Source organism: Sphingopyxis sp. GC21, assembly GCF_025727575.1.
Lineage (GTDB): Bacteria > Pseudomonadota > Alphaproteobacteria > Sphingomonadales > Sphingomonadaceae > Sphingopyxis > Sphingopyxis terrae_A.
Window position 1 is genome coordinate 170419 of sequence record NZ_CP095845.1, and the last position, 55591, is coordinate 226009.

The window sequence follows — 55591 nt, forward strand, 5'->3', positions numbered from 1 at the left end:
TCAGCCTGCTCATCGCGACGCCGCTGCGCGAATTCGTCAGCTTCGATCCGTTCGGCGGCACCTATTTCGCCGCCGAGGCGCTGGCGAAGGCGCAGGCCGACGATCTGGCGCTCGAAAGCCGGCTTGCCGACCGGCTGGCGAAGGAAGATGTGCCGTGGGACATCGAAATGGCCGACGGTGAAATCGTCAGCGCCTTGTCGGGCGCCGCGACGCTCGCCGATCTGGCGATCGTCAGCCTGCCCAAGGCGAAGGGCGATTTCCGCAGCGGCCCGCCGATGCTCGCGGGCGATCTTGCGCTGACCGCGTCGGTTCCGGTTCTGGCGCTGCCGCAGGACAGCAAGGCGCTCGATTTCGACAAGCCGGCGCTGATCGCGTGGAATGGCAGCCCCGAAGCCGCCCATGCGGTGCGCGCCGCGGTTCCCTTTCTGAAGGACCGCCCGGTCGTGATCGTCACGATAGGCGGCGACGAGGGCGATTTCGCGGCCGAAGATGCGGCGCGCTATCTGTCGCGTCACGGCATCCACGCCGAACTGCGCGCGATCGAGCGCGGTGCCGAAACCCCCGAGGAGCGGATCGAAAAGGAAGCCGGCGCGCTTGATGCAGGTCTGATCGTGATGGGCGCCTTCGGTCGCAGCCGGCTGCGCGAGACGATCTTCGGCGGCGCCACGCAATATCTGGTGACGGGCGGCCGCTATCCGCTGCTGCTCGCGCACTAGGCCGGAAAGACAGGCCTGGACGACGGCGAACGACCGAAGCCTGCCACATCCACCCGCGTCATCCCGGATCAAGTCCGGGATGACGCGGGCCAATGTCCCCTTCTGGACCCTCAGGGTAGCGGCACGCCCAGTGCGGCGGACAGGTCGGCTAGCGCCTGTTCGCCGCTCGTCACCTTGATCGCGTGCATGCCGAGCCCCGCGGCGGGTTTGCAGTTGATGCCAAGGTCGTCGAGGTAGATGCAGGCGGCGGGCTCGACGCCCAGTGCCGCGCACATCATCTGATAGATGCGCGGGTCGGGTTTGCGCACGCCGACCTTCGACGATTCGATGACATGGTCGAAGCGCGCCATGATCGCCGCGACCTCGGCCGCCATTGCTTCGCTGCGCGCCATGCCGGCGCCCTTGCCCGACGGGACATTGTTGGTGATGCAGCCGATCGTGAAACCGCCGGCCTTCAGCGTGTCGAGCGCCGCGACCATTTGGGGGCGCACCGCGCCGGCGAGGACTGCCAGAACCGCTTCGCCTTCGAGGTCGTGACCCAGCGCGCGCGCTTCTTCGGCGAACAATGTGTCGAAGGTCGCGGCGTCGATCTCGGCGCGCTCGAACAGCGCCCAGGCATTGGCGTCGGGATTGCGCGCATTGACGCCGCGCACGAAATCGCGCGGTAGCCCGCGTTCGGCTTCCAGCCGGTTGAACGCCTCGAAGGGCGAGGCGGTGATGACGCCGCCGAAGTCGAAGATCACATGCGTATATTGAGCCATGCCGACGGCCATGCCGCGCGCTATCGTCCAAGATCAAGCGAATTTGACCGCATCTTTCGGGACGCCACGCCCCTGCCGCTACGGCAAGGCGCGGCGCTGTTCATTCACCGGAGGATTTATGCTGCTCGAAGGAAAGACCGTCATCATCACCGGCGCCAGTTCGGGAATCGGGCGCGCCGCCGCGCGGCGGTTTGCGCGTCACGGCGCGCGGCTCGTGCTCGGCGGACGCGACCGGGCGCGGCTTGATGCCGTGGTCGCCGAAATTGCCGCCGATAACGGAACGGCGCGCGCGGTCGCGGGCGACGTTGCCGATGCGGCGACGCACGAGGCGCTGGTTGCCGCCTGCGCGCCGTGGGGCGGGCTCGACATAGCCTTCAACAACGCGGGGACGGTCGGCGCGCTCGCCCCGCTCGCCGATCAGGCGCCGGGCAATTGGGCCGCGGTGATCGCGGCCAATCTGACCGCCGCCTTTCTGGGCGCCCGCGCGCAGATTCCGTCAATGCTGGCGCGCGGCAAGGGCGCCCTGATCTTTACCTCAAGCTTTGTCGGCAACAGCGTCGGCCTGCCGGGCATGGCCTGTTACGGCGCTGCCAAGGCGGGGCTGCTCGGGCTCGTGCGCGGGATCACCGCCGATTATGGCGCGGCGGGCATTCGCGCCAATGCGCTGATCCCGGGCGGGACCGATACGGCGATGGCGGGCGATGCCAAGTCGAAGGCATGGGCCGCCGGCCTGCACGCAATGAAGCGCATCGCCGAGCCCGACGAGATCGCGCAGGCGGCGCTGTTTCTGGCGAGCGATATGGCGAGCTTCGTTTCGGGATCGGCGCTGTGGGCCGAAGGCGGCAACGCCGCGGTCAAGCTCTGAGCGGGAGGGGGACGCAGGAGGGGGCGCTGCGTCAGGGGATGACCAATATCCCCGCCGCGGGATCGGCGCGTCCCGACAGCATTTCGCGATAGGCATCGAGCGCCGCGGCGCCACCTTCGCGCCGGTCGATGCGCGCGATGCGCGGCGCAACCGCCATGAAGCCCAGCCATGCCTCGGCGATCCGCTGCCCGAAGCCCGCGGCGCCCCAGTCGCCGACGCGCTTCTGGCTGCGGCCGGGGGCGAAGAAGCCCTGCCGTTCGGGGCTGGCCAAGGCCGCAGCGTCGGCCTCGGCGTCCCAGTGCGATTTGCCGACGATGATCGATACCTTCAGCGCATCGCCGAAATGTCCGTGCACCGCGCGGGTGACCGCGCCATTGCCCGCCATGTCGACAAAGGCCGACGGCACCGCAGCGTCGAGCATAGCGATATCGTCATAGGCGATCACACGGTCGTAGATGCCCTGCGCGGCCAGCGCCGCGACATTGGCCTTGCTCGTCAGTCCGATGCTGACGGGGCGGGGCCCCGCACGCTGGGCGAGCGCGAAGCCGAGGCCGATCGCGGTCTTGCTCGACGCGCTGGCGATCAGGATCTGGTCGGCGCCATAATCGCCTTCATCCTCGAACTGGTCGGCGATCAGCCAGCCGGTGAGGAAGAGCGGACGGAAGATCGGCCAATAATCATGATGATCGGCGCGATAGTCGGGCAAAGCCTCGATCCGCTGATATTGATTGTAAATGGGGGGCAGGGTGGTGCGCCGCGGCGTGATGTCGGTGAAGCCGCTGGCGCCGATCTTGCCCGCGCTGAGCACCGCATGACTTGCCATCGGATAATAGCCGTAAAAGCGATCGCCGGGCGCGATGCCCTCGGCGGCGCTCTCGATCACGGTGGCGAACCCCCAGACAGGCAGGCGGGCGGGCGCATCACGCTCGGCGAAAAAGTCCCAATAACCCTGGTCGTTGCCGAACAGTCCCGCAGGCTTGCCGAAGACGGCGTAGGTTATGTTGTTCGCCGTCATCGCATAGCTGTCGACGCGCACACGAACCTCGCCGGCGCGCAGCGGCGCATGATCTGCCCGTGCAAGTGCCGCCTTCGAAATCGTGTCGCGATCGATGTCGATGGTCCAGGCCGTATCGTTCATACTTCTCTCTCCCGTCAGCCCAGCGGCGCTTCGAACAGCGATCCGATCGCGATGGTCAGCGCCATGGCGAAGGCGCCCCAGAAGGTAACGCGCAGCACGGGGCGCAGCATCGGCGCATTGCCCGCCCACGCGCCGAGCGCGCCGAGGATTGCGAGGAAAACGAGCGACGCGCCGGACACCGTCCATGGCAGCGACGATCCCGTATCGAGGAAAACCACCAGCAGAGGCAACGCCGCGCCCGCAGTGAAGCTGGCGGCCGATGCGACGGCGGCCTGCACCGGACGCGCCTTCATATGGTGGGTCAGCCCCAGTTCGTCGCGCAAATGGCTGTCGAGCGCATTGTGCGCGGTAAGCTGCGCGGCGACCTGTTCGGCGAGCGGACGGTCGAGCCCGCGCTCCTGATAGATTTGGGTCAGCTCCTCCAGCTCGAATTCAGGGTCGGTGGCGAGTTCGTGCCGTTCCTTTGCAATGTCGGCCTTTTCGGCGTCGCCCTGCGAACTGACCGAGACATATTCGCCCGCCGCCATCGACATCGCGCCAGCGACCAGCCCGGCGGTGCCGGTGAGGAGGATGGAGGGTTGCGCCGCGCCCGCCGCCGCGACCCCCGCGATCAGGCTCGCGGTCGAGACGATGCCGTCGTTGGCGCCCAGGATTGCGGCGCGCAGCCATCCGATCCGCGCGACGGCGTGGGTTTCGCGGTGAGTATCGCGGCGCATATCTTCCCCTTTTCCGACCGGCGGCCGATCAATATTGCAGCGTCAGTCCCGGCCGGTTCCAGCGCGTCTTTACCAGCCGCCCGGTGCCCGACAAGGTGATATAGGCATCCTGCATGTCGGCGCCGCCAAAGGCGATGTTGGTGGTGAAAATATCGTCGGTCGCGACGAACTCCACCAACTCTCCCGACGGCGACACGACGCTGATCCCGCATTCGCCGATGGTCGCGACGCAGATATTGCCGCTCGCCTCCATCGCCAGGCTGTCGAAGAATTTATAGCCGGCGGGGCGATAGAGCGGGATGCCGGGGCCGCCGGGACCGGCGTCGGGGGCGACCTTGCCGGGCGCGGTGATGTTGAACTTCATCAGGCGGCAGGTGTAGGTCTCGGCGGCGTAGAGCGCCTTGCCGTCGGGTGAGAGGCCGACGCCGTTCGGATTGTTCGACGGAAAGATCACTTCCTCGATAAAACTGCCGTCGGCCTTGGCATAGAAGATGCCGACGATGTCGTGACATCGCTTTTCATAATCGACCTTGCCATGATCGGTGAACCAGAAGCCGCCGTGGCTGTCGAACATGATGTCGTTGGGGCCGCGCAGCACGACGCCGTTGTCGCCCGATTTGTAGAGGATTTCGACCGCGCCCGTTTCGATATCGATGCGTTCGATGCGGCCGCCCGAATAATCCTTCGCGATGCCGTGCGGCGCCAGATAGCCGTTCGATTCGGTATATTCGAAGCCGCCGTTGTTGCAGCAGTAAAGCTTGCCGTCGGGACCGATCGCCAGACCGTTGGGGCCGCCGCCGGGCGCCGCGACCACCACCTTGCGGCCGCCGGGCCAGCAGCGCGTGATGCGGCCGGCCTCGATCTCGGTCACGATGACGCTGCCGTCGTCCATCACCACCGGCGCTTCAGGAAAGCGCAATCCGTCGGCGATCAGTTCAAACTCGGCCATTCTCGTCTCCCTTGCTCTCATGCCCTTGCTGTGCTTTGCGCGCATCATGCCCGTTCGCACGCTCTTCGCCACAAATTTTTACGAGGCCGACATTGCCGCGCCCGACCTATTGCAAGAGCTGGAGGAAAGCTGCCGGCTGTTCGCTCGCGAGGATGGCGCGGGCAAGGCGTGGAGCCGCGCGCACGGCTATCGCGGCTACACCAGCTACGCCAGCCTTGACGACCTGCCCGACCGCGACCCCGCCTTTCACGACCTCAAGCGCCTGCTCGACAAGCATGTGAAGGCCTTTGCCAAGGCGTGTCACTTTGATCTCGCCAAGCCGCTCAAGCTCGACAGCCTGTGGGTCAATGTCCTCAAACCCGGCGGCACGCACAGCGGGCATATCCACCCGCACAGCATCGTATCGGGCACCTTCTATGTCGCCGTTCCGTCCGGATCGGGCGCGCTGAAGCTCGAAGATCCGCGACTCGCGATGCTGATGGCGGCGCCGGGGCGGAGCGAGGATGCGCCCGAGAGCCTGCAGCCCTTCATCTATGCCGCGCCCGCGGCGGGGCGCATTTTTCTGTGGGAAAGCTGGCTGCGGCACGAAGTGATGCCGAACGCCGGCAAGGACGAACGGATCAGCATCAGCTTTAACTATCGCTAATCGCTCCTATATGGGCGCCATCTGATGACCCTCCATTTCCCGTTCGATGCGAACGGATCAGACAGGAAATTGCCCAATGACCGCGACCTACGACGCCGACCTCCAGCTTTTCATCGACGGTGCCTGGCGGAGCGGCGAAGGGCGCGAGGCGCGGCCGGTCTATAACCCCGCGACCGCGGCGACGATCGCCGAGCTGCCGGTGGCGACCGCGGCCGACCTCGACGAAGCGCTTGCCGCCGCCGCGCGCGGCTGGCCGGTCTGGCGCGCCAAGACCCCTGACGAGCGCGCCGCGCTGATGCGCAAGGCTGCCGGACTGATCCGCGAACGCGCCGACCATATCGCGACCTTGCTTACGCTCGAACAGGGCAAGCCGATCGCCGAAGCGCGCGGCGAAGTGCTTTCGGCCTCGTCGTTGCTCGAATATTTTGCCGAACAGGGCAAGCGGATCGAGGGCCGCGTCGTGCAGCGTCCGGCGGGTCAGCGCGCGATGGTGCTGAAACAGCCCGTCGGTCCGGTCGCGGCGTTCAGCCCGTGGAATTTTCCTGTCAATCTGATGATCAAGAAGGTCGCGCCAGCGCTCGCCGCGGGCTGTGTCGTGATCGCCAAGGCGCCCGAGGAAACGCCGGGCTGCACCAGCGCGATCATGCGCTGCCTTGCCGATGCGGGCATCCCCGGAGATGTGGTCCAGCTCGTCTATGGCAATCCCGACATGATCAGCCGCCACCTGCTCGGCAGCGAGGTGATCCGCAAGGTCAGCTTCACCGGATCGACCGCGGTCGGCAAGCATCTGATGAAGCTCGCCGCCGACCGGGTGCAGCGCATCACAATGGAGCTCGGCGGACACGCCCCGGTGCTGGTGTTCGACGATTGCGACCTTGAAACGACGCTCGACCGCGTCGTGACGCAGAAGTTCCGCAACGCCGGCCAGGTCTGCGTCTCGCCGACGCGCTTCTATGTGCAGGACGGCATCTACGACGCCTTCGTGAAGGGCTTTGCCGAACGCACCGCGCGCGTGAAGATCGGCAGCGGGCTCGACGCCGGCACCCAGATGGGACCGCTCGCCAACGCGCGCCGCGCCCCCGCGCTGGAGGCGATGATTGCCGATGCGACCGCAAAGGGCGCGCGGGTGATCGCGGGCGGCGCTGCGACGGGCGAGGGCTATTTCTTCCAGCCGACGGCGCTGGCCGACGTTCCGCTCGACGCCGATGCGATGAACAACGAACCTTTTGGCCCGATGGCGCTGATCCGGCCGTTTGCGACCGAAGAAGACGCGCTCGAACAGGCGAACCGGCTGCCCTATGGCCTTGCCGCCTTCGCCTTCACCGAAAACGGCCGCCGCATCAACCGCGTCGCCGACGGCATCGAAAGCGGCATGGTCGGGATCAACAGCTTCGTCATCTCGGCCAATGACATGCCCTTCGGCGGGATCAAGGAGTCGGGCTTCGGCAGCGAGAGCGGACCCGAGGGTCTCGACGGTTATCTGGTCGCCAAGGCGGTGCATATTTACTGAGCGGCCAAAAGCTTCGCGTGTGCTCCCGCGCAGGCGGGAGCCCAGAGCGTCCTGAAGCGAAGCTCGCCTAATCTGGCTATGGGTCCCCGCCTTCGCGGGGACAGGCGGGGCGTCAATCGCGCTCCAGCGCCACGAAATCGCGGCCCAGCGGCGCCAGATGCGCGCCGCCATCGACGAAGATCGTCTGCCCCGTCACCGCCTCGGCGCGGGCAAGCCAGGCGACGGCGTCGGCAATATCGTCCGGGGTCGGCAGCGCGCCGAGCGGCATGCGCGCCGCAAGCCGCGTCATCTGTCCCGCACTGTAATCGTCGGTGGGGAGGGTCAGCCCCGGTGCAACTGCATTGACGCGCGCGCGCGCGCCGAAGGCGACCGCCAGCGTTGCCGTCGCCTGCCACAGCGCCTGCTTCGACAGGCTGTAGGCAAGCTGGTCGGGCACCGGGTTGGCGATGCGCTGGTCCAGGATGTTCACGATCGCGGGACGCCTGCCGCCTTCGTTCGCGGCGACCAGCGCGCGCGCGAGCATCACCGGCGCGTGATGGTTGATCTGCATCGTTTCGGCCAGCGCGGCGCCGGTGAGCGTGTCCCATTCGCCCTCGGGAAACAGCGAGGCGTTGTTGACGAGCAGCACGGGCGCACGGCCGAACTTTGCGGTCACCGCGGGCACCAGCGCATCGACGGCGGCCGGATCGGCGAGATCGGCGGCGAAGCGGTGACATTCGGCGCCCGTCTCGGCCAGCGCCTCGGCCAGCACGGCGTCGGCCTCGCCGGGGCTGCGCTTGTGGATTGCGAGCGCATAACCCTCGCGCGCAAGCCGCGCCGCGATCGCCGCGCCGATCCGGTGCAGACCACCGGTGACGAGCGCGATCGGCGCCGCTGTCATTTGCGCGTCCGGCGCATCGTGATGCCGATCTCTTCGCCGTCCTCGGCGATCGCGAGCTTGACGATCTTCACCTCGACCTCTTCGACCTTTTCGTCCTGCAGGAACAGCGTGTCGATGATATGGTCGGCGACGCTTTCGATCAGCACGAAATGGACGTCCTTGGGCAGTCCCTCGGTCGCCGCGAATTTCAGGTTCATATAGTTTTTGGAGGCGCTGAGCGGGGTTGCCGGGTCATAATGATCGGCCATCACCAAGCGCGCGCGCACCGAAATGCGCAGCGGCTGCGGAAGGTGGGTTTCCTCGGAGTAAATGCCGGTCAGCACATCGACGGTCAGCCCGTCCACTTCCAGCCACAATGTGTCGGTCACAAGAAATTCCTGTCGTACGGGCGCGACATTCGGCTTTCCATTGCCGGTCGGCGACCCTAAAGCGCCGCCGCATTAGCGAAAGGGTGCGCGTTGGTCGAGTTACTTCCATTGTCCGAAATCGAACCGCAGGCGGTCGAGGCGCTCCTCGACGCCGCTTTCGGATCGGACCGCTTTGGACGAACCGCCTATCGCATCCGCCTGGGCATGGATGCAGTTCCCTGCCTCAGCTTCGCCGCCGTCGAGGATGGCGCGCTGGTCGGCACGATTCAGTGCTGGCCGGTCGCGCACCGCGATGTGCAGGGAAGGGCGACGCCGTTGGTGATGGTCGGCCCGGTGGCGGTGCGCCCCGACGTCCAGCGCGGCGGCCACGGCCGGGCGCTTATGGACCATATGCTCGAAGCGGCGCGGACGATGGCCGACGGCGCCCTGATGATGATCGGCGATCCCGAATATTATGGCCGCTTCTTCGGCTTCACCGCGGACGCGACGGGAGCGTGGGACTTGCCCGGCCCCTATGAAAAGCACCGCCTGCTCGCGCTCGCCGTCAACGGTCGCGAGGTGCCCGTCGCTGCGGGGATGATCGGCCCGCGCTGAAGGATCGCGACGCCTCTGTTTGCGGGCGCTTAGGCGACCCCGTGATACCACCACACGCCGCCGCGATCCTCCTTGCGCACCCGGCCTTCGACCTCGAGCCGCTTGAGATGCGCCAGCGCTTCGCCGGTCGCCAGATTCTGGTTGTGGGCGCCGATCGGGCGGTTGAACAGTAGCGGGAAGGTGTCGACCGCGCGCATCGGCGCTTCGGCGACCGCTTCGGCAACCTTGTAGAGCCGCATGCGGTGTTCGTCGCGCAGCGCCATCAGGCGGACGTGCAGCCCGCGAAAGGGCTCGCCATGCGCAGGACAGGTCACGACGTCGGCGGGAACGGTCGCGAGCAGCTTGTCGATCGAGGCGAGCCATTCGCCCAGCGGATCGGCATCGGGTTCGGTGATGTTGACCGACACGTTCGAACTGATCCGCGGCAGCACCTGATCGCCCGAGACCAGCACGCCTTCACGCTCGTTCCACAGGCACGCATGTTCGGGGCTGTGGCCCGATCCGGTGACGACGCGCCACATGTGTTTGCCGAAATCGATCCGGTCGCCGTCGGCGATGCGGACATAGCTGCGCGGCAGCGCGAAGATCATGCGCTGAAACATGTTCCAGCCGTCCGCACGCTGGCGCTCGATCGCCTCGTCGTCCCAACCCGCGGCGCGCGACTGGGCCAGCACCTCGTCGGGGGCGACGTCGGAGGAATCGGCGACGATGGCGCGCGCGGTGAGCATTTCGCCGCGCGTCATCCACAGCTTCACCTGCTGCTTCTTCGCGATCCAGCCGGCAAGCCCGATATGGTCGGGGTGCAGATGGGTACCGAACACGCGCGTGATGCGCGTGTCCGCGAGCGGCCCGGCATAGAGTGCTTTCCAGGCGTCCGAACAGATGGTCAGGCAAATGCCCGTATCGACCACCGCCACCCCGTCGGAGCCGTCGGGCGCAGCGTCGTCGAGCAGCCAGCTGTTGATGTGGCCGAGCGAACCCGGCATCGGGATGCGCGCCCAGCTGATGCCATCGGCGATGCGGATCGTTTCGCCGATCCCCGGTGCGGCGTCGCCCCAGGGATAGGTCAGGCCGGCGTGGCTCGTCGCGGTGAAGCTGTCGTCCTGGGTCAGCGACGCGTCCGGCGAACCGCTGGCCGCCGGAATATCATCCTCGTCGCCGCCGACCGCCATGCGTCAGGCTTCGTCGTCCGAATGATCCTCTGCCGCGCGTGCTTCGGCGGCGGCGCTGCGCTCGGCGCGCAGTTCCTCGAGCAGCGCCTCGCGGTCGCCTTCGAAGCGGCTGTCTTCGGGGGCTTTGATCCCCGCCTTTTTCGCCGCCTTCGCGACGATCGCGTCGAGTTCGCGCTGCGAGCAGAGACCGAGCGTCACCGGATCCTTGGGCACGATGTTCGCGCTGTTCCAGTGGCTGCGATCGCGGATCGCGCCGATGGTGTTGCGCGTCGTGCCGATCAGCTTGCCGATCGCGCCATCCGACACTTCGGGATGGTTCTTCAGGATCCAGGCGATGCCGTCGGGCTTGTCCTGACGCTTGCTGACCGGCGTGTAGCGCGGGCCGCGGGTGCGGCGGATGGTATCCTGCGCCTGCTTCGTCATCTTGAGCTTGTAGTTCGGGTCGTTCTGGCCCTTTTCAATCTCTTCCATCGACAGTTCGTGGGCGCGAACCGGATCGCGGCCGGTATATTTGGTCGCGGCGGTCTCGTCGGCGATCGCCTGCACTTCCAGGATGTGGATGCCGCAATAATCGGCGATCTGCGCAAAGGTCAGGCCGGTGTTGTCGACCAGCCAGGCGGCGGTCGCATGCGGCATCAGCGGGGTGGCATCGGCATTGGCCATGACTGCTTCTCCAAAAGCGGAAATAATAAGGGCCGCCCCTCGCGGGGCGGCCGGACATTGGCCGCGGCTTTATACGCCTTTGCCGATGGCGGCAAGCCCCGGCGATTCGGCGGCGTTTACAGCAATATTGTTTCGATCCGCCCGGCGATGTGCCGCTTCGCTATTTCCAGAGGAACGCCAGCATCCCGATCAGGCCTTTCGCCTCTGCCGAGCCGGCCGGAACGGGCGGCAGATAGGCGCGGCAGTCGAGACAGGCGGCCTGTACCGATCCGCTGCTCGTCAGCATCTGCACATCCTGCACCAGCCGGCGCTCGGCGAGGGTGCGGTTCATTGCCGCAATACCGAACCAGCCACGCGGCGCGAGCGCGGTTTCATCCTGCTCGGCGCCGGTCCAGGCGGCGAGCATCTTCGACCACTCGCTCGGCTCTTCCTCGAAATATTTGGCGTGGAAGGCGCCATCGACCTTGGCAAGCTTCGCCGCGGCCGCGAGCGCGTCGGGCAGGCCGCCGAACTGGTCGACCAGCCCGATCTGGCGCGCGGTGCCGCCAGCCCAGACGCGGCCCTCGGCGATCGCTTCGATCTTTTCGACGGGCTGCTTGCGGCTTTTTGCGACGAGGCCGGTGAAGCGGGCATAGACGTCCTCGACCCCCGCCTGCGCGAGCTGGTTGAACTCCTCGTTGACGCCGCCGAGGATGTCGGGCTGGCCCGACAGCGGCGTCGTGCGGATGCCGTCGGTGGTGACGCCGATCTTGGCGAGCGTCTTGTCGAAGCTCGGCAGGATGCCGAACACGCCGATCGAGCCGGTGATCGTCTCGGGCTCGGCGAAGATGCGGTCGGCGGGGGTTGAAACCCAATAGCCGCCCGAGGCCGCAACATTCGCCATCGAGACGACGATCGGCAGCTTTTTCGCCTTGGCGACGAGCAGCGCCTGGCGGATCTGTTCGGACGCCAGCACCGATCCGCCGGGCGAATCGACGCGCAGCACGATCGCCTTGACCCCGTCGTCCGACGCGGCGTCGAGAATATGTTCAGCGATCGTATCGCCGCCAGCGCTGCCGGGGCGCGCCTTGCCGTCGACGATGGTGCCGACGACGGGAACGACCGCGATCGCGGCGCCCTTGGCTTCGGGCGGGTTGGCGGCGACCCAGTTTTTGAGCGGGATCGCATTATAAGCCCAGGGCTGGCTATCGTCGGGCGCGCCGGCGATTTCGGCGACGCGCTCGCCAAAGGCGAGCCGGCCGCCGATTTTGTCGACCAGGCCGGCGTCGAGCGACGCCTTGCTGAGATCATTGTTCGCAGCCTTCACCACCGCGGCTGGCGTGGCCAGCACCGCGTCGAGCTTTGCCTGCGGCCGCGCCTTCTTCACTTCGGCGAGCCAGGTGTCCCACAGCACCGAGGCGTAGGCCAGATTGGCCTCTTTCGCCTCGGGCGACTGGTCGCTACGCAGATAAGGTTCGACCGCGCTCTTGAAAGTGCCGACGCGATAGATGTTCGCAGTGATGCCGAGCCGGTCCATCAGCCCCTTGTAATAGAGGCGCGATCCGCCGGGACCGGCCACGGCGACGCCACCGATGCTGTCGGTCCATATTTCGCTCGCGTGCGCGGCGAGCTGATAGCTGTCGGTCGTATAAGCGGTGGCGAAGGCGAGCACGGGCTTCTTAGCCGCCCGCACCTTGTCGACCGCGGCGCCGACTTCGGCAAGCGATACCTGTCCGCCGCCGACGAAGCGATCGAGGTCGAGAACGACGGCGCTGACGCGGTCGTCTTTCGCCGCGGTTTCGATAGCGCGGACGACGTCTCGGGTGCGATATTCCTTCATCCGATCGCCGCCCGACACGGCGGCAAAAGGATCAACCTCGGCCGGTTGTTCGCTCAGTACGCCGTCGAGTTCGACGACGAGCGCGCCCTTGCTGACGGGCAGCGACGCATTGGGACGGCCGGAGAGCAGCGCGAACAGCCCGACGAAAAAGAGCAGGAGGAACAGGAGCGCGAGCCCGTCCTTGATCGCGACGAGCAGGTTCCAAACCTTGCGCGGAAAGCTGGTGCCACCGCGCGGCCGGTCGTCGCCCGGCAGCGGGCGGCGAACCGGAATGGCCCAGGGGCCTGCGGAATCGGGGGTCTGGGGCGGCGTGGCGCTGGTGTCGGTCATGCCCCCGTGCCTAATCCGCCCGCCCGGCCTTGGCAATCCAAGCTTCGACGGGCGTCCGACGAAGCCCCACCGGCGACGTCAGAGCCAGCCCTGTTCGCGGTACCAGCGCACCGTTCGGGCCAGTGCCTCATCGGTGGCGAGCGCGGGCTGCCACAGCGCTGTTGGCGGCTGTGTCCCGGCGGCTGCGACCCAGTCGGGATGCGCGATATAGGCGGCGCGGTCGGGAGTCAGCTTGGCGCGATCGCGGCGGACGAGGCGGTCGAGATGCCCGCCCGCCTTGAGCACCGCCGCCGGCACCGACAGCGCCGGCACGTTCGGCCGCCCGATCGCGCGGCCGATAGCTTTCGCAAATTCGCGGTGCGTCCAGCCCCCGTCCTGACCGTCGTCGGGTTCATAGATCCGGCCAACGGTTTCTTTGCGGTCGGCCGTCACCGCCAGCAGCAGGCGCGCAAGTTCGTCGACATAGATCGCCGACATACGCCCTGGCGGGGGGAGCAGCGCGATGCCGCGGCCCACCATGCGGAACAGGTCGAGCATGTCGGTGTCGCCCGGGCCGAAGACGGCGGGCGGCCGGATGATGGTCCATTCGAGCGCGCTTTCCATCACCACGGCTTCGGCGCGCTCCTTCGACCAGCCATAGTTGGAAAGCGCCGGCTGGCGCGCGGCGAGCGACGAGACGTGGACGAAGCGCGCCACCCCCGCATCGCGGGCGGCGGCTACCACATTGGCGGTCGCTATGGCATTGCCCGCCTCGAACGCGGCGCGCGTCGGCACGTTGACGACGCCGGCGATGTGCAACACCGCATCGGCGCCCGCGATCATCGCAGCAAGGCTGTCGGGCCGGTCGAGCGCGCCGTCGATCCAGGTAACGCCATCGCGCGGTTCTTGCGCCCGCCGCGTCAGCGCCCGCACCTGCCATCCGGCCGCAACCGCCCGCTGCAATGTCGCGCCGCCGACGAAGCCGGTTGCGCCGGTCATGGCCAGAACGCGCGGCTGGTCCGGCGCCGTCACAACAGGACCAGATGGTCGCGGTGGACGATTGCCGCACGCGGCGCATAGCCGAGCGCGGCCTCCTGCGCATCGCGGCCGAGGCCGAGGATCGCCTGCGCATCGGCGGCGGTATATTCCGACAATCCGCGCGCGATCGTGCGCCCGTCGGGACCGGCGATGTCGAGGATATCGCCGCGTGCAAAGTCACCCGATGCATCGGTCACGCCGGCGGCGAGCAGGCTGGCGCCGCCGGCAAGCGCGCGCACCGCCCCGGCGTCGATCGTCAGCCGTCCCTTGGCGGTGAGCCCGCCCGCGAGCCATGCCTTGCGCGCGCTTGCGCCGCGTTCGGCCGCAAAGAGCGTGTGGCGCGCGTCGGCCGACAGGGGGCGCCCGATCCGCCCCGACGCGATGGCGAGGCTCGCGCCCGCCGAATTGGCGATGCGCGCCGCCGCGATCTTGGATACCATGCCGCCCGACCCCATGCCCGATGCCGATCCGGTGTCGGCCATCGCCTCGATCGCGGCGTCGATGCGGTCGACGCGCGCGATATGCGTCGCGCCGGGTTGCGCCGGATTGCGGTCATAAAGTCCGTCGATGTCGGAGAGCAGGACGACGCCGGCCGCGCCCGCCGCCTGCGCGACGCGCGCCGCGAGCCGGTCGTTGTCGCCGAAGCGGATTTCCTCGGTCGCGACGCTGTCGTTCTCGTTGATGATCGGAACCACACCCAGGGTGAGCAGCCGGTCGAGCGTCGCGGCGGCGTTGAGGTAGCGGCGGCGATGTTCGAGATCGTCGAGCGTGACGAGGATCTGCGCTGCGGTCAGCCCTTCGGCGCCCAAAACCTCGGCCCAAACCTGCGACAGTGCAATCTGACCGGTCGCTGCCGCCGCCTGCGCATCCTCAAGGCTGGCGCGCCCGCCCTTGGCAAGCCCGAGACGGCGGGCGCCGAGCGCAATCGCCCCCGACGACACCACGGCAACCTGCTGCCCGGCGCGGCAACGTGCCGCGATGTCGGCGGCGATCCCGGCCAGCCAGTCCCGCCGCACCGCGCCGCCTTCATCGACGAGCAACGCCGATCCGATCTTGACGATCAGCCGCGGGCAGGAGGCGGGCGCGAACAACATGCGCGCCCGATAGCGCGCCGATGCCTGCGCGCCAACGAAATTAGACTAAGGCGCGCCAACACGTTCCAAGCTGATCGAACGTCCACTTTGGGGTGATGGGTGGACGCCCCCCGGCGGCATCGCGCTCGGTGCCTCGCTGATCGTCACAATGGGCAGCGCGGTCGGCGAAACGCCGGTGGTCGAGATCGACCGCGTCGCGCAATGGTACGGACTGACCCCGACCGAGGCGCGCCTCGCGGTCTGGCTCGCCGGCGGCAAGTCGCTGCAGGACTATGCCGCGCTCCGCGCCGTCAGCCTCAACGCCGCGCGCTTCACCCTGAAAGGCATCTTCCGCAAGACCGGCGCGACCAGCCAGGCGCAACTCGTCGCGATGCTCGCGCGGCTGCCAACGCTCCAGAGCGGAGAGAATTGAGCTTCTGCAATTGATCCCAATGATTTAGGGTTGGCTGCCCGACAGGAAGGAATCAGGCCGATGCTCTTCCCCCGCCTTCTGCTTGCCGCCGCGCTGTTCGCGCAGACACCCGCGGCCTTCGCCGAACCTGCCGCCGATGCAACGCTGCGCTCGCCCGACGACATCGTCGTCGAGGGCGAGCGGCTGACGCGCGAGGAAGCGAAGAAGCGCGCCAACGCCTTCATCCGCACCCTCGGCGTCGCGCCCGGCATCTATTCCCAGGACAGCGTCGCGCGCTGGACGGTCAGGCTCTGCCCGCGCGCGCTCGGCCTGTCGGATGAACATGCCGCGCTCGTCGAGGGCTGGTTTCGCGACACCGTCCGCTCGAGCGGCGCAAGAATCGCCGACGGCAAATGCGACACAAACGTCCTCCTCCTCTTCGTCGACGACGGCGCGAATTTCATCAAGCTGTTCAAGGCCCGCTATCCGGGCCAGTTCGCCGATATGAGCGGCCCCGACATCCGCGACCTCGTCGAGCTCGATAAGCCGGTGCGCTGGTGGTATTCGGTCCGCCGGACCAGCGGCGGCCTCAGCCTGATCGGGCCGCAAACCCTCCGCAGCATCGAAGGCGCGACAATCGTCATCGACGTCAACGACGCCGAGGGCGCCACGTTGCGCGCGGTGACCGACTATGCCGCCTTCGTCGCGCTGAGCGGCATCCGCATCCGCGCCGAGCCCCAGTCGCAATCGATCCTCGGCCTGTTCGACGACCGCCAAGGCAAGCGCGAACTGACCGAGTGGGACAAACGCTTCCTGACCGCGCTCTACACCATCCCGCACGAACGCAAGGGCCGCTACCAGCGCGGCAGGCTGGTAGGCGCGCTGCTCAAGCCGGACGATAAGGAATAGCGTCTGTTTTGGATGGGAAGCGGACATCTTTCTGTAAACCCTGAGCCACTAGTAAGAACCGCATGGCCCGAAACAAATTTCCTGCTGTCATGCTCTATGCCTTGACCTTACAATGGCATTGGGTGCCTTTCTTGTATGGGGTCTCAGTGCCCGGCCAAATCAGCGCGATTATCTTTGGCGCTTTGTGGTTGATCGCTGCGACGGTCACATATCGTCAGGCCGTGACGTTACCAAATTTCGTGGCCGCCTTCATAGTTCTCTATGCCGTCGATATCAGCGTCACATTATGGGTTTTTAGCGCAGACGTCGGCACTCATGCGCGAGATGTGCCTATCGAATGGCAACTCCTTCTCGGTCTAATTCAAAGCTCTATGTTCGCCGCCGCACTCGCGTTGCCAATTTTCGTTCGTCTAATTCGCAGGGTTTAAGCGAACGGCCGCAAACGGTCGTTTCCGGAAAGGTAGCTTTCCGAACGAACTGGCGGTTAGCTGCAGTCCCTGCGGCGTTGGAATTTGTCCGCGCGGCCTAGCGCTTGCCGCCGAAGGTGTAGCTCAGCGCGATCCCGAATGCTGGCTGGTTACGCGAACCGAAGGCGCGGGTGACGGGCGAGTCGGCAGCATCGCCGACGAGGCGGTCGTAGCGCGCAAAGGCCGCGACGCCCCAATTTCGCGTCAACTGGCGCATATAGCCCGCTGTGACGCCGACCGATTGCACGCCGCCCTTGGGATCATAAGCGGGCAGGCCCGAGGCGGCGACATCAGTAGGAGCGACGCCGAAATAGGCGCGGCTATATTTGCTGTCACCGAGCGAGACGCGCGGACCGATCGAAAACAGCCAGTCGTCGCCCTGGCGCGCGACATAATCGGCCCCGACATCGCCGACCCAGCCGCCATGACCGCCGAGGCCCTTGCGCGCTTCGACCCGCACGCGCAGCGCCGGCGCCACCCAGGCTTGGGCGAAGGCGCCCGCTTCGACGGTCAGTCCGACCTTGGGCAGGTTGCCGCCGACGGCTTCGGGCTTGCGCTTGCGGATTATGCTGGCGGTCGGGCCGAAGTCGAATTTCTTGTCGTCGACAAGGTCGAAGCCAAAGCTCTGGTCCGGGGCCTCGAAGGCGAAGTCCTCGCCGGGCTTGGCGCGCGAGAGGTCGACGAAGGGCCCGAGGACGAGCTTTTTCGATCCGGGCGTTTCGGGCCAGAATTGCGGCCCGGCGAAGACGCGGGTGCGCTTGCCGGTCGTTTCGCCTTCGTCCTGCGCGGCGGCCGGGACGGCGGTGAGCGCCGTGGCCGCGGCCAGGCAGAGCGAGAGAGGCGCGTGCAGGGCGCGGGACGCGTGGCGAGGCATGAGGAACTCCTTGTTGTTCCGCGATCAAATGCCCCGCGGACGCGTTTCGTTCCGCGCCGGCCGCCGCGACGTCAAAGCGGCGACCAAGCGCCTTCGTCGTCGGCGTCGTCGCGATGGTCGGCCGCGGGGGCGACCGGGCCGATGGCTTCGAGCAATTTGTCGAGCACCGCACCGACACCTTCGCCGCTGGCGCCCGACAGCGCCATGACCGGATAGCCGCTTGCTTCTTCGAGCTCGGCCTTGAGCGCGGCGATCAATTCCTCGTCGAGCGTATCGACCTTGTTGAGCGCGACGACGACCGGTTTGTCGGTCAACCCCGCGCCATAGGCGTCGAGTTCGTCGCGCACGATGTGATAGCTGGTCGCGACATCGGCATCATTGGCATCGACCAGATGCAGCAGCACGCGGCAGCGTTCGATATGCCCCAGAAAGCGGTCGCCGATCCCCGCGCCATCGGCGGCGCCTTCGATCAGGCCGGGAATATCGGCGATGACGAATTCGCGCCCCTTGTGGCTGACGACGCCGAGTTGCGGCCGCGTCGTCGTAAAGGCATAGGCGCCGACCTTGGCCTGCGCGTTGGAGACGGCGTTGATGAAGGTCGACTTGCCCGCATTGGGCAGCCCGACGAGCCCGGCGTCGGCGAGCAGCTTCAAGCGCAGCCACACCCACATCTCCTCGCCCGGCCAGCCGGGGCCGTGCTGACGCGGCGCGCGATTGGTCGAGCTTTTGTAGCTCGCATTGCCGCGCCCGCCGTCGCCGCCGCGCAGAAAGACGATGCGCTCGCCCTCCTTGGTCAGATCGGCGAGCAAGCTGCGATCTTCGTCGTCGGCCAGGATCTGCGTGCCGATCGGCACCTGGATCACCAGATCGTCGCCGCCCGCGCCGGTGCGATCGCGGCCGGCGCCGGGGGTGCCGCGGCGGGCCTTGAAATGCTGGGTATAGCGAAAGTCGATCAGCGTGTTGAGCCCGCTCACCGCCTCGAACACAATGTCGCCGCCCTTGCCGCCGTTGCCGCCGTCGGGGCCGCCATATTCGACATATTTCTCACGGCGAAACGAAACGGCGCCGGGGCCGCCGTCGCCGGACTTCACGAAAATCTTTGCCTGATCGAGGAAATGCATCGGCGCTCTTTAGGGCGAAGGGCGGCTTTTGGCTAGGTCGCGATGGCGTCGCTCAATATGCCTCTGCCTTTGCTGCGCGCCGCGATATTTTCCGGCCTATCGCGACGCCCAATAATCGAACGCAATCTGTTGCTGTTCGCGGATGAAACGCGCCGCGGCGGCGCCTTCCCACGGGCCGTCGTAGCCGAGCAACAGCGCCGTGCCGCCGACCCACCAGCCTTGACCGGGCAGCCGGTCGCTCTCGCGCACCACAAGTACGGCGAGATCGGGTTCGCCGTCGAGCGCGCACATCCGGTCGACCTCGCCCAGCGTCTTGCACAGCGCGCGCATCTTGGGCCGCGTGAATCGGAAGCCCAGGTCGCCGAGTACTTCGGAATAGCTGACGCTGCGTCCGTCGCGCGCCGCGGCGGTCAGGATCGCGCGAATGCGCGGCGCGTCGCCCAGCGCGCTCGCATCGGCGGCGGCCGTCTCTTCGCCTAGCCCCTGGTCTTTGGCGGCCATGGGAAAAAGCCCGAGGTGCGCTGGACATAGTCGGCATAGCCGGGTCGCGTCTTGTGCAGGCCCTTTTCGAGCAGCGCCTTGCCCGACCAGCGCGTCAGGGTGAAGGTCAGGAAAATGGGGCCGATGACGCTCGCCACGGCGGCCCACAGCCCGATGTCGGCGGCGATCAGCCAGATGCCCCACCAGGTCAGCGCATCGCCGAAATAATTGGGGTGCCGCGTATACCGCCACAGGCCGGTGTCGAGCACCTTGCCCTTGTTCGCCGGATTCTTGCGAAAGGCATCGAGCTGCGCGTCGCCGATGCTTTCGAACGCAATACCTATGAGCGCCGCGGCGACGCCCGCCCAGCCGATGACGCCAGGCGCCGGCACCGGATCAGCCACGCTGGCCCATATGCCGATCTGCGCGGGCAGGCAGGTGAGAAACAGGAGCGGTGCCTGCGTCAGAAAGACGGTTAGGAGCGCCGTCTGCGCCCAGCTCCAGCCGCGGCGTTCCATCGTGCGCGCCATGATCCGTGCGTAGCGTGGGTCTTCGCCATGCGCGCGCCAGCGCACGAAAAGATGGATCGAGAGGCGCAGCCCCCACAGCGCCGTGAGCGCGAGGATCGCCGCCGCGTGCACGCCTTCGATACCGACCTGCGCCGCGCTTGCGAGTGCCAGCAGCACCATGCCGAAAGCCCAGAAGGCATCGATGAACGAGACATCGCGGATCGCAACCGCGATACCCCAGAGGACGAGGATCGCCGCGATCAGCGCCGCGAAATTGATCGCCAGAAGCGTCACCATGTCGGTCATCGGCCCCGTGCCTCCTCGCTCTCTGCCTCGGTGTCCTGCGCTTCCTCACGGCGGCCGACGATGTCGTCGATCGACCGGACGGCGCGCTCGGGTATTTTGGGAATACAGCTTTTATAGACGTCGAACACCTTCATCATGTCGGCGCGGAAATCGCCCGTCGGCCAGATCAGCGGCCCCAGGCCGCCGGTCTTGGTGCCATAATCCATCAGGCCGACGACCATCGGCACCTTCGCGGCGAGCGCAATCTGGTAAAAGCCGGTGCGCCATTTCTTCGCCTTGCCCCGTGTCCCTTCGGGCGCGACGGTCAGCATGAACTCGCGCCGCCGCGCAAATTCCTGCACCATCTGCTGTACGACATTGCTGCTGTTCCGGCGATCGACCGCAATCCCGCCCATCTGGCGCATGAAGCCGCCGAGCGGCCATTTGAACAGCGACAGCTTGCCCATGAAATGGGCGCGCACGCCTAGGTCGGCGGTCAGGCCGAGATAGTTGACGAAATCCCAGTTGCTGGTGTGCGGCGCCGCGATGATGATGAAGCGGCGCGGTTCGGGCACCTCGCCCACCGCGGTCCAGCCGCGCAGCCGGTACAGCAGCAATAGCAGGCGGCGCACCGCGCGCGCGACCGGCCCAGGCTGATCGTCTTCGATCGGCGTCACGTCTCTCTCCCCATCCTCAGCGCGACTTGCGCGAAAGCGGCGCCGCGCGCAAGCGGCTTGCAGCGCGCGGCGCTTTCTGCTCCTTTCGCGGCCTGTTCAGGGGAGGCCAACCAATGAAAATCTTGTCCGCCTTGCTGTCGTCGGCGCTGCTCGTCGCCGCGCCCGCCACCGCGCAGCAGACGGCGCCGCGCGCGGACCAGCTCGCCTTTCGCGATCTTTACAAGGAACTGGTCGAAACCGACACCACGCTGTCGGCGGGGAGCTGCACGCTCGCCGCCGAACGCATGGCCGCGCGCCTCAAGACAGCGGGCTTTGGTGACGAACAATTGACGCTGTTCGCGGACCCCGATCATCCGAAGGAGGGCGGCCTTGTCGCCGTCTATCCCGGCACGTCGAAGACCGCCAAGCCGATCCTGCTCATCGCGCATATCGACGTCGTCGAGGCGAAACGTGCGGACTGGGAACGCGACCCGTTCAAGATGGTCGAGGAAAACGGCTATTTCTATGGCCGCGGAACGCTCGACGACAAGGCGCAGGCGGCGATCTGGACCGACATGCTGATCCGCTTCCGCACGGAAGGGTACAAGCCGAAACGCACCGTCAAGCTGGCACTGACCTGCGGCGAGGAAACCAACGGCGCCTTCAACGGCGCCGAATGGCTGGCGGCGAACAAGCGCGATCTGATCGACGCCGAATTCGCGCTCAACGAAGGCGGCGGCGGCGACAGCGACGGCAAGGGCCATGTGATCGGCCAGTCGGTGCAGGTCGGCGAAAAGACCTTCGCCAACTTCCGCCTCGAAACCCGCAACGCGGGCGGCCACAGCTCGGTGCCGGTGCGCGACAATGCGATCTATCAGCTCGCGCGGGCGCTGACGCGGATCGACGAATATGAATTTCCGGTCGAAATGACCGACACGACGCGGCGCTTCTTCAGCGAAGCGGGCGCCGCGCGCGGCGACGCAACGGGCAAGGCGATGGCCGCGCTCGCCGCCGATCCCGCCGACAAGGCGGCAGAGGCAATCGTCAACAAGGATCGGTTCCTCCACGGCAATATCCGCACGACCTGCGTCGCGACCCTGCTCGACGGCGGTCACGCCCCCAATGCGCTGCCGCAGCGGGCGGGCGCCAATATCAACTGCCGCATCTTCCCCGGTCATCCGATCGAGGAGATCAAGGCCGAGCTGGAAAAGGTGATCGGCGACCCCGGCGTCACCGTGACGCAGCTTCCGCCCAAGCGCCCCGCGCCGCCAGCACCGCCCCTCGACCCCAAGGTGATCGGCCCGATGGAAAAGCTCGTCGCGCGTTATTGGCCGGGGCTGAAGGTCATCCCGTCGATGGCGAACGGCTATACCGATGCGACCTTCCTCGGCGCGGTGGGCATCCCGACCTATGGCATTCCCGGCATCTGGGGCGACCCCGATGGCAACGGCGTCCATGGCCTCAACGAAAGGGTCGAAGTGAAGGCGGTCTATGTCGGCCGCGACTTCATGTACGATCTGGTCAAGGCCTATGCCGACAAGCCTTAGGGCCCTGTCCCTACGCGATCCTCCCAAGCCCTTTGCGTTGATGCGCTAGGATTGCTATCGCGCCGCGACAATGGCCAGCACCACCGACGACCTTCCGCCTCCTGAACCCGGCAACATCGACACCCCCTTCGGCAGCGCGCTGTCGGAGCGCTATCTGGTATATGCGCTGTCGACGATCACGGCGCGGTCGCTGCCCGACCTGCGCGACGGGCTGAAACCCGTGCATCGCCGCCTCTTGTGGGCGATGCGCGCGATGCGGCTCGACCCGTCGCAGGGCTACAAGAAGTCGGCGCGCGTCGTCGGCGACGTCATCGGTAAATTTCACCCGCACGGCGACACTGCGGTCTATGATGCGATGGTCCGCCTCGCGCAGGATTTTTCGCTGCGCTATCCGCTGGTCGACGGGCAGGGCAATTTCGGCAACATCGACGGCGATAACGCCGCCGCCTATCGTTATACCGAGGCGCGGCTGACGCGCGTCGCGATCGACCTGATGCAGGGGCTCGACGAAGGCACGGTCGATTTCCGTCCGACCTATAACGGCGAAGACGAAGAGCCGGAGATCATGCCCGGCCTGTTCCCCAACCTGCTTGCCAATGGCGCGAGCGGCATTGCAGTGGGCATGGCGACCAACATCCCGCCGCACAACGCCGCTGAGGTGATCGACGCCGCGCTCGTCCTGCTCGATAATCCCAGGGCCGAGCTTGCCGAGCTGCTGACGCATGTGCGCGGCCCCGATTTCCCGACCGGCGGCGTCATCGTCGACAGCGCAGAGACGATTGCCCACGCCTATGAAACCGGACGCGGCAGTTTTCGCGTCCGCGCGCGCTTTTCGACCGGCAAGCAGGACGGCGCGTGGGAGGAGACGGGGATCGAGAAGCAGGCGGGCGGCACATGGCAGCTCGTCATCAGCGAGATTCCCTATGGCGTTTCCAAGGGCAAGCTGATCGAAACGATCGCGCAGCTTATCGCCGACAAGAAGCTGCCGATCCTCGAAGATGTCCGCGACGAAAGCGCCGAGGATATCCGCATCGTGCTGGTGCCCAAGAGCCGCAACGTCGATCCCGACATCCTGAAGGAAAGCCTCTACCGGCTGACCGAGCTCGAAAGCCGCTTCGCGCTAAACCTCAACGTCCTCGATGCGACGCGCACGCCCAAGGTGATGGGGCTGCACCAATTGCTCACCGAATGGTTGCAGCATCAGATCATCGTCCTCGTTCGCCGCGCGGAGCATCGCATCGGCAAGATCGACGATCGGCTGGAACTGGTCGGCGGCTACCTCATCGCCTTCCTGAACCTCGACCGGGTGATCGAGATCATCCGCACCGAGGACGAGCCGAAGGCGGTGATGATGGCCGAATTCGAGCTGACCGACCGGCAGGCCGAGGCGATCCTCAACATGCGCCTGCGCAGCTTGCGCAAGCTTGAGGAAATGGAGCTGAAGCGCGAGCAGGCCGACCTGATCGCCGAGCGCGAAGAGCTGGCGAAGCTCGTCGCCAGCAAGGACCGCCAGAAGACGCGGCTGCGCAAGGATCTGGAAAAGCTGAAGGCCGTCTATGGCCTCGACACGCCGCTCGGCGCGCGGCGCACCGCGATCGCTGAAGCCGCGCCGGTGCGCGACATTCCGCTCGACGCGATGATCGAGAAGGAACCGGTGACGGTGATCCTGTCGAAGCGCGGGTGGATTCGCGCTCAGCGCGGCCATGTCGCGGCGGACCAATGGGGCGAGTTCAAGTTCAAGGAAGGCGACGAACTCGCCTTTGCGGTGCATGCCCAGACGACCGACAAGCTGCTTGTCGCCGCGAGCGACGGGCGCTTCTATACCGTAGGCGCCGACAAGCTGCCCGGCGGCCGCGGCTTCGGCGAGCCGCTGCGCCTGATGGTCGACATCGACCCCGACGCCCGTATCGTAGCGCTGATCCCCGCGAGCGCCGACGGCCGGCTGCTGCTCGCTTCGACGAGCGGGCACGGCTTCGTAGCGCAGGTGGCCGATGTGATCGCCGAGACGCGCAAGGGCCGCAATGTCGTCAATCTGAAGCCCAGGGCGCACTTGTCGGTCGTCCGCACGATCGCGGCAAACCATGACAGCGTCGCGGTGATCGGCGAGAACCGCAAACTTGTTGTCTTCCCGATTGCCGAAGTGCCGGTGATGGCGCGCGGTCAGGGCGTGATGCTGCAGAAATATCGCGATGGCGGCCTGTCCGACGCGACGAGCTTCGTCTTTGCCGAGGGGCTGAGCTGGACGATGGGCGGCGAGACGGGGCGCGTGCGCACCGAAACCGACCTCGGGCCGTGGCGCGTCGCGCGCAGTGCGTCGGGGCGGATGCCGCCAACCGGTTTCCCGCGTAACAATCGCTTCGACTGATCGCAATTTACGTTGCCGTAAATAGCTTCTTTACCTCCGGTCACTTAGGCATCGACCAATGGGGAAAGGTCGCATCAAACCCTTTATTATGCCAATAGATAGAACCGGTGAAGACCGGCCATCCTTGTTTGTCGGCTGGATCGACGCCTTACCGGTCCCCGCCGCGCTTGTGCGGCCGCTGGCACGCGGCAATTTTCGCCTGCACGCCAGCAACGCCGCCTTCGACCGGCTCGACCTGTCCCCGGCGGGTGTCGAGGCGCCGATCGAACTGCGCCGCGCGATCGAAAAGGCCGCGCAGCATATTGGCGGCGTCCACGAATTTTCCTGCCGCCTGGGCGAAGGCCCGGCGGCGCGCGACCTGCGCGGATCGATCGGTCCGCTGTCGGACGAGAGCGGCGACGATTCGCTGTTCCTGCTGACCCTGATCGACCGGACGCAGGAAATGATGACCGAGCGCAATCTGCGCCGCGAACTTGTTTCCGACAGCCTGACGGGCCTCCCCAACCGCGCCGGATTCGAGGAGCTGGTCGAACAGCGCAGTGCCGAGCAGGAAGCGGGCGATCACGCCATTCTGTTGCTCGATCTCGCGCGGTTCAGCCGCATCAACGAACATATTGGTCCGCTCGCCGGCGACGAGCTGATCATCACCGTGGCGCGGCGCCTGAAATCGAGCCTGCGCAGCGGCGACATATTGGCGCGAACCGGCGGCGACGAATTCGCCATCTCGACGCGTATCGCTGGCGGCAAGGCCGACGTCCGCGAAATGGCGCGCCGCATCCGCGGCTGCTTTGACCACCCCTTCCGCATCGGCGAGCTGAAGGTCAGCGTCGATTGCGCGCTGGGGTGCGCCATTCAATCCGCGCCCGACACCGATGTCGCCGATCAGATCCGCCACGCGCAGATCGCGCTCAAGCGGGCGAAGCAGACCGACCGCATCGAAATCTACGAACCCGAGGCGGCGCTGCTCGCCGACAATCGCTTCGGGCTCGAAACCGAATTGCGCAACGCGATCGAGGAAGACCGGCTGCACCTCGACTTCCAGCCGCTCGTCGAACTGTCGACCGGCAAGGTGGCGGGCTTCGAGGCGCTGGCGCGCTGGAACAACAGCGCCGGCCGCGCGGTGTCGCCCTCCGAATTCATCCCGGTGGCAGAGGATTCGGGGCTGATCGTCCCGCTCGGCCAATGGGCAATCGCCAAGGCTGCCGAAACGCTCGCCGCGTGGGACCGCGAGAATGATGCCCCGGTCAATTGCTATATCTCGGTCAATGTCTCGGCGATCCAGCTCGTTCGTGATGATGTCGCGGCGGTGGTCCGCGAAGCGCTGGCGCGGCACGGCATTGGCGGCGACCGGCTGATGATCGAACTCACCGAAAGCGCGATCATCGGCGATCCCGACCTGGCGCTGTCGGTGCTGAGCGAACTCAAGGCGGTCGAGGCCCGGGTCGCGATGGACGATTTCGGCACCGGCTATTCGAACCTCGCCTATCTCCAGCGCCTGCCGCTTGACGTCCTCAAGATCGATCGCAGCTTCGTAGACCATATGGTCGAGGACCGCGACAAGGCGGCCATCGTCCGCACGATCCAGAGCCTTGCCGAAGTGCTCGGCATGCGTACCACGGCCGAGGGGGTGGAAACCGCCGACCAGGCGCGCCTGCTTTCGGCGCTCGGCTGCGATTTCGGTCAGGGCTTTTTGTTCGCGCGGCCGATGGATGCCCGCGCGGCGATCGCCTATTGGCGTCAGTCGCTGCTCCGCCCGATCATCTGATCGACCAGCTCCGCGACGCGCGCGGCGTCCGGATAATCCTCCGCCACCCATTGCGCCTCGACGCCTTGCAGGATGCGCGCAACCTCCGGCCCCGCCGCGATGCCGCGTGCAACGATGTCGCCGCCGCGCACCGGAAGCTGCGGCACGGTCCAGCCGTCGAGCGCCGCGACCGCAGCCGCTGCATCACCCTCATTCCCACCGAGCAGCCGCGCGTCGCGCGCCGCCTCGATCCCGATGGCATGGGCAAGCTGACGAACCGGCCGCGCGTCGTGGCGATACGCGCTGATCGCCGACAGATGCTTGCGTTGCCGCGTCGACAGGCGCAGCCGGCTCGCGACCTGATCGGCGATGCCGGCGTCGGCGGGCAACAGCGCGGCGAGCCGCCGCAGCGACGCGGGTGCAGCCGCCGCCGCGCTTTCATTGGCGAGCAAGCGGTCGAGCGCGGTCGCAAACCCCGGATCGAGTTCGGGCAGGATCACCGTGAAGATGCCGTCGGCTACCATCTGGCCGACGATTGCGCGCGGATCGGGAAGCGACAATATCTTGGTCAACTCGTCGGCGATGCGCTCGCGCGACAGACTCTTGAGCGACTGGCGCGCGGCGGTCACCGCGGCGTGGCTGACGGGTTCGAGGTCGCCGTCCCCGAAACGCGCCGCAAAGCGATAGAAGCGCAGGATGCGCAGATGATCCTCGGCGATCCGGGTTGCTGCATCGCCGATGAAGCGGACGCAGCCGGCCTGCAGATCGGCAAGCCCGCCGAACCAGTCATCGACCGCGCCGGTCAGCGGATCGGCGTAGAGCGCATTGATCGTGAAGTCGCGCCGCGCCGCATCCTCGCGCCAGTCGTCGGCGAAAGCGATCGTGGCGCGGCGGCCGTCGGTTTCGACATCGCGGCGCAGCGTCGTGATCTCGTGATGATCGCCGCTCGCGATCGCGGTCACCGTGCCGTGCGCGATGCCGGTCGGAATGACCTTGATATCGACCGCCTCGAGCCGCCGCGTCACCTCTTGCGGCAACAGCGGGGTCGCAAGGTCGATGTCGGTCACGGGCAGGCCAAGCAGCGTATCGCGCACCGCCCCGCCGACGATCTTCACCGCATCGGCGCCGAGCGCGGCGACGATCCGGCGCAACCCGGCGCGGCCGCGCCACGCGGCATCGGGCAGCATCGTTACCCCCATCTCAGCGATGCCAGCCGGGCGGCAGCCGCCGCGCCAGATTGATGATGATATCCGCCGTCACGCCCCAGATCCGCCGTCCCTGCCAATGCATGTCATAATAGCGGCGCACCTGCCCTTGCCAATGCGCCTGCTGGCGTTCGTAATTGGCGGGATCGAACAGGATGTCGAGCGGCACTTCGAACCAGTCCTCGACCTCGTCGGGATTGGGATCGAGCGGCAGGTCGGGCGGGATGACGCCGAGGACCGGGGTGATGTGATAGCCGCTGCCCGAACGATAGGCGTCGGTCGTCCCGGCGACCGCGACATCGCGGCGGTGCAGGCCGATTTCCTCTTGGGCTTCGCGCAGCGCCGCATCGACCGCATCAGTATCGCCGGGATCGATCTTGCCGCCCGGAAAGGCGACCTGTCCCGCATGGCTGCGCAGCCATTGCGGCCGCTGGGTCAGGATGACGCCGGGGTCGGGCCGGTCGGTGAAGGCGATCAGCACTGCTGCGTCGCGCAGCGAATCGCCGCGATGGAGCAGATAGCCCTCATCTTCGCCATGATCGGGAAGCAGATTGTCGAGCGCATCGCGCAGCTTTGCCGAGAGCATCAGCGGCCCACCAGCGGAAAGCAGGCGCCGTTCGACCAGATTGCAGGCGGATCGCCGCCTTCGGCCAGCGCCATCTCGACAATCTCGTAATAGAGCGCGCGGTCGATGCGCGCCTCCAGCCCGTTGCCGATCGCGCCGCGCACATGGAGCCGCGGGTCGGGCCGGTCGGGGTCGTGTCCGAAGGACAGCGGATGATCGGCGCCCGCCATGACCAGATCGTCGGTGTCGAGACGGAACAGCAGCGTGCGCGCCGCGCCGTCGCCCTCGCTTTTCATCTCGACGGCGCGGAAGGCGGTATCCTCGACGGCAATCGCCAGTTTTTCGGCCGGGGTGACGAGGACATGGCCGCCATCGGGTTCGCGGCGCAGGATGGTCGAAAAAAGCTTCACCATCGCCGGGCGGTTGATCCGGCCGCCTTCATGATACCAGCTGCCATCGGCGCGGATTTCCATCGCGCTGTCGCCCGTACGCGTCGGATGCCAGCTTTCGACCGGCGGCAGTTTGCGCGCCGCGAGCAATTCGGCGGCCTCGGCCGGCGAAAGCTGCGCAAAGGATTTGGGAAGCGAGGGCGCGGGGCTGACCATCAAACCGACATAGGAAGGTGGATGGGCAAGTAAAGGGAACAGTCGCGCGCGGGGTGCTGCGCTGCCAAGATGATGGCATTCATCAGCCGCTTACCGCGGGCGATTCATCACCCAGCTGAACGCCATCGCGTTGAAGATGGTGTAGAGGCCATAAAGCAGCATCGCGGTGAACCAGTTGCGCGTCGCGATCGCCATGGCCCCGACGAGGAGCAGGAATTCGAACACATAAGTGATGTGCGGTCCCACCTTGTCGGCGAGCGGCCGAACCATCTGCTGCACCAGTGGATCGTCGCTTTCCATGAAGGCGCGGTGCATTGCGAAATTGCCCACCCCGGCGCAGAAAATGGCGATGATCGCGATCCACATGCGCATCAAATGGGGCCTAATGGGTGGAAATGCCAGCGGCTTTGCGGTTAAGAGCGGCGGCACGGCTCTACGCCCGATCGGAAAACCGGTCCCGGAGACAAATACCCGGGGCATCCCCATAAGAAGGATCCCGTTCGATGAGACAGTTCGCGCCGCTGCCGGTTGCCATTCTCCTGATCGCTGTCGGCGCGCCGCCGGCGCATGCCGCCGTTGCCGGCCCCGCGCTGCCCGCCGCAACGGTGCCGGCGGTCACGGCGGCGATGGAGGTGCGGCCCTTGCCCTTGCCCGATCCGGTGCGCGCGATGATTGGCGCCGCGATCGACAGCGGCGAGCGCAAGGATGTGGAAACCGTGGTGGCGCTCGCCAAGGCGACCAATCCGCGATCGCTCGATGAAATCGACGCGATCCTCTCGGCCTGGCGTGCGCGAACCAAGCGGGAGCCCGAGCGTGATCCGGTCCTCCAGATGCTGGCCGCCGCCATGGCGAGCAAGAAGGACGACGATGTAGAAGCGGTGGGCGCGCTTGCCAAGAAGACCAGCCCCGCGCAGGTCGCCGACATCGATGCGCTGCTGGTCGACTATCGCGCCAAGCGCGCGGCCGAGAAGCAGGCGGCGGCCGATGCGGCGCGGGCGCGGCTGGCGAGCGCGAAATTCTGGCAGCATTGGAAGGGCGAGGGGCAGATCGGTGCCTCGCACAGCTCGGGCAATTCGAAATCGACCGGGCTCAGCGCCGGCATCGCGCTGGCGCGCAAGGGGCTGGACTGGGATCAGCGCTTCCGCGTTCAGGCCGACTATCAGCGCACCAATGGCAAGACGACGATCGAGAAATATCTTGCCGAATATGAACCGCAAATCCGCATGAGCGACCGTGCCTTTGGCTTTGGCCTGGGCCGGTGGGAGCGCGACCGGATGCAGGGGTTTGATGCGCGTTGGAGCGCGTCGGGGGGGCTTGGCTACAAGCTGATCGACGGCAAGAAGATGACGCTCAATCTGAAGGCCGGCCCGGCATGGCGACAGACCGAATTGGTGACCGGTGGCCACGAAAGTGAGTTGACCGGGCTCGCGGGGCTCGATTTTGGATGGCAGATGTCGCCGAATCTGCGGCTGACGCAGGTCGCCTCGACGATCGTCGGCGATCGCACGACCACGACCAGTTCGCTGACCGCGCTCAATGCCAAGCTTTCGGGTGCGCTTTCGGCGCGGGTTTCCTATTCGGCTGACATCGACACCCATCCGCCGGCGGGGGTCAAGACCGTCGATACGCTGACCCGCTTCACGCTCGTCTACGGCTTTTAATCGAAGATTTCGGCGCCGCCGATCTCGCGGCCGGCTTCGAGCAGACCGACGCCGGGGACATGGTTGAATTCGATGCGGATGCCGTCGGGGTCTTCAAAAAGGATCGAATAATAGCCCGGCGCCCAGGGCTCCTCCTGCGGGCCGTGGACGAAGACGATGTCGCTGCGGTCCTTCAAAAAGGCATAGAGGCGGTCGACCGCGTCCCGATCGCGCATCCGGAAACAGGCATGATGCAGCCCCGGCGCGCCCTGATCGAAGCGTTTTCCGGCATTTTCCGGGCTGCCGGTCCGGATGCCGATCGCGGTGCGGCCGCCGACGCCGTAAAGCATCGCGTCGCTGTCGAGCACGACCTTGAGCTCGAGATAGCCGATGAGGTCGCGCCAGAAAGCCGTCGAACGCGCGAAATCGCCGGCGGTCAGGATGACATGGGCGACCCCGTTGAGATCGCCGGTCATTTGATCGCGGCGAGAGTATAGAGAAATTCGGCGAAGCCCATCGTCGCATCGACCATGCCCGCGACCTTGGGATTGGTCGAATCGATCAGATAATATTCGTTCGGCGCGTGCGCGCCCGACCCGTGGCCAATGCCGAAATGGGCGGCGGGGATCGACACGGGCGGCGCGGTGAAGGTCGCGCCCGGCCAGCTTCCCGCCAGACGCGCGTTGATGTTCGCCTTGACGCCCAGCGCCTTGTAGGTGGCAAGCTCGGTACGGACGAGGCGGCTGTCCTCGGCGACTTCGGTCGGATCATAGCCGCCCGACACGTTCATTTCGACATCGGTGAAGCCATGCTTGTCGAGGTGGGCGCGCAGCTTCTTTTCGGCCTCGGCGCGCGTTTGGTTGGGGACGAGGCGGAGGTCGAGCTTCGCGACCGCGCGGCCGGGCAGGATCGTCTTGCCGCCGGGACCGGTGTAGCCCGCGACCAACCCTTCGATATTGACCGTCGGTTCCTGCGCGAGGCGGATCAGCGCATCGTCATATTTGAGGTTGTCGATCCAGACATTGACGCCGAGCGCCTGCTTTTCGGCCGCCTCGTCGGCACCCTTTGCGGCTTCTCGGATCAGCATCTTTTCGCGCTCGGTAAGCGGGCGGACATTTTCGAACCAGCCCTCGATCGCCGGCGTATTGCCGTCGGGCGTGACCAGCGTCTGGAGCGCCTGCACCAACCGCCACGCTGGCGAATCGAGCATCGCCTTCAGGCTGGAATGAACGTCGCCCTTGGGGCCGCGGCCCCATTTTTCACCGCTGGCGATCAGTTCAAGTTCGATGATACCCTTCGACCCCAGATTGACATCGACTGCGCCGGTCTTGTCCTGCGAGGCGAAGGGGATAAAAATGCCGTCGCATTTCTTGAGCGCGGCGAGCACGTTCGGTTTGGTCGCGACCTGGCGGAAATGCGGCGAGCCGATCTCCTCCTCGCCCTCGCAGATCAGGACGATGTTGACGGGCAATTTCGCCTTGGCAGCGCGGATCGCGTGAAGCGCAGCGAGGAAGGTCGCCTCGGGGCCCTTCTGGTTCACCGCGCCGCGCCCGACGATCGACAGGCCAAAGCCCGGCTTGTCGACCATCTTGCCTTCGAGCGGCGGCGACGACCATTCGGCGGGGTCAAACTGCTTCACATCGTACATGAAATAGATGCCGAGCGTGCGCGGCGCCCCGACATCGATGGTGCCGAACACCCCGGGCTGGCCGTCGGTCGGAACGATCTCGACATTCGAAAAGCCCGCGTCCCTCGCAAGTTCGGCCATATAGGCCGCGCCTTCGGCCATGTTGCGATTTTCCGCCGCGATCGAGGGCAGGGCGATCCAGTCGCGCAGCCGCTCGACCGACGCCTCCTTGCCCGCCTCGGCCGCCTTGCGGATCGCCGCCATCGGACCATTTGCGGCGAGCGTCGGCAGCGGCCGCATCATCATCGCACCCGCGCCCAGCATCGCAGTGCCGCGAAGCAATGCGCGGCGGTCCAATCGGTCAATCTCCCGGAAATCCATCACGCGTCCCCTATGCTGTGTATGCCGTGAGGGAGTGTTCTTCAAATTGGAGGAGATGGCAAGGATGCACCGGCGAGACCCCGATCTTTGCCGGGGTGACGGGAACGAAAGAGCAGCCTTTGATGGTTAGGCTTTCTCGAGCAGCCCTTCGTCCTTGATCCGCTTTTGCCAGATTTTCGGCGCGTTGACGTGGACATTCTGGCCTTCGCTGTCGACCGCGACGGTGACGGGGAAGTCCTTGACCTCGAATTCGTAGATCGCCTCCATGCCGAGGTCGGCGAAGCCGACGACCTTGCTGCCCTTGATCGCGCGCGCCACGAGATAGGCTGCGCCTCCGACCGCCATCAGATAGGCGCTCTTGTGCTTGGCGATCGCCTGCGTCGCGGCGGGGCCGCGTTCGGCCTTGCCGACGCAGGCGAGCAGCCCCTGATCGAGCATCATGTCCATGAATTTGTCCATGCGCGTCGCGGTGGTGGGGCCGGCGGGGCCGACGATTTCTTCGCCCACCGGATCGACCGGGCCGACATAATAGATGACGCGGCCCTTGAATTCGACGGGCAGCTCTTCGCCCTTGGCGAGCATGTCGGCGATGCGCTTGTGCGCGGCATCGCGGCCGGTGAGCATCTTGCCATTGAGAAGGATGCGGTCGCCCTGTTTCCAGCTGGCAACGACTTCGGGCGTCAGCGTGTCAAGGTCGACGCGTTTCGCGGCGCTGTCGGGAGCCCAGTCGATCTGCGGATAGTCGGCGAGCACCGGCTTTTCGAGATAGGCGGGGCCGCTGCCATCAAGCGTGACATGCGCGTGGCGGGTCGCGGCGCAATTGGGGATCATGGCGACCGGCTTAGACGCGGCGTGGGTCGGCCAATCCTTGATCTTGATGTCGAGCACGGTCGCGAGGCCGCCAAGCCCCTGCGCGCCGATGCCGAGCGCATTGACCTTTTCATACAGCTCGATGCGCAGTTCCTCGGTCGGATTGCTCGGCCCGCGCGCGAGCAATTCGGTCATGTCGATCGGGTCCATCAGCGACTGTTTGGCCAGCAGCATCGCCTTTTCGGCAGTGCCGCCGATGCCGATGCCGAGCATGCCGGGGGGGCACCAGCCGGCGCCCATCTGGGGCACCATTTCGAGCACCCAGTCGACGATCGAATCCGACGGGTTCATCATCTTGAACTTCGACTTGTTCTCGCTGCCGCCGCCCTTCGCCGCGACGTCGATATGCACCTTGTCGCCGGGGACCATTTCGACATTCAGCACCGACGGCGTGTTGTCCTTGGTATTGACGCGGCTGAACGCCGGGTCGGCGAGGATCGAGGCGCGCAGCTTGTTGTCGGGGTGGAGATAGGCACGGCGGACCCCTTCGTCGACGACCTGCTGCAGGCTGCGGGGGCTGTCGAGGCGGCAGTCCATGCCCCATTTGACGAACACGGTGACGATGCCCGTGTCCTGGCAGATAGGGCGGTGCCCCTCGGCGCACATGCGGCTGTTCGAGAGGATCTGCGCCATCGCGTCTTTCGCGGCGGGCGAAACTTCGCGCTCATAGGCAGCGCCCAGGGCGCGGATATAGTCCATCGGGTGAAAATAGCTGATGTACTGGAGCGCGTCGGCGACGGTTTCGATGAGGTCGTCCTCGCGGATGATGACGGTGTTCATGTGCAGCCCTTTGCCCGGTTTCGTGAGTCGCGGTTTCCCTAGACCCGCATCGCGGCAACGGAAAGGGGTCAGCGCCTGCGGCGCCCGAAACCGGTCGCGGGCGGGCTCGCCGGGCGGCGCGCGGACGGGCGGACGACAGGGCGAAGGGGTAGCTCGGTGGGTGCGACGAGGAGTGGACGGCCCCGCATTGCGGCGACGCGCCCGGCCTGCCGCGCGTCGCTATCGGGTCCGAAGATCGCGAGAAGATCGTCCTGCCCACCCGCGAACTCGAAGGCAAGCACCGGTGCACCGTAGCCCGGCTCGGCGGCGAAGCTGTCTTGCGGGAAGCTTTGGCTCAGCCAAAGGCCGACCGTTATGGTGCCGAACCGAGGAAAAGCGCCGCGAGCCACCAGCGTACCGCTGGCGGCGCGCCCGCATTCAATCTATTGGCACTCGGCGCATTTGCCGCGCACCTCGATCACCGGGCGCTCGGCGGCAAATCCGGTCGCGGCGGCGGCAGCGCGCACGCCGTCAGACAGCTTGTCATTATCGACATGGACGGCATTGCCGCAGCTGTCGCAGATCAGGAAGATGCAGTCGTGCAGGCAGCCGGGATGGCTGTTGGCTACAAAGGCATTGGCGCTTTCGACCCGGCGGACGAGATTGTTGGCAACGAACAGGTCGAGGATACGATAGACGCTGTTGGGCGCGACCCGCTTGCCGCGTTTTTGCGAGACGATGTCGGCGATTTCATAGGCACTCGCTGGCTTGCCAATTTCGGCGACCGCATCGAAAATCTGCGCGCGCATGTCGGTCCACGCTTCGCCGGCCTTTTCGAGCGCGTCCTGCGCCGCATTGGCGAGCGAGGCGCCGCTGGCCTCGATATGCGCATGTTCGTGCTTGCCCATAAGGATAATGTAGGCGCTTTGGGGGGCGCCCGCAAGCTGCGGGCAATGCGTATCAGTGCGCCGCGCGGCGATTGAGATCGTGCCCGAGCGCGACGACCGCAACGCCGATCATCGTCGCGAGCACTTCGCTGCCGTCATGCGGCCGCGACAGAGCGCCCGCCATCATGCCCAGCCCGAAGCTGCCGACCGCGAAAGGCATCATATAGCCGTGGCTGAGCACCCCTGCGACGAGCGTCACCAGCGCAAAACCGATCGCGACGACCAGCCCGATCTCGTGAAAGGCGGGATGCAGCAAAGCGCCGCCGACCGAGGCGATCGAGGCAAAGAAGATCGTGCTGGCAAGGCAGTGGACGAGGCACAGGCCCGACAGGCCGATGGCGAGTTGATCGCCCGTCAAAGCGGTCAGCGGCCGCGAATCGCGCGCAGCCCGAACCAGCGCGCCAAGGCGCGTCAGAGCAGGGGCATGGCTGGCGACGTGCGTCACCCGATTCTCCAAGGAAAGCAATTGCAGGCCTTGATATGGCATAACATGACAAAGGTTACAATATCACATTATGACATTTCTATCCTGCCGCTTCCGGTCACCCCCGCGAAGGCAGGGGTGAGGAGGGGCGGTTGTCATCCCCCCGTTTCGGCCCGCAAGGCCTTGCGGTCCAGTTTGCCGATCATCGTCTTGGGCAGATGATCGCGCACCTCGACGGCGCTCACGCGTTCATGCTTGCCGAGTTGCGGGTTGAGCCAGGCGGCGAGCGCGTCGCCCGAGACGTCATAGCCCTCTTCCAGCGTGACGAAGGCCTTGGGGTGTTCGCCGCGATAGGGATCGGGGACGCCGAGGACGATCGCCTCCTTCACCGCCGGATGCTGGTAGAGTTTGTGCTCGATCTCGCTCGGATAGACCTTGAAGCCGCCGACCGCGATCATGTCCTTCAGCCGGTCGACGATGCGGATATAGCCGTCGGCGTCGATCGTCGCGACGTCGCCGGTGCGCAGCCAGCCGTCGGCGGTGAAGCTGTCCTGGTCGGCATCGGGGCGGTTCCAGTAGCCGCGCATGATCTGCGGCCCTTTGACCGCGAGCTCGCCGGGCTCGCCCATCGGCGCGTCCGTGACCGGATCTTCCTTGTCGAGCAGGCGGATATGGGTCGCGGGGATTGGCTGGCCGATCGTCCCGGCCTTGACCGGTCCCTCATAGGGGTTGGTCGCGACGACCCCGGCGCTTTCGGTGAGGCCATAGCCTTCGACGAGCGACGCGCCGGTTGCCGCAACGAATTTCTCGCGCAGCTCGGCGGGCATCGGCGCGCCCCCCGAAATGCAGACCCGCAAGCTGGAGAAATCGGTTTTGGCAAGGTCGGGATGGTCGAGCAGCGCCTGATACATGGTCGGTACGCCGGGCAGCGCCGTCGCCTTCGTCCGGGTGATCGTCTGCAGCGCCTGTTTCGCGTCGAAGCGCGGGAGCATCGCGATCATGCCGCCGTTCAGCACCGTCCGGTTGAGGACGCAGGTATTGGCGAAGACGTGGAAGAAAGGCAGCACGCCGAGGATGCGGTCGTCGGCGTCGCGGTCGGGGTCGATCGCATTGACCTGCCGCGCGTTGGCGGTCAGATTCTGGTGCGTCAGCATGGCGCCCTTCGGCGTGCCCGTGGTGCCACCGGTATACTGGATCAGCGCGACATCGCCTTCCGGGTCGATGGCGACCGGATCGGGGCGCGCATCATTGTCGGTCAGCGCCGAAAAACGGATGATGCGCGGATCGTCGGGCACCGCCGCCGTCTCCTTGCGCCGGAACAAGCGGTAGAGGATCGACTTGGCCGCGGGCAGCCCGCCGGCGATCGAGCCAACGACCAGCCGCTTCAGGCTCGACCCCTCGAGCACCGAGAGCGCCGTCGGCAACAGCGCCGAGGCGCTGATCGTGAACAGCGTGTCGGTTCCCGAATCCTCCACCTGCGCCTCGAGTTCGGCGACCGTGTAGAGCGGCGAGAAATTGACCACGGTCGCACCGGCGGCAAGCGCGCCATAATAGGCGGCGACATAATGCGGAACATTGGGAAGGAACAGGCCGACCCGGCTGCCCTTGCCGATACCGCGCTTCTGCAGGCCGCGCGCGACGCGGGCGACCCCGTCCGCGACTTCGGCATAGCTGAAACGGCGCCCCATGAAGTCGAGCATCGGCGCCTCGCCGCGCCGCGCGACGCTGTCGGCGAGCATGGCAGGCAGCGAGAGGGGCGCGAACGACTGGTTCCATGGGGCGGGATGGCGATAATCGGTCGACCAGTCGTAGAGCGTGCCCATCGGGGGATGGCGTCCTTTCGGAAATGAGGCGGAATTTCCTTACACTAGGGTCAGTAAGCCGATATCGCAATCGGCAGCGCGCTTGCGGGCCGACGCCGCGGCGGCTAGGCAGGGCCATCGTCTTTGCAGGGGGATTGTCATGTCGCAGCTTTCATCTCGGATCGTCGCGGCCGTTGCCGTCATGGGCTGTCTGGTCGTGACCCCGGCGTCTGCAAAGGACAAAGACAAGGCGGCGCCCCGCCCGGCGCAGATCGAACAGCTCTATGCTTGCCGCGACATCGCCGATCCGACGCAGCGTCTTGCCTGTTTCGACCGCGAGGTTGGGTCGCTTGCCAGTGCGGACGAGGCCCGCGAAATTGTCTTTACCGACCGCGAAACGGCCAAGAAGACGCGCCGTGGCCTGTTCGGGTTCAGCTTTCCCAAGCTCGGCGGCATTTTCGGCGGCGACGAGGATGAGGTGCGCGAGATCGATACGGTCATCAAATCGGTGAGCATGAACCAGTCCGGGAAATATACGATGACGATGGAAGACGGCGCCGTCTGGTCGCAGATCGATACGACGGTATTGCCGCGGCAACCTAAGCCCGGCCAGAAGATCCATATCAAGACCGCGACGATGGGCAGCTATTTTGCCAGCGTAGAGGGTGGGCGGTCGATCCGCATGAAGCGCGACCGCTGACCACCTGGCGCCTTTGACTGCCGTGCCATGACCACGACCGCGCGATTGAGCCGGCCGACGGCTGGCGCTTCGCCCTTTGTACTGCTCGACGACGCGCGGGCAGAGAATGCAGCGTGCGCGCGGCTGTTCCGCGATCCGATAGAAATCCTCTGCGCCCGCGCGGTGCGGGACGTGGCGGCTCTGCTCGATGGGCTGGCGGCCGCGCGCGCGCGCGGGCTGCACGCCGCTGGCTACCTCGCTTATGATGGAGGCAAGGCGCTGGCGCCCGCCTCGCGGCACCGCTCTGCCGCGCCGATGAACTTCGATGCGCCGCTCGGCTGGTTTGGCCTGTTCGAGCGTGTTGAGCGAATCGATGCCGACGCAGTTGCGTCGCTTCTACCCGACCCCGGTGCCGCCTGGATTGGCGCACCACGTCCGCGCGTGGCGCGTGCGGATTACGAAGCCGCTGTCGCGCGGGTTCTCGATTATATTCGCGCCGGCGACATTTATCAGGCCAATCTGACCTTTCGCGCCGACGTGCCCTTCGCGGGCGATCCTCTCGCCGTCTATGCGCGGCTGCGGCAGACGGCGCGCGCGGGATATGGCGGTTTCATCTGGACCGGCGAGCAGGCGATCGCGTCGCTGTCGCCCGAGCTTTTCTTTACGCTGCGCGGCGGCGCGGTGATGGCGCGGCCGATGAAGGGCACGGCCGCGCGCCGCGCCCATCCCGAAAGCGACGCGCGCGCGGCGCGGGCGCTCGCGCTGGATCCCAAGCAGCGTGCTGAAAATCTGATGATCGTCGATCTGCTCCGCAACGATCTGTCGCGCGTTGCCGAGGCCGGATCGGTCGCGGTGCCCGAACTGTTTCGCGTCGAGACCTATCCCACGATTCATCAGCTTGTCTCCGACGTTACCGCAGCGCTCCCTGCGGACAAGGGCGGCGCTGACGTGCTGCGCGCCGCCTTTCCATGCGGGTCGATCACCGGCGCACCCAAGGTGCGGGCGATGGAGATCATCGACGAACTGGAGGCCGAGCCGCGCGGGATTTACACTGGTTCGATCGGCTTCATCGCGCCCGATGGCGAGGCGGCGTTCAATGTCGCGATCCGCACGCTCGTCTTTCCGTCGCAGCGCGACTTGCGCGACGGAGCGCATTGCGCCACGCTGGGGCTGGGTTCCGGAATCGTCGCCGACAGCGAACCGGCTGAAGAATGGCGCGAATGTCTGGCCAAGGGGGAATTTGTGGTCGCTGCCGGGCAAAGCTTCGATCTGATCGAGACGATGCACTTCGATCCCGTGGACGGCGTCCAGCGGCTCGAGGGGCATCTGGCGCGCATGAAGGCGAGCGCCGAGGCACTGGGTTTTCATTTCGATCGCCACGGCGCGCGCAACAATCTGCAGTCGGCGACTTTTCGCCTGCGCAGCGCCGCGCGCGTGCGGATGCGGCTGGCGCCCTCGGGCGCGCTCGCGGTCGAGGTGTCGCCGCTGCCGCGGCTTGCCGAGCTGCCGGTACCGGTCGCCGTCGCGCCGGCGCCGCTCGCTCCGGGCGATTTCCGTCTGACCCACAAGACCAGCCTGCGCGGCGCCTATGATGCGGTGCGCGCGGCGCACGGCACCGCCGAAGTCGTGTTCGTCGACGAACCGGGATTCGTGACCGAAGGAAGCTGGAGCAACATCTTCGTCGAGCGCGACGGCCTGTTGCTCACACCGCCGCTGTCGCTCGGCCTCTTGCCCGGCGTGCTGCGCGCCGAACTCGTCGAAAAGGGACGGGCGGTCGAGTCGCATCTGCGCGTCGCCGATCTGGCGGAAGGCTTTTTCATCGGCAATTCGCTGCGCGGGCTGATTCCGGCACGGCTGGCGCAGCCCGCAGGCTGACTTTCGGCTTGCATAGCTAATTTATGGCGCCGCCGGCTTGCCTATTGCGGGCGGAGGCTTTAGGCGCGGCCCCGCGCAATTTCCTGTCATTTTGCAGCCTGTCCGCGCAAGCCACGGAAAGTATCGTCATGTCGCTGAAGCCGCACACCTCCGCCGCCCTCAATCGCATCCAGCCCTCGGCCACGCTCGCAATGACCGCGCGCGTCACCAAGCTGAAAGCGGACGGCGTCGACGTGATCGGCCTGTCGGCGGGCGAGCCCGATTTCGACACGCCCGATTTCGTCAAGGAAGCGGCGATCGAGGCGATCCGCGGCGGCCAGACCAAATATACGCTCGTCGACGGCACGGTCGCGCTCAAGGAAGCGATCCGTGGCAAGTTCCGCCGCGACAATGGGCTCGAGTTCGGGCTCGACCAGATCACGGTCAATGTCGGCGGCAAGCATACGCTCTTCAACGCGCTCGTCGCGACGGTCGATCCTGGTGATGAGGTGATCATCCCGGCGCCCTATTGGGTCAGCTATCCCGACATCGTCGCCTTTGCCGGCGGCACGCCGGTGACGATCGAGGCGTCGGCGGCGCAGCATTACAAGATCACGCCCGAACAGCTCGACGCCGCGATCACCGCGAAGACGCGCTGGATCATCTTCAATTCGCCGTCGAACCCGTCGGGCGCCGCCTATTCGCCCGGAGAGCTCGACGCGCTGGGCGAGGTCATCCGCCGCCATCGGCATGTGATGGTGATGACCGACGACATGTACGAACATGTCTGGTACGCCGACTTCGCCTTCTCGACGCTGGCGCAGCGCTGCCCCGACCTGATCGACCGTATCCTGACCGTCAACGGCTGTTCCAAGGCCTATGCGATGACCGGCTGGCGCATCGGCTATGCCGGCGGTCCCGCATGGCTGATCAAGGCGATGGGCAAGCTGCAGTCGCAGTCGACGTCGAACCCCTGTTCGGTGGCGCAGGCCGCCGCGGTGGCCGCGCTCGGCGGGCCGCAGCAGTTTCTCGAGGAGCGCAACGCCGCGTTCCGCAAGCGCCGCGACATGGTGGTCGCGATGCTCAATGACGCGCCAGGGCTGAACTGCCCGGTTCCCGACGGGGCCTTCTATGTCTATCCCGACGCGAGCGGCTGCATGGGCAAGACGACCCCCGACGGCAAGCCGATCGACAGCGACGAAGCGCTGATCGACTATTTCCTCGACACCGCGCGCGTCGCGGCGGTGCATGGCGCGGCCTTCGGTCTGTCGCCAGCCTTCCGCGTTTCCTATGCGACGTCGGAGGCGGTGCTCAAGGAAGCGTGCATCCGCATCCAGCAGGCCTGCGCCGCGCTGCGCTGACCGCGGCGCCGGACGGGCGCTGCCTGAACGCTGCCCCGCCATCCGGTTCACCGGATAGTAAGCCATCATCTTTATGGGTGATGGCGGTCACTGCACGGCGGCACGGGGCGCGCCATATCGTCGCTGTAACCGAGGGGGCCTCCCCCGCGAAAACGACAATATGACAAAAAGAGGCTTTTATGTTTTCGATGTTCCGCTCCGACTGGTTTCCGACCATGCTCGCCGGCTTCGCCATTGGCGCCTTGATCGTCGTGCTGAATCAGCCGGCGGTCGCCATGCCGATCTGACCGCGATGCGGCGCCCCTTCGCCGCGCTGATCGCTGCCGCGGTGCTGGCGCAGTGCGCGCCCGCGCAGGCGGAAGGCGTCGTCAAGCTCCCCGCGGCGGCCGTCGATCCCGCAGTGAAGGCGAAGCGCGCCGTTGCGGTGCTCGCGGGCGGATGCTTCTGGGGCGTCGAAGGTGTCTTTTCCAATGTGAAGGGCGTCGTGTCGGTCGAATCGGGCTATCATGGCGGTAGCAAGGCCACCGCCGAATATGACCAGACCTCGTCCGGCACGACCGGACACGCCGAGTCGGTTCGCATCGTCTATGACCCGTCGGTGGTCAGCTATGGCACCTTGCTGCGCATCCTGTTTTCCGTGGTCGCCGATCCGACGCTGAAAAACCGCCAGGGGCCCGACAGCGGCACCCAATATCGTGCCGCGATCGTGCCGATGGATGCCGCGCAGCGGCAGGTTGCGACAGCGTATCTCGCGCAGATCGGCAAGGGCCATTATTTCAAGGCGCCGATCGTGGTCCCGGTCGAAAGCTACAAAGGCTTTTACCGCGCCGAAGCCTATCATCAGGATTTCATGCGCCTGCATCCCGACAATGGCTATATCCGCCGCTGGGATGCGCCTAAGTTGGCGGCGCTGAAACGCCTCTATCCCGAATGGGTGCGGGCAACCCCGGCGCCCTGAACGGCGCCGCACGCGGCAAGCCGTTCAGCGTTCCGCCATTTATCGCGCGATAGGAATCATTCACCGCAAATCGCTGGTCCGCGCAGGCGGAGTGCGGGACGCATGGTGCCGGCCAAAAGGTCGGGCGATAAACTGGTCGCGGGTTGCGGGGTTATGATGGCGTTGGGATTTTCGAGCAGGCGGCTGCTCGGTATGGCGATCGGCGGAATGGCGCTGGCGGGCTGTGTCAGCGGTGCGGCACTGGTGCCGACGCCGCGGCAGGCGCAAACGGCGCCGCGCGGTGCGGTCAGCGTTCCGATCGGGCCGCCGGTCAGCACCGCAACGCCGGCGCGCGCCGTGAATGCGCCCCCCAAGGACGTCGTCGATCCGGGCTTCCGGCGCCCGCCGAGTGGCCTGAGCGACCGGATTTCGCAGCTTTGGCGGACTTTCCCCGGCAAGACCGGCATCGCCGTCCAGCGCATCGACGGCGAATGGTCCTTTTCGGAACGCGGCGGGGAATTATTCCCGCAGCAGAGCGTGTCGAAACTGTGGGTGGCGATGACCGTGCTCGATGCGGTCGACCAGGGCAAGCTCAGCCTCGACCGCCGGGTGGACATTGGCCCCAACGACCTCACCCTGTTCCATCAGCCGCTCGCGGCGCGCGTGCGGTCGGAAGGCAAGGTGACGATGAGCGTGCGCGAGCTTATCGAAACCGCGATCACGCACAGCGACAACACCGCCAACGACAGCCTGCTGCGCACCGTGGGTGGTCCCGAGGCGGTCCGGCGCTTCATCGCGAAGAAGGATCTGGGATCGATCCGTTTCGGTCCCGGCGAGCGCCTGTTGCAGAGCGCGACCGCCGGCCTTGCGTGGCAGCAGAGCTATTCGCGTGGCAACGCCTTTCAGCAGGCGCGCGCCGCGCTTCCCGATTCGACGCGCAAGTCGGCACGCGAGGCCTATCTTGCCAATCCGATGGACGGCGCCGCGCCGGCGGCGATCGCGAGCGCCTTGACCCGGCTGGCGCGCGGGGCGCTGCTGTCGCCCGAATCGACGCAGTATCTGATGAGCGTGATGAGCCGGACGCGCAGCGGGCCGAAGCGGCTGAAGGCCGGGCTCCCCTCGGGCTGGGACTTCATGCACAAGACCGGCACCGGCCAGGATTACAAAGGCGAGACGGCAGGCTATAACGATATCGGCATCGCCACCGCGCCTGACGGCACGCGCTATGCCATCGTCGTGATGCTGGGCGACACATCGGCGTCGATACCCGCGCGCATGGCGCTGATGCAGGCGGTCTCCGGCGCGGTGGCCGAATTTCACGGAAAGTAGGCTTCGATGAAACGGGTGATGGTTCCGCTGCTGGCGCTGCCGCTGGTCCTGTCCGCCTGCGCGACGCCCGAGACGCGGCTGCGCAGCGGACTCCAGAATGCGGGTCTGTCGAAGACGATGGCGACGTGCATGGCGGGGCGCATGGTCGACCGGCTGTCGCTCGTCCAGCTTCGCCGCCTGTCGGCGCTGGGCAGCCTGAAGGACCGTGAAATCACCGACCTGACGCTCGACCAGTTCTTCCGCAAGGTCCGCGCGCTCAAGGATCCGGAGATATTGGCGGTGACGACCAGCTCCGCCGCGGTGTGTGCGCTGCGCTGATCAGGCCGCCGCTTTGGTCCGTGTCAAGAATTTCTGGGCGCGGCAGGGGTAGCCTTGCCGCGCAACTTGTGCTTATGCGGCGCCGCATATCTCCCCGCTTACAGAGTCGAAAGGCCCGGCAGAGCTCATGAACATCCACGAATATCAGGCCAAGGAACTGCTCGCGAAATTTGGCGTCGCGGTGCCCAAGGGCATTCCCGCGATGACTGTCGAGGAAGCCGTCGCGGCGGCAAAGCAGCTCCCCGGACCGCTTTACGTCGTCAAGGCACAGATCCACGCGGGCGGCCGCGGCAAGGGCAAGTTCAAGGAACTCGGCCCCGATGCCAAGGGCGGCGTTCGCCTCGCCAAGAGCATCGAGGAAGTCGAAGCGCACGCCAAGGACATGCTGGGCAACACGCTGGTGACGATCCAGACCGGCGAGGCCGGCAAGCAGGTCAACCGCCTGTACATCACCGACGGCGTCGACATCGGCAAGGAATTCTACCTCGCGCTGCTCGTCGATCGCGCCACCAGCCGCATCGCGGTCGTTGCGTCGACCGAAGGCGGGATGGACATCGAGGAAGTCGCGCACTCGGCGCCTGAAAAGATCCACACCATCACCATCGATCCCGCCACCGGCCTGATGCCGCACCACGGCCGTGCGGTGGCCAAGGCGCTCGACCTGTCGGGCGATCTTGCCAAGCAGGCGGCAAAGATCCTCGAGGGCCTCTATGCCGCGTTCCTCGGCACCGATGCTTCGCAAATCGAAATCAACCCGCTCGCCATCTGTCCGACCGACGAGGGCGACAAGCTCTATGTCCTCGACGCGAAGGTCGGCTTCGATTCGAACGCGATGTTCCGTCACAAGGATCTCGCCGAGCTGCGCGATCTGACCGAAGAAGATCCGGCCGAAGTCGAGGCGAGCGAATATGACCTCGCCTATATCAAGCTCGACGGCAATATCGGCTGCATGGTCAATGGCGCCGGCCTTGCGATGGCGACGATGGACATCATCAAGCTCAACGGCGCTTTCCCGGCCAACTTCCTCGACGTCGGCGGCGGCGCGAACAAGGAAAAGGTCACCGCGGCGTTCAAGATCATCCTCAAGGATCCCGCCGTTCAGGGCATCCTCGTCAACATCTTTGGCGGCATCATGAAATGCGACATCATCGCCGAAGGCATCGTTGCCGCGGCGAAGGAAGTGAATCTGTCGGTGCCGCTCGTCGTCCGCCTGGAAGGCACCAACGTCGAAAAGGGCAAGGAAATCCTGGCAAACTCGGGTCTCGCAATCGTTCCCGCGAACGATCTGGGCGACGCGGCGAAGAAGATCGTCGCCGAGGTTGCCAAGGCGGCCTGACCGGTTTTCCCCTTCCGCTCTTGCGGCGGAAGGGGTCGCCCACAGGTTGACGTTTACGTAAACGCCAATTATGGCGCACTGCACAATTTTTCGAGAGGAGCTGAAAAGCCATGAAAATCCTCGTCCCCGTGAAGCGGGTGCTCGATTACAACGTGAAGCCGCGGGTGAAGGCGGACGGCACGGGCGTTGACCTTGCCAACGTCAAGATGTCGATGAACCCGTTCGACGAAATCGCCGTCGAAGAGGCGATCCGCCTCAAGGAAAAGGGCGTCGCGACCGAGATCGTCGCCGTCAGCGTCGGCCCGGCGAAGGCGCAGGAAACGCTGCGCACCGCGCTCGCGATGGGCGCCGACCGCGCGATCCTCGTCCAGACCGACGATGAAGCCGAACCGCTCGCGATCGCGAAGATATTGAAGGCGATTGCCGATGCCGAAACGCCGGGTCTCGTGATCCTCGGCAAGCAGGCGATCGACGGCGACAACAACCAAACCGGCCAGATGCTCGCCGCGCTCACCGGCTGGGCGCAGGGCGCTTTCGCCAGCGCGGTCAATGTCGAGGGCGATCATGTCAGCGTGACGCGCGAAGTCGACGGCGGTCTCGAAACGGTGAAGCTGAAGCTTCCCGCGATCGTCACCACCGACCTGCGTCTGAACGAGCCGCGCTATGCGTCGCTGCCGAACATCATGAAGGCGAAGTCGAAGCCGCTCGATACCAAGGCGCCCGCCGATTACGGCGTCGACACGACGCCGCGCGTCAAGACGGTCAAGGTGTCGGAGCCGCCCGTCCGCCAGGCCGGGATCAAGGTCGCCGATGTCGATGAACTGGTTGCCAAGCTCAAGGCGATGGGAGTGCACTCATGAAAACGCTCGTTTGGGTCGAACATGACGGTAGCGCCGTCAAGGATGCCACGCTCGCCGCAGTAACCGCGGCTTCGAAGCTTGGCGAAGTCCATCTTCTCGTCGCCGGTGAAGGTGTTGATGGCGTTGCCAAGGCGGCGTCGGAAATCGCGGGCGTCGGCAAGGTGCATGTCGCCGACAACGCAGCCTTCGGTCACAATCTGCCCGAAAATATCGCGCCGCTCGTCGCCGACCTCATGGGGTCGCACGACGCGTTCGTCGCGCCTGCGACGACGACCGGCAAGAATATCGCGCCGCGCGTTGCCGCGCTGCTCGACGTGATGCAGATTTCGGAAATCCTGTCGGTCGAAGGTCCCAAGACCTTCACGCGCCCGATCTACGCCGGCAACGCGATCGCGACCGTCGAAAGCTCGGACGCGAAGCTCGTCATCACCGTGCGCGGCACTGCGTTCGAGAAGGCAGCGGCGACCGGTGGTTCGGGCGCGATCGAAGCCGTCTCGGCTGGCGGCGACGCCGGCATTTCGAGCTTCGTCGGCGCCGAAATCGCCAAGCAGGATCGTCCCGAACTCACCTCGGCGAAGATCATCGTGTCGGGCGGCCGTGCGCTGGGTTCGAGCGAGAAATATCAGGAAGTCATCGTGCCGCTCGCCGACAAGCTCGGCGCCGCGCTCGGCGCTTCGCGTGCTGCGGTCGATGCAGGCTATGTCCCCAACGACTATCAGGTCGGCCAGACCGGCAAGATCGTCGCGCCGGAAGTCTATTTCGCGATCGGCATCTCGGGCGCGATCCAACACCTTGCGGGGATGAAGGATTCGAAGACGATCGTCGCGATCAACAAGGACGAAGACGCTCCGATCTTCCAGGTCGCCGATCTCGGCCTCGTCGCTGATCTGTTCAGCGCGGTGCCCGAACTGACCGGCAAGATCTAACCCGCCCGACCATATGGCCGGCAATCATCCCGGAGTGCCCGGACTGGGCGACGCGCCGTTCAACGCCGGCGGTCGCCGGTCCGCGCGGCCGGGGCCGGGGCGCGAAATCGACGATGATGACCGCGCGGGCGACGACGAGGAAGCTGTTCACGGCCGCGCGCTGATTCTGGCCAGCGTCGCGCGCGACGCGCGGCTCAACCAGAAATTCCTGTTGCTGATCACGCTGTCGGCGGCGATCGCCACGCTCGGCCTGCTTCAAGGATCTGCGGCGGTGGTGATCGGCGCGATGCTGGTATCGCCGCTGCTCGGCCCGATCATGGGCGTCGGCTTTGGCCTCGCGACGCTCGAATCCAATCTCATCAAGCGTTCGCTCGTCACCATGGCGGCGGGGATGGCGGTCGCGGTGCTCGTCGCGATGCTGATCATCTGGCTGTCGCCGATCAAGGACGTCACCCCCGAACTGCGCGCGCGGACGCAGCCGACGCTGCTCGACCTCGGTGTAGCGGTCGTGGGCGGCATTGCCGGCGTCTATGCGATCCTGCGCAAGCTGTCGGGCGTGATGGTCGGCGTCGCGATCGCGACCGCACTGGTGCCGCCGCTCTCGACGATCGGTTTTGGCCTGGCCACCGGCCGCCCCGACTTCGCGCTCGGTTCGGCGCTGCTCTTCCTGACCAACACGCTTGCCATCGCCTTTGCTGCGACGATCGTCGCACGGGTCAACAAATTCGGCCCCTCGCTGACCCCGCAGCATACAGCGATGCAGATAACCGGAATCATCGTCACGCTGGGCGTGCTGTCGATCCCGCTGGCGCTGTCGCTCAACAATATCGCGCGCGAGATCCGCGCACGCTCGGCGGTGCAGTCCGAACTCAATCGCCTCCTCGGTGACGGCGATCGCATCGACAGCCTGAATGTGCGCACCGAGGGCGAGGAGGTGGCGGTCGACGGCGTCGTCCTCGTCGATCAATATTCGGCGCAGCTCAACGATCAGCTCGCCACCAAGGTGCGCGGCGATCTCGACCGCGATGTCAGCGTCAACCTCGTCCAGCTCAAGCAGCAGACCAACGCCGCGGTGCAGTTCGAGGAGCGGCTGAACCAGCGGCTCGCCACGCTCGAACAGCGTGACGCCGACAGCATGGGGATCATCGCCGGACTGACCATTGGCGAACTCATCCCGCGCGCGCGGGTGCTGGTCGATGCGCAGGCGCGCCGCGTCGTCGTCCAGCGCGACCGCGAGGGTGAAGGCGAACAGGTCGCCGCGGCGATCGACCGCATCATGGCCGACATCCAGGGCCGCTACCCGCAATGGCTGATCGAAAACGGCAGCTTCACCCCCGCCGAACCGCCGAAGGAGCCGGCGGACGGCGCGACCGGGGAAGAGCCTGCGGCGGCGCGCCGGTAAACCCGGCGTCTTGATACCGACGCATTCGCGATCATAGGGTGGGCGCAGTCCCCCTTTGGAGTCGTTCGATGCCCCAAGCCGACAAGCGCCTTATCCTCGCCGACGGGCTGGCCGCGGGCGACGATGATGCGGCGCTGCATGCGCGGCTGATCGCCGCGGGCGTGTCGGCGGCTTCGGCGAAATATGAGGTCGAGCGGCTGGCCAAAGACCCGATGGCGCTTGCGTTGCGGCGGCAGGCGTCGCGCAGCGCCAAGCAGCAATGGCTCTTCGCCAATCAGGCGCGGCTTGCGCGCGAGAGCGAAGGCGGCTTCGTGCTCGATACTGCCGATCGCATCGCGACCGCAGACTTTTATCGCGGCTATTATGACGCGAACCGTCCGGTGAAGCTGGCCGGCCTCGTCGATCATTGGCCCGCCCTGTCGCGCTGGTCGCTCGATCATTTTGCGGCGGTCGCGGGCGGCGCGGCCGTCGAAGCCCAGGTGGGGCGCGACGGCGACCCCGATTATGAACTCGCCAAGGACGCCCATCGGCGGATGCTGCGGTTCGGCGAGCTGATCGACTGGCTGCGGGGGGACGAGGCAAGCAACGATATTTATCTCACCGCCTATAACAGCGGCACCAACGCGGCGGCGCTCGCGGCGCTGTGGGACGATCTGGCGCCGATCGACCTCCTGGAGCCGCGCGACGGCCGCGACGGCTTTTTCTGGCTCGGTCCCAAAGGGACGCTGACGCCCTGGCACCATGATCTGACGAACAATCTTCTCGTACAGGTCATGGGCCGCAAGCGAGTCCGCATGGCACCGCCCTGGGCCTTTGCGCGGATGCGCAACAGCCGCCATTGCTTTTCCGACTGGGGCAACGAAGCGCTGCCGGCGGGCGATGGCACCGCCGAAACGCCGCCGGTTCTCGAATGCGTGATCGGGCCGGGCGAGGCGATCTTCCTGCCCGTCGGTTGGTGGCATCAGGTCGAGGCGCTCGACCTGTCGGCGAGCATGAGCTTCACCAGCTTCCGCCGTGCCAACGCGCATGTCGCCGATTATCGGTCGTGGGGTGCGCTCTGAAAGACTTGCTTTGGCCAGCTTCTTCGCCGACATTCCGGCCATGGAGAGAGTGACTTACCGCAGTTCGTCCGTCGTCGCCGTCGCGATGCTTTCGCTGCTGACGGCTCCAAACGCAGGCGCCAAGCCGAAAGAGCCGATGCATCTTCAGCCCAGTTCGAAGTGGCATCTGAATTATGCGGACGACAGTTGCCGCCTGGCGCGCCAGTTCGGCGAGGGCGACGACAAGGTGATGCTGGTCATGGACCGCTTCGAACCCGGCGACGGGATGCGGATGAGCGTTTTCGGCAAACCGGCGCGTACGAGCCGGATGGACGGCGATGCGAAAATTCGCTTCGGCCCGAACCAGGCGGAGCAGGCGATCGGATTCTACCCGGGCAAGGGCGATGGCAAGACCCCGGCCCTCGTGCTGCGCAGCGAAGTGAGAATTGCACCGCGCAGCGAAGCCGAAAGCGCAGCTCATGACGCCGCGCACGACGCGGGCGATTTCAGCTTCCGCTGGTCGACGGTTACGCCTGCCGAAGAAGCCGCGGTCACATGGATTGAAGTGGGCGTCCCAGCCGGTCGGAACTTCGTCCTGGAGACGGGTTCGATGGGCAACGCCTTTGCGGCGCTGAGCAAATGCACCGACGAACTGCTCGACCATTGGGGCGTTGACGTCGCGCGGCATGCAAGGATGACGCGTCCGGTCACCCCGAAGAGCGATCCTCGCCAATGGATCCGGTCGGATGAATATCCCAAGGAGATGCTTTGGCAGGGGCAGCGCGCGCTGGTGCAGTTCCGGCTCGATGTCGATGCGTCCGGAAACCCCACCGCATGTCACATCCAGCAAACGACGCGCGCCAAAGAATTCGACGACGCGGTTTGCAAATCGATCATGCGCCGTGCCGAATTCCTTCCCGCGCTCGACGCCGAAGGCAAGCCGATGGCATCCTATTGGCTCAACAGCGTCAATTTCCATGTGGGATTGTAAAGGGGCTTCCTCATGTCGCTGATCCGCCTCGAATGCCAGGATGCCGTCGCCACGGTGACCCTGAACCGCCCCGAGGCGATGAATGCGCTCTCGCGGGCGCTGCGCGCCGAGCTTGCGGCGGTGATGCGGCAGCTTGCCGCCGACGACAGCGTGCGCGCGATCGTGCTGACGGGGGCGGGCGAGCGCGCCTTCACCGCCGGGCTCGACCTCAAGGAACTGGGGGCCGACACCAGCAATCTGGGCGCGGCCAATGCCACCGACGCCGACGACAATCCGGTCAAGGCGATCGAGCTCTGCCCGCAGCCGGTGATCGGCGCGATCAACGGCGTCGCGATCACCGGCGGGTTCGAGCTTGCGCTCGCCTGCGACATATTGATCGCATCGACGGCAGCGCGCTTCGCCGACACACATGCGCGCGTCGGCGTCATGCCCGGCTGGGGCCTGTCGCAGAAATTGTCGCGGCTGATCGGTATCGGCCGCGCCAAGGAATTGTCGCTGACCGGCAATTTCCTGGGCGCCGAGGCGGCGCGCGACTGGGGCCTCGTCAATCGCGTCGTTACCCCAGAAGAGCTGGTCCCCGCGGCGCAGGCGCTCGCGCGCGATATCGCCAGCGCCGATCCGGCGATGGTGCGAAGCTACAAGCGGCTGATCGACGATGGCTATGCGCTGCCCTTCGGTGATGCGATGGCGCTTGAACATGCGCGGTCGTCGGCGGCGAACCGCGCCGTTCGCGCCGAAGAGGTCGAGGCGCGGCGGATGGCGGTGATCCAGCGGGGGCGCGCGAACATCTGACGCGCCGCCGAGCCCACCTGTCACGATTACGGGCTTGCGGAGCCCGAAAATACTTAGCAAGGGGAAGTAATGTCCGATCTGTCGACCTTGCTGCCACCCTTCATGATGCGCGTTGCCGGTGCCGGCGACCTGTCGAACCTGACCCGCCTTTCGGGCGGCGCCAATATGGAAAGCTGGGCGTTCGACTGGGGCGGCGGCGCCTATGTGCTGCGCCGTGCGCCCTCGGCCGAATATATGGAAGGGCGGCCTTATGGCCATCCGGTCGAGGCTGCGCTGGTCCGCGCGGCGCACGCTGGCGGGGTCAAGGCGCCCGAGGTGATCGGGGTGCTGTCCGATGCCGACGGCATGGGGACGGGCTATGTCATGCGGCGCGTCATCGCCGAAGTCAGCCCGGCGAAGATATTGGCCGCGCCGCCGCCGTCGCTCGTCGCCGACCTGGGGCGCGAACTGGCGTTGATCCACGCGCTGCCTCGCGCCGCGATTCCGGCCGAAATTCCGGTGATGGATACCGCCGCAGCGCTCGCGGAGCTCAAGGCGCGCTTCCTTTCCTATGGCGGCGACCGGCCGGCGATCGCGCTCGCGGTCAAATGGTGCGAGGATCATCTGCCCGAACCCGCCGACCCGGTGCTCGTCCATGGCGACTATCGCATGGGCAATGTCATGGTCGACGCGGATGGTCTTGCCGCTGTGCTCGACTGGGAACTCGCGCATCTCGGCGACGCGCATGAGGATCTGGCCTTCGGCTGCATGACCGTGTGGCGCTTCGGCATGCTCGACAAGCCGGCGTTCGGGGTCGGCAGCCTCGACGATTATTTTGCCGCCTATGAGGCCGCGGGTGGGCGCCCGGTCGACCGCGACCGCTTCAAATATTGGCTCGTCTATCGCACCCTGTGGTGGGCGCTCGGCTGTTTGCAGATGGGGCAGGCGTGGCGGAGCGGCGCCGATACGACGGTCGAACGCGTGGTCGTGGGGCGGCGCACTGCCGAACAGGAACTCGACATCATCCGGCTGCTCGAAGATGGGGCGCCTGCGGCCGAGCGCGGGGCGCCGCTGCCGCCTTCGCCCGCCGCCGCGGCGGCGCCGGTCGGCGAACCGACGACGCAGGAAATGGTGCAGGCGGTGCGCGATTGGCTGGGGGAGGCGATCAAGCCCCAGGCCGAGGGGCACGGCAAATTTCAGGTCGCGGTCGCGATGAACGCGCTTGGCATCGTGATGCGCGATCTTGGCGCGGGCATCCGTGCCGAGGACAAGGCGCTGGCCGGGGACATACTGGCCGGGCGGGTGACGCTTGCCGAACCCGGCCTGCTCGCGCGCCTGCGCCGCGCCGTGCTCGACAAATGCGCGGTCGACAGTCCCAAATATGCGGCGCTCGCCGCGGCGCGGGCCGCCTGGAACGGATAGAGACAAGGGGAGAGAAACGATGGATTTTGCGGTTCCGGCCGATTTGCAGGCCTATCTCGACGAACTCGACGCCTTCATCGCGGCGGAGATCAAGCCGCTTGAGGATGCGGACGACAATATCCGCTTCTTCGACCATCGCCGCGAACATGCGCGCACCGACTGGGACAATCAGGGATTGCCGCGCCACGAGTGGGAAGAGCTGCTGAAGCAGGCGACCCGCAAAGCCGATGCCGCGGGCCACTGGCGCTTTTCGGCGCCGAAGAAATATGGCGGCAAGGACGGATCGAACCTGTGGATGGCGGTGATCCGCGAGCATTTTGCCGCCAAGGGTCTCGGTCTCCACAATGATCTGCAGAACGAACACAGCATCGTCGGCAATTTCCCCTTCGTCGAGATGTTCGAACAATTCGGCACCAGCGACGAGCAGAAGCAGGAATTCATCCTCGGCGGCTTCGAAGGCAAGCGGCGCACCGCCTTTGGCCTCACCGAGCCCGATCACGGCAGCGACGCGACGCATATGGAAACGCGCGCGGTACGCGAAACCCGCGACGGGGTTGAAGGCTGGCTGATCAACGGTGAGAAGATGTGGACGACGGGGATGCATGTCGCGACCCACTGCGCGACCTTCTGCCGCACCAGCGGCAATGACGGCGATGCCAGGGGGATCACCTGCCTGCTCGTCCCCAACCCGTCGCCGGGCCTCGTGATCGAGGAATATCTTTGGACCTTCAACATGCCCACCGATCACCCGCGTGTCAGCTTTACCGACGTATGGGTGCCGGACAGCGCGCGGCTCGGCCCGGTCGACGGCGGCCTGTCGATCGCGCAGAGTTTCGTCCACCAGAACCGCATCCGTCAGGCGGCCTCATCGCTCGGCGCGGCGGTTTACTGCATCGAGGAAAGCGTGCGCTATGCGCGCGAGCGCAAGCCCTTCGGCGAGGCGCTGGCGAAGAATCAGGCGATCCAGTTTCCGCTCGTCGAGCTGGCGACGCAGGCCGAAATGCTGCGCCTCCTCATCCGCAAGACGGCATGGGAAATGGACAATATGCCGCACAAGGAGGTCGAGCGCAGCCTCTCCGACAAGGTGAGCATGTGCAATTACTGGGCGAACCGCCTCGTCTGTCAGGCGGCCGATCGCGCGATGCAGGTGCATGGCGGCATCGGCTATTCGCGCCACAAGCCGTTCGAGCATATCTATCGCCACCACCGCCGCTACCGGATCACCGAAGGGGCCGAGGAGATTCAGATGCGCAAGGTCGCGGCCTATCTGTTTGGCTATCTCGGCCCGCGCAGGGAGACGCTGGGGAAGATTTGAGGTCGCCAATCGGGAGGCTGAGCGGGCTTCACCGCTTCCGCACGAACTCCGTTCGCAGCACCAGGCCCCTGATCCCTTCGTAGCGGCAGTCGATCTCGTCGGGATCGGCGGTCAGCCGGATCGACTTGATGACGGTGCCGACCTTCAGCGTCTGGCCCGCGCCCTTCACCGGCAGATCCTTGATGAGGACGACCGAGTCGCCGTCGCTCAGCACATTGCCGACCGCGTCCTTCGCTTGCGGAAGCGCATTGGCCGCCGCCGCCCGCTCGCGCGCTTCGCTCGCGGGCAGCCATTCGCCGCTCGCCTCGTCATATACATAGTCGTCGTCGTTGCTGCTCATCGGGGCGCTCTATCCATCTATTCCGGCTTGCGAAAGCGCAGCGTGAACTGATCGGTCTTGCCGCGAATGGCAGGGTCGAAGACATTGGCGGTGCGCGGGTCTTCGGGGCGCTTGTAAAGGTCGCTCTCGGCCTCAAGCATAAAGCCCGCCTTGGTCAGCGCCGCGACGACCGCGGCCTTGTCGATGCGGTGCAGGCTGTCCGACAGCGTCGTGCCGCTGCCGTCCGCCGCGCTGTGATCGACCACCACCAGCGTGCCGCCGGGCTTGAGCGCGGCGAAGAGTGCGGCGCTGGCCTTGTCGCCCGTCCCTTCGGGGAAGGGCTTCAAATAGAGATCGTGAAAATTCTGCACCGTCACGATCGCGTCGAGCGGCACCGGAAAAGCCGGAGCGGCGAAGGCGCCCCCGACCGCATCGACATTGGCATAGGCCGCCGCGACCGCACTCTGGTCGTCGCCATATTGCTTGCGAAAGGCGATGAACTCGGCGGGCTGAAAAGCATAGACATGCCCCGCGGCGCCGACGGCTCCGGACAGGATGCGCGTCAGATAGCCGCCGCCCATCACATAATCCCCGACGCTCTGGCCCGGTTCGATGCCGGCGAAGGCGAGCAATTCGGCGGGCTTGCGGGCGGCGTCGCGGTCGCGGTCGGCGGCCGGGCGTGCCGGATCGGCAAGCGCTGCAGCATAATCGGCGGCGGGCGCGTCGGCGGCGATGGCCGGAACGGCAGCTGCGGCAAGAGCAAGCGCCGCGGCGGCGGCGACAAGGGTAAAGGGACGGATCATGGCATCGACTCCCGTTGGTTTGTCGCACGGCTATAGCCGTTCGCCGCACACCGTGCGCGCTTATTTGCACTGTCCTGAATTGATGATAGGTTTCGCACTGAAACCAAATAACGGGAGAGCGAGATGTACGATCTGGTGATTCGCGGCGGCACCGTCGTCGATGGCACGGGCGGTCCGTCGATGGTGGCCGATGTGGCGGTCGATGGCGACCGCATCGTTGCGGTCGGCACCGACCTCGGCGCAGGGCGCGAGGAAATTGACGCGCGCGGCAAGATCGTCACACCCGGCTTCGTCGATGTTCACACTCATTATGACGGTCAGGCGACGTGGGACCAGGAAATGGCGCCGTCGAGCTGGCACGGCGTCACCACCGTCGTCATGGGCAATTGCGGCGTCGGCTTTGCGCCCGCCCGGCCCGACCGCCACGACTGGCTGATCGGCCTGATGGAAGGTGTCGAGGATATTCCCGGTACCGCGCTTGCAGAAGGGATGAGCTGGGAGTGGGAAACCTTCCCCG

General features: G+C 66.2%; 57 protein-coding genes (2 of these 57 running past the window's edge). 28 read left to right on the forward strand and 29 right to left on the reverse strand.

Going from position 1 to position 55591, the window contains the following annotated elements; genetic code table 11:
- Window positions 1–716, forward strand: partial view of a universal stress protein gene (locus MU856_RS00800; protein ID WP_062901042.1) — the 3' portion only. Its footprint begins 94 nt before the window's first position; the window shows 716 of its 810 coding nt (coding positions 95–810); its start codon lies beyond the left edge, outside the window; it ends in the stop codon at window positions 714–716.
- Window positions 717–826: 110 nt separating this feature from the next.
- Here MU856_RS00800 and MU856_RS00805 read toward each other — a convergent pair whose 3' ends face one another.
- Complete coding sequence (locus MU856_RS00805; RefSeq protein WP_263588212.1) at window positions 827–1489, reverse strand: HAD-IA family hydrolase; 663 nt, start codon at window positions 1487–1489, stop codon at window positions 827–829.
- 106 nt (window positions 1490–1595) lie between these two features.
- Here MU856_RS00805 and MU856_RS00810 point away from each other — a divergent pair, with 106 nt between their 5' ends.
- Window positions 1596–2342, forward strand: a complete 747-nt coding sequence (locus MU856_RS00810; protein WP_263588213.1) for an SDR family oxidoreductase — start codon at window positions 1596–1598, stop codon at window positions 2340–2342.
- 31 nt (window positions 2343–2373) lie between these two features.
- Here the strand turns inward: MU856_RS00810 and MU856_RS00815 are convergent, their stop codons facing one another.
- Genes MU856_RS00815 through MU856_RS00825 form a run of 3 tightly spaced genes read right to left on the reverse strand, consistent with a single transcriptional unit; the run spans window position 2374 to window position 5145 of the window.
- Complete coding sequence (locus MU856_RS00815) at window positions 2374–3480, reverse strand: DUF2855 family protein (protein WP_263588214.1); 1107 nt, start codon at window positions 3478–3480, stop codon at window positions 2374–2376.
- 14 nt (window positions 3481–3494) lie between these two features.
- Window positions 3495–4196, reverse strand: a complete 702-nt coding sequence (locus tag MU856_RS00820) for a VIT family protein (protein WP_062901039.1) — start codon at window positions 4194–4196, stop codon at window positions 3495–3497.
- A 28-nt stretch (window positions 4197–4224) separates the two neighbouring features.
- A complete protein-coding gene (locus tag MU856_RS00825; protein WP_062901038.1) occupies window positions 4225–5145 on the reverse strand; it encodes an SMP-30/gluconolactonase/LRE family protein in 921 nt (306 codons plus the stop codon).
- Between the two features lie 46 nt (window positions 5146–5191).
- Between MU856_RS00825 and MU856_RS00830 the strand changes: the two genes are divergently transcribed.
- Complete coding sequence (locus MU856_RS00830; protein WP_062903018.1) at window positions 5192–5791, forward strand: TIGR02466 family protein; 600 nt, start codon at window positions 5192–5194, stop codon at window positions 5789–5791.
- A gap of 76 nt (window positions 5792–5867) precedes the next feature.
- Entirely contained in the window at window positions 5868–7301 is a 1434-nt protein-coding gene (locus MU856_RS00835; protein WP_058811182.1) for an NAD-dependent succinate-semialdehyde dehydrogenase, read from the forward strand.
- 112 nt (window positions 7302–7413) lie between these two features.
- Here MU856_RS00835 and MU856_RS00840 read toward each other — a convergent pair whose 3' ends face one another.
- On the reverse strand, window positions 7414–8181 hold the full coding sequence (locus tag MU856_RS00840; RefSeq protein ID WP_234181117.1) for an SDR family oxidoreductase: 768 nt from the start codon (window positions 8179–8181) through the stop codon (window positions 7414–7416).
- Window positions 8178–8549 (reverse strand): dihydroneopterin aldolase, encoded by a 372-nt coding sequence (locus MU856_RS00845; RefSeq protein ID WP_062901036.1) that lies wholly within the window; start codon window positions 8547–8549, stop codon window positions 8178–8180. The genes MU856_RS00840 and MU856_RS00845 overlap by 4 nt, the downstream gene beginning before the upstream one ends.
- Window positions 8550–8639: 90 nt before the next feature.
- On the opposite strand from MU856_RS00845, the gene MU856_RS00850 reads away from it, so the two are divergent.
- Entirely contained in the window at window positions 8640–9143 is a 504-nt protein-coding gene (locus MU856_RS00850) for a GNAT family N-acetyltransferase (protein WP_062901035.1), read from the forward strand.
- A 29-nt stretch (window positions 9144–9172) separates the two neighbouring features.
- On the opposite strand, the gene MU856_RS00855 is transcribed toward MU856_RS00850, so the two are convergent.
- The 5 genes from MU856_RS00855 to proB form a co-directional block, all read right to left on the reverse strand.
- Complete coding sequence (locus MU856_RS00855; RefSeq protein WP_263588215.1) at window positions 9173–10315, reverse strand: MBL fold metallo-hydrolase; 1143 nt, start codon at window positions 10313–10315, stop codon at window positions 9173–9175.
- A gap of 3 nt (window positions 10316–10318) precedes the next feature.
- Complete coding sequence (locus tag MU856_RS00860; protein ID WP_040589884.1) at window positions 10319–10951, reverse strand: DUF1013 domain-containing protein; 633 nt, start codon at window positions 10949–10951, stop codon at window positions 10319–10321.
- Between the two features lie 187 nt (window positions 10952–11138).
- Entirely contained in the window at window positions 11139–13127 is a 1989-nt protein-coding gene (gene sppA, locus MU856_RS00865) for a signal peptide peptidase SppA (RefSeq protein WP_263588216.1), read from the reverse strand.
- A gap of 78 nt (window positions 13128–13205) precedes the next feature.
- A complete protein-coding gene (locus tag MU856_RS00870) occupies window positions 13206–14105 on the reverse strand; it encodes an NAD-dependent epimerase/dehydratase family protein (protein ID WP_263588217.1) in 900 nt (299 codons plus the stop codon).
- 29 nt (window positions 14106–14134) lie between these two features.
- Window positions 14135–15238: a glutamate 5-kinase gene (gene proB, locus MU856_RS00875; protein WP_234181110.1), complete on the reverse strand. Its 1104-nt coding sequence runs from the start codon at window positions 15236–15238 to the stop codon at window positions 14135–14137.
- A 148-nt stretch (window positions 15239–15386) separates the two neighbouring features.
- Between proB and MU856_RS00880 the strand changes: the two genes are divergently transcribed.
- The 3 genes from MU856_RS00880 to MU856_RS00890 all read left to right on the forward strand — a co-directional run bounded on the left by MU856_RS00880 (window position 15387) and on the right by MU856_RS00890 (window position 16966).
- A complete protein-coding gene (locus MU856_RS00880) occupies window positions 15387–15650 on the forward strand; it encodes a helix-turn-helix transcriptional regulator (protein WP_186401162.1) in 264 nt (87 codons plus the stop codon).
- A 60-nt stretch (window positions 15651–15710) separates the two neighbouring features.
- Window positions 15711–16538 (forward strand): hypothetical protein, encoded by an 828-nt coding sequence (locus MU856_RS00885; RefSeq protein ID WP_186401161.1) that lies wholly within the window; start codon window positions 15711–15713, stop codon window positions 16536–16538.
- A 62-nt stretch (window positions 16539–16600) separates the two neighbouring features.
- Window positions 16601–16966, forward strand: coding sequence for a hypothetical protein (locus MU856_RS00890; protein WP_186401160.1), 366 nt, complete (start codon window positions 16601–16603; stop codon window positions 16964–16966).
- Between the two features lie 97 nt (window positions 16967–17063).
- Here MU856_RS00890 and MU856_RS00895 read toward each other — a convergent pair whose 3' ends face one another.
- The 5 genes from MU856_RS00895 to MU856_RS00915 form a co-directional block, all read right to left on the reverse strand.
- Window positions 17064–17879 carry a MipA/OmpV family protein gene (locus tag MU856_RS00895; protein ID WP_263588218.1) on the reverse strand — a complete coding sequence of 272 codons (816 nt, stop codon included), beginning with the start codon at window positions 17877–17879 and terminating at the stop codon, window positions 17064–17066.
- A 71-nt stretch (window positions 17880–17950) separates the two neighbouring features.
- Window positions 17951–19000, reverse strand: a complete 1050-nt coding sequence (gene obgE, locus MU856_RS00900) for a GTPase ObgE (RefSeq protein ID WP_003042868.1) — start codon at window positions 18998–19000, stop codon at window positions 17951–17953.
- 96 nt (window positions 19001–19096) lie between these two features.
- On the reverse strand, window positions 19097–19501 hold the full coding sequence (locus MU856_RS00905; RefSeq protein WP_263588219.1) for a ribose-phosphate pyrophosphokinase: 405 nt from the start codon (window positions 19499–19501) through the stop codon (window positions 19097–19099).
- A complete protein-coding gene (locus MU856_RS00910; protein ID WP_263588220.1) occupies window positions 19477–20295 on the reverse strand; it encodes a DUF1295 domain-containing protein in 819 nt (272 codons plus the stop codon). The genes MU856_RS00905 and MU856_RS00910 overlap by 25 nt, the downstream gene beginning before the upstream one ends.
- Window positions 20292–20951, reverse strand: coding sequence for a lysophospholipid acyltransferase family protein (locus MU856_RS00915; protein ID WP_186401159.1), 660 nt, complete (start codon window positions 20949–20951; stop codon window positions 20292–20294). The genes MU856_RS00910 and MU856_RS00915 overlap by 4 nt, the downstream gene beginning before the upstream one ends.
- Before the next feature lie 113 nt (window positions 20952–21064).
- On the opposite strand from MU856_RS00915, the gene MU856_RS00920 reads away from it, so the two are divergent.
- The 3 genes from MU856_RS00920 to MU856_RS00930 all read left to right on the forward strand — a co-directional run bounded on the left by MU856_RS00920 (window position 21065) and on the right by MU856_RS00930 (window position 26607).
- Window positions 21065–22477, forward strand: coding sequence for a M20/M25/M40 family metallo-hydrolase (locus tag MU856_RS00920; protein ID WP_263588221.1), 1413 nt, complete (start codon window positions 21065–21067; stop codon window positions 22475–22477).
- Window positions 22478–22547: 70 nt separating this feature from the next.
- Window positions 22548–24842, forward strand: a complete 2295-nt coding sequence (gene parC / locus MU856_RS00925; RefSeq protein WP_263588222.1) for a DNA topoisomerase IV subunit A — start codon at window positions 22548–22550, stop codon at window positions 24840–24842.
- Window positions 24843–24930: 88 nt separating this feature from the next.
- Window positions 24931–26607: a putative bifunctional diguanylate cyclase/phosphodiesterase gene (locus MU856_RS00930; RefSeq protein WP_263588223.1), complete on the forward strand. Its 1677-nt coding sequence runs from the start codon at window positions 24931–24933 to the stop codon at window positions 26605–26607.
- On the opposite strand, the gene MU856_RS00935 is transcribed toward MU856_RS00930, so the two are convergent.
- The 4 genes from MU856_RS00935 to MU856_RS00950 form a co-directional block, all read right to left on the reverse strand.
- The gene (locus MU856_RS00935) at window positions 26580–27785 is read right to left on the reverse strand and encodes a CCA tRNA nucleotidyltransferase (protein ID WP_263588224.1); all 1206 of its coding nucleotides are present in this window, start codon (window positions 27783–27785) and stop codon (window positions 26580–26582) included. The two genes, MU856_RS00930 and MU856_RS00935, sit on opposite strands and share 28 nt — an antisense overlap.
- A 1-nt stretch (window position 27786) precedes the next feature.
- Window positions 27787–28377 carry a CoA pyrophosphatase gene (locus MU856_RS00940; RefSeq protein WP_263588225.1) on the reverse strand — a complete coding sequence of 197 codons (591 nt, stop codon included), beginning with the start codon at window positions 28375–28377 and terminating at the stop codon, window positions 27787–27789.
- Complete coding sequence (locus MU856_RS00945; RefSeq protein ID WP_062901020.1) at window positions 28377–28961, reverse strand: DUF1285 domain-containing protein; 585 nt, start codon at window positions 28959–28961, stop codon at window positions 28377–28379. Before MU856_RS00945 ends, MU856_RS00940 begins: the two co-directional genes overlap by 1 nt.
- 90 nt (window positions 28962–29051) lie before the next feature.
- On the reverse strand, window positions 29052–29333 hold the full coding sequence (locus MU856_RS00950) for a hypothetical protein (protein WP_003042843.1): 282 nt from the start codon (window positions 29331–29333) through the stop codon (window positions 29052–29054).
- Between the two features lie 131 nt (window positions 29334–29464).
- Here MU856_RS00950 and MU856_RS00955 point away from each other — a divergent pair, with 131 nt between their 5' ends.
- Window positions 29465–30622, forward strand: a complete 1158-nt coding sequence (locus MU856_RS00955; protein ID WP_263588226.1) for a YdiY family protein — start codon at window positions 29465–29467, stop codon at window positions 30620–30622.
- Here MU856_RS00955 and MU856_RS00960 read toward each other — a convergent pair.
- The 7 genes from MU856_RS00960 to MU856_RS00990 all read right to left on the reverse strand — a co-directional run bounded on the left by MU856_RS00960 (window position 30619) and on the right by MU856_RS00990 (window position 37432).
- Complete coding sequence (locus tag MU856_RS00960; protein ID WP_062764188.1) at window positions 30619–31077, reverse strand: VOC family protein; 459 nt, start codon at window positions 31075–31077, stop codon at window positions 30619–30621. The genes MU856_RS00955 and MU856_RS00960 overlap by 4 nt on opposite strands.
- Window positions 31074–32609, reverse strand: coding sequence for a M20/M25/M40 family metallo-hydrolase (locus MU856_RS00965; protein ID WP_263588227.1), 1536 nt, complete (start codon window positions 32607–32609; stop codon window positions 31074–31076). Before MU856_RS00965 ends, MU856_RS00960 begins: the two co-directional genes overlap by 4 nt.
- 126 nt (window positions 32610–32735) lie before the next feature.
- Window positions 32736–34259 carry a fumarate hydratase gene (locus tag MU856_RS00970; RefSeq protein WP_062901017.1) on the reverse strand — a complete coding sequence of 508 codons (1524 nt, stop codon included), beginning with the start codon at window positions 34257–34259 and terminating at the stop codon, window positions 32736–32738.
- 68 nt (window positions 34260–34327) lie between these two features.
- The gene (locus tag MU856_RS00975) at window positions 34328–34648 is read right to left on the reverse strand and encodes a hypothetical protein (RefSeq protein ID WP_062901016.1); all 321 of its coding nucleotides are present in this window, start codon (window positions 34646–34648) and stop codon (window positions 34328–34330) included.
- A gap of 33 nt (window positions 34649–34681) precedes the next feature.
- A complete protein-coding gene (locus tag MU856_RS00980; RefSeq protein ID WP_003042824.1) occupies window positions 34682–35146 on the reverse strand; it encodes a Fur family transcriptional regulator in 465 nt (154 codons plus the stop codon).
- 52 nt (window positions 35147–35198) lie between these two features.
- Entirely contained in the window at window positions 35199–35630 is a 432-nt protein-coding gene (locus tag MU856_RS00985) for a MerC domain-containing protein (protein WP_263588228.1), read from the reverse strand.
- Window positions 35631–35764: 134 nt separating this feature from the next.
- Window positions 35765–37432, reverse strand: a complete 1668-nt coding sequence (locus MU856_RS00990; protein WP_062901015.1) for a long-chain-fatty-acid--CoA ligase — start codon at window positions 37430–37432, stop codon at window positions 35765–35767.
- Window positions 37433–37571: 139 nt separating this feature from the next.
- Here MU856_RS00990 and MU856_RS00995 point away from each other — a divergent pair, with 139 nt between their 5' ends.
- The 15 genes from MU856_RS00995 to MU856_RS01065 all read left to right on the forward strand — a co-directional run bounded on the left by MU856_RS00995 (window position 37572) and on the right by MU856_RS01065 (window position 53952).
- Window positions 37572–38111 (forward strand): hypothetical protein, encoded by a 540-nt coding sequence (locus MU856_RS00995; RefSeq protein ID WP_062901014.1) that lies wholly within the window; start codon window positions 37572–37574, stop codon window positions 38109–38111.
- A 27-nt stretch (window positions 38112–38138) separates the two neighbouring features.
- Window positions 38139–39965 carry an aminodeoxychorismate synthase component I gene (gene pabB / locus MU856_RS01000; protein ID WP_263588229.1) on the forward strand — a complete coding sequence of 609 codons (1827 nt, stop codon included), beginning with the start codon at window positions 38139–38141 and terminating at the stop codon, window positions 39963–39965.
- Between the two features lie 128 nt (window positions 39966–40093).
- A complete protein-coding gene (locus MU856_RS01005) occupies window positions 40094–41305 on the forward strand; it encodes a pyridoxal phosphate-dependent aminotransferase (protein ID WP_263588230.1) in 1212 nt (403 codons plus the stop codon).
- Window positions 41306–41597: 292 nt separating this feature from the next.
- On the forward strand, window positions 41598–42263 hold the full coding sequence (msrA, locus tag MU856_RS01010) for a peptide-methionine (S)-S-oxide reductase MsrA (protein WP_217373134.1): 666 nt from the start codon (window positions 41598–41600) through the stop codon (window positions 42261–42263).
- A 192-nt stretch (window positions 42264–42455) separates the two neighbouring features.
- A complete protein-coding gene (gene bla / locus MU856_RS01015) occupies window positions 42456–43571 on the forward strand; it encodes a class A beta-lactamase (protein ID WP_234181080.1) in 1116 nt (371 codons plus the stop codon).
- 6 nt (window positions 43572–43577) lie between these two features.
- Window positions 43578–43889 (forward strand): hypothetical protein, encoded by a 312-nt coding sequence (locus tag MU856_RS01020; protein WP_062901011.1) that lies wholly within the window; start codon window positions 43578–43580, stop codon window positions 43887–43889.
- Between the two features lie 127 nt (window positions 43890–44016).
- Window positions 44017–45225, forward strand: coding sequence for an ADP-forming succinate--CoA ligase subunit beta (sucC, locus tag MU856_RS01025; RefSeq protein ID WP_263588231.1), 1209 nt, complete (start codon window positions 44017–44019; stop codon window positions 45223–45225).
- 110 nt (window positions 45226–45335) lie between these two features.
- Window positions 45336–46085: an electron transfer flavoprotein subunit beta/FixA family protein gene (locus MU856_RS01030; RefSeq protein WP_263588232.1), complete on the forward strand. Its 750-nt coding sequence runs from the start codon at window positions 45336–45338 to the stop codon at window positions 46083–46085.
- The gene (locus MU856_RS01035) at window positions 46082–47011 is read left to right on the forward strand and encodes an electron transfer flavoprotein subunit alpha/FixB family protein (protein WP_186401146.1); all 930 of its coding nucleotides are present in this window, start codon (window positions 46082–46084) and stop codon (window positions 47009–47011) included. Before MU856_RS01030 ends, MU856_RS01035 begins: the two co-directional genes overlap by 4 nt.
- Window positions 47012–47045: 34 nt before the next feature.
- Entirely contained in the window at window positions 47046–48413 is a 1368-nt protein-coding gene (locus MU856_RS01040) for a DUF389 domain-containing protein (RefSeq protein WP_263588233.1), read from the forward strand.
- Window positions 48414–48481: 68 nt separating this feature from the next.
- Window positions 48482–49474 (forward strand): cupin-like domain-containing protein, encoded by a 993-nt coding sequence (locus MU856_RS01045; protein ID WP_263588234.1) that lies wholly within the window; start codon window positions 48482–48484, stop codon window positions 49472–49474.
- A gap of 10 nt (window positions 49475–49484) precedes the next feature.
- A complete protein-coding gene (locus tag MU856_RS01050) occupies window positions 49485–50444 on the forward strand; it encodes an energy transducer TonB (RefSeq protein ID WP_263588235.1) in 960 nt (319 codons plus the stop codon).
- 12 nt (window positions 50445–50456) lie between these two features.
- Entirely contained in the window at window positions 50457–51236 is a 780-nt protein-coding gene (locus tag MU856_RS01055) for an enoyl-CoA hydratase (RefSeq protein ID WP_234181073.1), read from the forward strand.
- 69 nt (window positions 51237–51305) lie between these two features.
- Window positions 51306–52637, forward strand: a complete 1332-nt coding sequence (locus tag MU856_RS01060; protein WP_186401141.1) for a phosphotransferase family protein — start codon at window positions 51306–51308, stop codon at window positions 52635–52637.
- A gap of 19 nt (window positions 52638–52656) precedes the next feature.
- Window positions 52657–53952: an acyl-CoA dehydrogenase family protein gene (locus tag MU856_RS01065; protein WP_062901004.1), complete on the forward strand. Its 1296-nt coding sequence runs from the start codon at window positions 52657–52659 to the stop codon at window positions 53950–53952.
- 28 nt (window positions 53953–53980) lie between these two features.
- Here the strand turns inward: MU856_RS01065 and MU856_RS01070 are convergent, their stop codons facing one another.
- Both MU856_RS01070 and MU856_RS01075 read right to left on the reverse strand, forming a co-directional pair.
- Window positions 53981–54292, reverse strand: coding sequence for an alkylphosphonate utilization protein (locus tag MU856_RS01070; RefSeq protein WP_234181071.1), 312 nt, complete (start codon window positions 54290–54292; stop codon window positions 53981–53983).
- A 17-nt stretch (window positions 54293–54309) separates the two neighbouring features.
- A complete protein-coding gene (locus MU856_RS01075) occupies window positions 54310–55074 on the reverse strand; it encodes a class I SAM-dependent methyltransferase (RefSeq protein ID WP_062901002.1) in 765 nt (254 codons plus the stop codon).
- 123 nt (window positions 55075–55197) lie between these two features.
- Between MU856_RS01075 and MU856_RS01080 the strand changes: the two genes are divergently transcribed.
- Window positions 55198–55591, forward strand: the start of a protein-coding gene (locus MU856_RS01080; protein WP_263588236.1) for an N-acyl-D-amino-acid deacylase family protein. 1355 nt of this gene lie beyond the right edge of the window; the window shows 394 of its 1749 coding nt (coding positions 1–394); its start codon is at window positions 55198–55200; its stop codon lies beyond the right edge, outside the window.

Excerpts from the sequence above, each read along its gene's own strand:
- MU856_RS00805 (WP_263588212.1), bottom strand. The coding sequence starts at position 1,489 with ATGGCCGTCGGCATGGCTCAATATACGCATGTGATCTTCGACTTCGGC.
- MU856_RS00810 (WP_263588213.1), top strand. The coding sequence starts at position 1,596 with ATGCTGCTCGAAGGAAAGACCGTCATCATCACCGGCGCCAGTTCGGGA.
- MU856_RS00815 (WP_263588214.1), bottom strand. The coding sequence starts at position 3,480 with ATGAACGATACGGCCTGGACCATCGACATCGATCGCGACACGATTTCG.
- MU856_RS00820 (WP_062901039.1), bottom strand. The coding sequence starts at position 4,196 with ATGCGCCGCGATACTCACCGCGAAACCCACGCCGTCGCGCGGATCGGA.
- MU856_RS00825 (WP_062901038.1), bottom strand. The coding sequence starts at position 5,145 with ATGGCCGAGTTTGAACTGATCGCCGACGGATTGCGCTTTCCTGAAGCG.
- MU856_RS00830 (WP_062903018.1), top strand. The coding sequence starts at position 5,192 with ATGCCCGTTCGCACGCTCTTCGCCACAAATTTTTACGAGGCCGACATT.
- MU856_RS00835 (WP_058811182.1), top strand. The coding sequence starts at position 5,868 with ATGACCGCGACCTACGACGCCGACCTCCAGCTTTTCATCGACGGTGCC.
- MU856_RS00840 (WP_234181117.1), bottom strand. The coding sequence starts at position 8,181 with ATGACAGCGGCGCCGATCGCGCTCGTCACCGGTGGTCTGCACCGGATC.
- MU856_RS00855 (WP_263588215.1), bottom strand. The coding sequence starts at position 10,315 with ATGGCGGTCGGCGGCGACGAGGATGATATTCCGGCGGCCAGCGGTTCG.
- MU856_RS00860 (WP_040589884.1), bottom strand. The coding sequence starts at position 10,951 with ATGCCGCATGCGACCGCCGCCTGGCTGGTCGACAACACCGGCCTGACC.
- sppA (WP_263588216.1), bottom strand. The coding sequence starts at position 13,127 with ATGACCGACACCAGCGCCACGCCGCCCCAGACCCCCGATTCCGCAGGC.
- MU856_RS00870 (WP_263588217.1), bottom strand. The coding sequence starts at position 14,105 with ATGACCGGCGCAACCGGCTTCGTCGGCGGCGCGACATTGCAGCGGGCG.
- proB (WP_234181110.1), bottom strand. The coding sequence starts at position 15,238 with ATGTTGTTCGCGCCCGCCTCCTGCCCGCGGCTGATCGTCAAGATCGGA.
- MU856_RS00880 (WP_186401162.1), top strand. The coding sequence starts at position 15,387 with ATGGGCAGCGCGGTCGGCGAAACGCCGGTGGTCGAGATCGACCGCGTC.
- MU856_RS00885 (WP_186401161.1), top strand. The coding sequence starts at position 15,711 with ATGCTCTTCCCCCGCCTTCTGCTTGCCGCCGCGCTGTTCGCGCAGACA.
- MU856_RS00890 (WP_186401160.1), top strand. The coding sequence starts at position 16,601 with ATGGCCCGAAACAAATTTCCTGCTGTCATGCTCTATGCCTTGACCTTA.
- MU856_RS00895 (WP_263588218.1), bottom strand. The coding sequence starts at position 17,879 with ATGCCTCGCCACGCGTCCCGCGCCCTGCACGCGCCTCTCTCGCTCTGC.
- obgE (WP_003042868.1), bottom strand. The coding sequence starts at position 19,000 with ATGCATTTCCTCGATCAGGCAAAGATTTTCGTGAAGTCCGGCGACGGC.
- MU856_RS00905 (WP_263588219.1), bottom strand. The coding sequence starts at position 19,501 with ATGGCCGCCAAAGACCAGGGGCTAGGCGAAGAGACGGCCGCCGCCGAT.
- MU856_RS00910 (WP_263588220.1), bottom strand. The coding sequence starts at position 20,295 with ATGACCGACATGGTGACGCTTCTGGCGATCAATTTCGCGGCGCTGATC.
- MU856_RS00920 (WP_263588221.1), top strand. The coding sequence starts at position 21,065 with ATGAAAATCTTGTCCGCCTTGCTGTCGTCGGCGCTGCTCGTCGCCGCG.
- parC (WP_263588222.1), top strand. The coding sequence starts at position 22,548 with ATGGCCAGCACCACCGACGACCTTCCGCCTCCTGAACCCGGCAACATC.
- MU856_RS00930 (WP_263588223.1), top strand. The coding sequence starts at position 24,931 with ATGCCAATAGATAGAACCGGTGAAGACCGGCCATCCTTGTTTGTCGGC.
- MU856_RS00935 (WP_263588224.1), bottom strand. The coding sequence starts at position 27,785 with ATGGGGGTAACGATGCTGCCCGATGCCGCGTGGCGCGGCCGCGCCGGG.
- MU856_RS00940 (WP_263588225.1), bottom strand. The coding sequence starts at position 28,377 with ATGCTCTCGGCAAAGCTGCGCGATGCGCTCGACAATCTGCTTCCCGAT.
- MU856_RS00945 (WP_062901020.1), bottom strand. The coding sequence starts at position 28,961 with ATGGTCAGCCCCGCGCCCTCGCTTCCCAAATCCTTTGCGCAGCTTTCG.
- MU856_RS00950 (WP_003042843.1), bottom strand. The coding sequence starts at position 29,333 with ATGCGCATGTGGATCGCGATCATCGCCATTTTCTGCGCCGGGGTGGGC.
- MU856_RS00955 (WP_263588226.1), top strand. The coding sequence starts at position 29,465 with ATGAGACAGTTCGCGCCGCTGCCGGTTGCCATTCTCCTGATCGCTGTC.
- MU856_RS00960 (WP_062764188.1), bottom strand. The coding sequence starts at position 31,077 with ATGACCGGCGATCTCAACGGGGTCGCCCATGTCATCCTGACCGCCGGC.
- MU856_RS00965 (WP_263588227.1), bottom strand. The coding sequence starts at position 32,609 with ATGGATTTCCGGGAGATTGACCGATTGGACCGCCGCGCATTGCTTCGC.
- MU856_RS00970 (WP_062901017.1), bottom strand. The coding sequence starts at position 34,259 with ATGAACACCGTCATCATCCGCGAGGACGACCTCATCGAAACCGTCGCC.
- MU856_RS00980 (WP_003042824.1), bottom strand. The coding sequence starts at position 35,146 with ATGGGCAAGCACGAACATGCGCATATCGAGGCCAGCGGCGCCTCGCTC.
- MU856_RS00990 (WP_062901015.1), bottom strand. The coding sequence starts at position 37,432 with ATGGGCACGCTCTACGACTGGTCGACCGATTATCGCCATCCCGCCCCA.
- MU856_RS00995 (WP_062901014.1), top strand. The coding sequence starts at position 37,572 with ATGTCGCAGCTTTCATCTCGGATCGTCGCGGCCGTTGCCGTCATGGGC.
- pabB (WP_263588229.1), top strand. The coding sequence starts at position 38,139 with ATGACCACGACCGCGCGATTGAGCCGGCCGACGGCTGGCGCTTCGCCC.
- MU856_RS01005 (WP_263588230.1), top strand. The coding sequence starts at position 40,094 with ATGTCGCTGAAGCCGCACACCTCCGCCGCCCTCAATCGCATCCAGCCC.
- msrA (WP_217373134.1), top strand. The coding sequence starts at position 41,598 with ATGCGGCGCCCCTTCGCCGCGCTGATCGCTGCCGCGGTGCTGGCGCAG.
- bla (WP_234181080.1), top strand. The coding sequence starts at position 42,456 with ATGGCGATCGGCGGAATGGCGCTGGCGGGCTGTGTCAGCGGTGCGGCA.
- MU856_RS01020 (WP_062901011.1), top strand. The coding sequence starts at position 43,578 with ATGAAACGGGTGATGGTTCCGCTGCTGGCGCTGCCGCTGGTCCTGTCC.
- sucC (WP_263588231.1), top strand. The coding sequence starts at position 44,017 with ATGAACATCCACGAATATCAGGCCAAGGAACTGCTCGCGAAATTTGGC.
- MU856_RS01030 (WP_263588232.1), top strand. The coding sequence starts at position 45,336 with ATGAAAATCCTCGTCCCCGTGAAGCGGGTGCTCGATTACAACGTGAAG.
- MU856_RS01035 (WP_186401146.1), top strand. The coding sequence starts at position 46,082 with ATGAAAACGCTCGTTTGGGTCGAACATGACGGTAGCGCCGTCAAGGAT.
- MU856_RS01045 (WP_263588234.1), top strand. The coding sequence starts at position 48,482 with ATGCCCCAAGCCGACAAGCGCCTTATCCTCGCCGACGGGCTGGCCGCG.
- MU856_RS01055 (WP_234181073.1), top strand. The coding sequence starts at position 50,457 with ATGTCGCTGATCCGCCTCGAATGCCAGGATGCCGTCGCCACGGTGACC.
- MU856_RS01060 (WP_186401141.1), top strand. The coding sequence starts at position 51,306 with ATGTCCGATCTGTCGACCTTGCTGCCACCCTTCATGATGCGCGTTGCC.
- MU856_RS01065 (WP_062901004.1), top strand. The coding sequence starts at position 52,657 with ATGGATTTTGCGGTTCCGGCCGATTTGCAGGCCTATCTCGACGAACTC.
- MU856_RS01070 (WP_234181071.1), bottom strand. The coding sequence starts at position 54,292 with ATGAGCAGCAACGACGACGACTATGTATATGACGAGGCGAGCGGCGAA.
- MU856_RS01075 (WP_062901002.1), bottom strand. The coding sequence starts at position 55,074 with ATGATCCGTCCCTTTACCCTTGTCGCCGCCGCCGCGGCGCTTGCTCTT.